The sequence below is a fragment of the Burkholderia lata genome, assembly GCF_902499335.1.
GTDB lineage: Bacteria > Pseudomonadota > Gammaproteobacteria > Burkholderiales > Burkholderiaceae > Burkholderia > Burkholderia lata_B.
Window position 1 is genome coordinate 569,736 of record NZ_CABVQK010000004.1, and the last position, 56,604, is coordinate 626,339.

Sequence of the window (56,604 nt, forward strand, 5' to 3'; positions counted from 1 at the left end):
GCTCGCCGGCGGCTCGGTGGCTGCCGCGCTCGTCGCGGGTGTACCGCTCGGCATCGCATGCGCGCGCATCGCGGCGGTGCGTACCGTCGCGATGCCCGTGCTCAATGTCGTGCAGACCATCCCCAGTATCGCGATGTACGGGCTGATGATGGCGCCGCTCGGCCTGCTCGCCGCGCACGTGCCGCTCGCGGCCGCGCTCGGCATCCGCGGCATCGGCGTAGCGCCGGCCGTGCTTGCGCTGTTCCTGTATTCGCTGCTACCGATCGCGTCGAGCGTCGTGGTCGGGCTCGGCCAGGTGCCCCCGCACGTGACCGAAGCGGCGCGCGCGATGGGCATGACGCGCGCGCAGCGGCTGCTGCGCGTCGATCTCGTGCTCGCGCTGCCGGTGATCCTGAGCGGCGTGCGCATCGTGCTCGTGCAGAACATCGGGCTGACCGCGGTCGCCGCGCTGATCGGCGGCGGCGGCTTCGGCACCTTCATCTTCCAGGGGATCGGGCAATCGGCCGCCGATCTCGTGCTGCTCGGCGCGATCCCGACGATCGCGCTCGCGCTGGTGGCGGCCGTCATATTCGAAGCCGCGACCACGCTCGCGAAGGGGCGTGCAGGATGATCGAGATCGAACGTGCGGGCAAACGCTTCGGCGATATCGTCGCCGTCGACGACGTATCGCTGACGATGAAGCGCGGCACGATCACCGCGCTCGTCGGCGCATCGGGCAGCGGCAAGTCGACGCTGCTGCGCATGATCAACCGCTTGATCGCGCCCACCAGCGGCACGATCCGCATCGACGGCGTCGATACGGCCACCGTCGCGCCCGAACAGCTGCGGCGCGGCATCGGCTACGCGATCCAGGGGCACGGGCTGTTTCCGCACTGGAGCGTCGCGCGCAACATCGCGACCGTGCCGCGCCTGCTCGGCTGGCCGGCCGATCGCATCGACGCGCGCGTGAACGAATTGCTCGACCTGTTCCATCTCGCGCCGGCCGAGTTCGCGGACAAGCTGCCGCACGAACTGTCGGGCGGCCAGCAGCAGCGCGTCGGCGTCGCACGCGCGCTCGCGGCCGAGCCCGCGATGCTGCTGATGGACGAGCCGTTCGGCGCGCTCGATCCGATCATCCGCGGCAAGGCGCAGGACGACCTGTTCGCGCTGCAGCGCCGCCTCGGCATCACGGTCGTGATCGTCACGCACGATATCGAGGAAGCGCTGAAGCTCGGCGACACGATCGCGGTGATGGATGGCGGCCGGCTGCTGCAGGTCGCATCGCCGGCCGAGATTCTCGGCAAGCCGGCGGCCGGCGTCGTCGAGCAACTCGTCGCGGGTGTCGACCGGCCGCTGCGCCTGCTCGCGCTGACGCCGATCGGCGCCGTGGCCGAATCCGGTCATGCCGACGGCGAACCGATCGCCGCGACGCGCACGCTGCGCGATGCGGTGTCGGAGTTGCTGTGGCGCGGTGTCGACGTGCTGCCGGTGGAAGATGGCGACGGCCGCAACACGCGCCGCATCACGCTCGATGCGATCCGTGCGCACGCAAGGAAGCCGGCATGACGTCGCGCAGCAACGGGCGGCCCAGGCCGTCGGCGCTTCCCGCGACCGTCGCACGCGCGGCCGCGCTTGCACTGCTGCTCGTGCTGCTGCTGCGCCCCGCATGGCTGCAAGGATTGTTCGCGCCGTTCGCGGACAACGGCGCACCGGTCATCTACGATCGCGCGAGCCTGCTCGACCTCACGCTCGCGCATCTCGGGACGGTCGCATTATCGAGCGTGATCGGCACGATCGTCGCGGTCGCGGCCGGCATCGCGGTCACGCGGCCGTGGGGTGCGGATTTCCTGCCGGTCGCGCGCAGCGTCGTCGACATCGGCCAGACCTTCCCGCCCGTCGCGGTGCTCGCGCTCGCGGTGCCGGCCGTCGGCTTCGGATTGAAGCCCGTGCTGATCGCGCTCGTGCTGTATGGCCTCCTGCCCGTGTTCGAAAGCACGATCGCGGGGCTCGAGGACGTGCCGCGCGACGTCGTCGATGCCGCACGCGGGATGGGAATGAGCGGCTGGCAGCAACTCGTGTCGGTCGAGCTGCCGCTCGCGTTTCCGGTGATCGTCAACGGCGTCCGGCTCGCGGTGGTGATCAACCTCGGCACCGCGACGATCGGCTCGACGGTCGCCGCGCGCGGGCTCGGCGACGTGATCATCGCGGGTCTGCAGACGTCGAACACCGCGTTCGTGCTGCAGGGCGGCGTGATCGTCGGGCTGCTCGCGGTGCTCGTCAGCGATGCGATCGGCGCGATTGCACGGGTGGCGGCCGCACGGCGCGCGTAAGGCGCTTAGTGCACGTGAGGCCACATCCTGTCGTACACCGATGCATGTAAAAACGACCGAGACGCAACGCCCGGCGACGTTCATCCGGACTCCGATGCGTGTCCGCGCAACAATCGCCTCGCCGCCCGACCCGAATCGACACAAGCCTACATGCCGCTTTCATTCGAGCGGGCGTTCGACCACCTGCGTCAATTGGCCGATATACTAGGCGCCTTCCAATTCCCCGCACTCCACCATGCGACGGTTTCTCTGGCTGATCGTGCTTTCGCTCGGCATCGCGCAACAGGCGTCGGCGCAGCAAGCGCCCGCACTGCCTGCGTCCGCGCCCGAAGCAGCCGCATCGGCGCCGTCCGTCGCATCCGCGCCGCTCGCCGACGCCAACGATCAGCCGAACGAAGCAAACCGCCGCATCACGTCCTACCTGACGAAGAAGTTCGGCGTCGCGAAGGAGCGGGCCGCGAAGCTCGCCGATATCGTGAGCGTTACTGCGACGAAATATTCGCTGCCTCCCGCCCTCGTTTACGCCATTATTTCGATCGAATCGCGTTTCCAGGAAAAGGCGCGCGGCCAGCATGGCGCAACCGGGCTGATGCAGGTCGTGCCGACCGCGCACCGCGGCCTGGTGCGCAACGTGAAGGACCTGACCGAACCGAACGCGAACGTCGAAGTCGGCTCCGCGATTCTGTCGGGCTACGTGAGGGCGGCCGGTGGCGACGTGCGGGCCGGACTGAGGAGCTACAGCGGCGGTTCGAACGCGTATGCGGCAAAGGTGATGCAGCGCGTCGATTCGTTCCGCTTCGTGCTCGAACCTGACGACGACGCGAAAGCCGCGAATCCCGCGAGCGATGCGAAGGGCCGCATGGTGCCGGTCAGCGAAAAGACGAGCCCGACGTCGGCCCGCAGCAACTAGTCCCCGTTTCCTCCGACGCGCATGCACCACGTCTCGCGCTTCCTTGCCGTCGCCGCGCTGGCGATCGGCCACACTGCCGTGTTTGCCGCCGTCGATTGCGAAAAGCACGCGCTGACGATGAACGACGTGCGGACCTGCGTACTCGGTCAGAACGATCAGGCCGTCGAGCGCGCATACCGGTCGCTCGAGCACAAGCTCAAGCAGCGCAACCCCGATGCCGCCAGCGCGCTCGCGAAGTCGCAGGCAAGCTGGACCCGCTTCGCCGATGACACCTGCGACTACGTGAAAGCCGCCAATCCGCAACAGATGATCCCGGAAGACGCGCGGATGAACTGCTGGGTCGATTTCAGCCAGGCACGCGTGCGCATTCTGAAGAAATGGGAAGCGCAGCTGGACGCGCCGCAACCGGCGCAGAACTGACCGACGAACGGATGCGTGCGCAACCGCCCGTCACGCTTGCGCGAAACGCTCTCGCAAAAACTCGATGAAATGCTGCGTCTTCGCGGGCAGCAGCCGCGTTTCCGTCATCGCATAGACGGCAATCGGCTCGCCTTCCCATGCGGGCATCACGCGGCGCAGCCGGCCGGCGGCCAGATCGTCCGCGACGATCGCCTCGGACAGCACGATGATGCCCGCATCGAGCGTGGCCAGGCGCCGCAGCATGCCGACGCTGTTCGCCCCGAAGCGGCTGCTGACCGGCACCGCGACGGAACGCGCGCCGTCGTGCAGCGTCCATGACCCGCTCCGCTGCAGGCCGAGGCACGCGTGCCGCGCGAGGTCTTCGGGCTCGCGCGGCTCGCCGGCGCGCGCGAGGTAACCGGGCGACGCATACAGGTAGTTCGGGAGCGTCGCGAGCCGCCGCGCGATCAATTGTGAGTCCTCGGATGGCCCCATGCGGATCGCCACGTCGAACGGTTCGCTCACCAGATCGACACGCCTCGAGGTCAGCTCGAAATCGAAGGTCAGTTTCGGATAGCGGTTCGAGAATTCGACGACTAGCGGCGCCAGAATGACCACCGCGAAATCAACCGGAAACGACGCGCGCAGCACGCCGGTCGGCTCCGCCAGCAGCCCGCCGAGCTGCTCGTGCGCAAGCCGCGCCTCGTCGACGATGCGCTTGCAGCGCTCGAAGTAGAGCTGGCCGGCCTCCGTCAGCTCGATCCGGCGCGTCGTGCGATGCAGCAGCCGCAGCCCGATCGCCTTCTCCAGCGCGCCGATGCGCCGCGACAGCGTCGAGTTCGGCATCCCCAGCGTCTCGGCCGCGCTGCGAAAGCCCTTCGCCTTCACGACTTCGACGAACAGCGCCATGTCGTTCAGCAGTTCCATGCTCATTGCCCCACCAATGGATCAATGTTATCCAGATTACCCGGTTTATCCCGAAAAGGAAGCAATGGATGATGGGTGCGTGGAGGCGAGGCCCGCGCAACGATGCGCGGCCGGCGCCTGAACCGGCATCGTCCCGGTGCCGCCGTCCCGAACTTCGAGGAGCAACGCATCATGAGCCAACTGTTCACCCCGGCCCGCGTGGGCCGCTACACGCTGCAAAACCGCCTCGTCATGGCGCCGATGACGCGCAGCCGCGCCGCCTTCGATGGCACGCCCGGCCAATGGGCCGCCGAATACTACGCACAGCGCGCGAGCCTCGGTCTGATCGTGTCCGAAGGCACGCAGCCTTCCGACGACGGACAGGGCTATCTCACGACGCCCGGCATCTATACCGACGCGCACGTCGCCGGCTGGAAGGCGGTCAGCGACGCCGTGCATGCACGCGGCAGCCGCCTCTTCATCCAGTTGATGCACGTCGGGCGCATGTCGCATCCCGACAATACGCCGCATCACCGGCAGGGAGTCGCACCTTCGGCGATCGCGCCTGGCGCGCAGATGTTCACGGTGAAGGGCATGCTGGACATCCCCGTGCCGCGTGCGTTGACGACCGACGAAGTACGAGAGACCGTGAACGACTTCCGTATCGCCGCACGCCGTGCGATCGAGGCGGGCGCCGACGGCGTCGAGATCCACGGCGCGAACGGCTACCTCGTCCAGCAGTTCTTCGCACCGAACGCGAACACGCGCACTGACGCGTACGGCGGCTCGATCGAGAACCGCGCGCGCTTCGCGATCGAGGTCGCGACGGCGATCGCCGAAGAGATCGGCGCGGATCGCACGGCGATCCGCCTGTCGCCCGGCGCCACGCTCGGCGGCGTGGACGAAGGCGAGCAAGGGCCGGACCTGAACCGCTATCTGGCGACCGAACTCGACCGCCTCGGCCTCGCTTACCTGCACGTGATGCATCACGGCAATGAAGCGCTGCTTGCCGACCTGCGCGCGCGCTGGAGCGGCATGCTGATCCTGAACCGGCCGGGCCGCCCGCGCGAGACGATCGGCGAGGATCTGAAGTCCGGGCTGGCCGATCTCGAAGCGTACGGGCAGATGGTGCTGGCGAATCCGGATTTCGTGACGCGGGTGAAGACCGGCGCGCCGATGAACGACGCACGGCGCGAATCGTTCTTCGGCGGCGATGCGCGCGGGTATGTCGACTATCCGGCGCTGGATGGGGCGGCTGCGGCTTGACGCTTCGGCTCGGGGCGATCGTTGCGACCCGCCGCAACAGGGGGTTACGGCGATCGCCGGTACGATGACGTCATACCGGTCAGCCCGGCAGGTTGAAGCCGCTGCAGCCTGTACGACACCGGGGCGGCAAGATTAGCGGGAGCAATTGTTCCGATATTCCAGGAACAATGAGCAAAACACGGCAAACCAGCGCACTGGCTTGCCGTGGCACGACACATCAAAACTGCCCCGCCGCTCCCGTCCACCGCAAATAATCCCCGCGCGTCCAGTCGAGCGACACGCCCACACGCTTCGTGCCGGGCCGGATCTTCGGCTTGTACACCGACAGCGTCAGCGACTCCAGCGCCGGCCATTCACGGAACGACAGCACCGCGATATCGGCGACGAGCGTTTCGAGCAGCCGCGTATGCGGCTTGTGCGACAGGAACGCCGCAATGCGCGCGCAATAGCCGTCGTAATCGATCCACTCGCCCTGCTCGCTCGGCTCGCACCGATAGCCGAGCCGCGCATCGATCACGATCGGCTGCGGCGCTTCATGCTCGTGCGCATGAATGCCGATCCGCGCGGGCACCTTCAGTTCGTCGACGAACACGCTCCAGCCGCGCCCGCGCAGGCGCGGCGCGTCGATCGCCACGAACGGTTCGTCGAACGGCTTCATGATGCGAGCGGCGCGGCCGCGTCGAGCATGATGCGCAGGAAGTAGTCGGCGAAACTGCGACGCAGGACGATCTCGAACGCATCGTCACCGGTCGGGATCAGCACGATCGACGACTTGAAGTAGTGCGACTGCGCACACTGGCCCGGCTTGAACGCACGCGGATGGAGATCGAGCGGGCAGCCGCGTGCGAGCACGTCGCGCACGCGTTCGCCGCTGATCTCGACGACCGTATAGCCGCTGCCGACATCGACGGCCGCCGCATACGTGCCCTGCACGGCTTCCGCGAGCTTCGCTTCGAGCACGCCGGCCTGCACGGGCCCGTTCGAGCGCACGAGCCACTCGTCGGGACCGAGCCACAGCACGTCGTACTCGGCGCCGCGCGCAATCGTGTTCGGCTCCGCGGGCGGCCGGCAGCCGACCACGCGCTCGAACGCGCTGACGAACGCCGGATCGCTCAACTCGCCGCGCACGTTGACGAGATCGAGGAACGGCCGCTCGCGCAGCGTGAACTTCTTCGATGCGCGCGCCTGGTGCGGCTTCAGCACGTCGGCCGCGCCGACGAACGGCGATTCAAGCGTCACGCCGCCCGCGCCCGCCACCTGCGACTGGTTTCTGGTTTCATTCCACATGCTGGCGCACCCCTTCGGTATCGTAGAAAACCGGGCTCGAGATCTTCGCGGTGATGCGCTTGCCGTTGGCCAGCGGAATCACGACGCTCTCGCCCATCTTGTTCAGGCCGCCCTTCACCACCGCGAGCGCGATCGAGCGCTTCAGGATCGGGCTGTAGTAGCTCGACGTCACGTGGCCGATCATCGGCGTCGGATCGACCGCCGACACCTGCGTGTCCTTCGCGATGATCTGCGCGCCTTCCGGCAGCACGAACTGTTCGTCGTCGGTCAGCAAGCCGACGAACTGCTTGCGGCCTTCCTTCGTGGTGTCCGAGCGCGCGAGCGAACGCTTGCCGAGGAAGTCCTTCGACTTCGCGACGACGCCGCCCATCCCGAGGTCGTACGGCGTGACCGATCCGTCGGTATCCTGGCCGACGATGATGTAGCCCTTCTCCGCGCGCAGCACGTGCATCGTCTCGGTGCCGTACGGCGTGATGTCGAACTCGGCGCCGGCCGCCATCAGCGCTTCCCACACCGCGCGGCCCGCATTCGCCGGCACGTTCACTTCATAGGCGAGCTCGCCCGAGAAGCTGATCCGCATCACGCGCGCCTTCGCGCCCGCGACGGTGCCGTTCCGGTAGCTCATGAACGGGAACGCCTCGTTGCCGAAGTCGATGTCCTGGCACACCTTCTGCACGACCTTGCGGCTCTTCGGGCCGACCACCGCGAACGTCGCCCAGTGATCGGTGACCGACGACAGCCGCACCTTCATGTCGGGCCATTCGGTCTGCAGCCAGCGTTCGAGCCACGTGAGCACGCGCGCCGCGCCGCCCGTCGTGGTCGTCATCATGAAATGCTGGTCGGCGAGGCGCACCGTCACGCCGTCGTCGAACACCATCCCGTTCTCGTCGAGCATCAGCCCGTAGCGGCACTTGCCCACTTCGAGCTTGTTCCACGGGTTCGTGTACATCCAGTTCAGCAGCTTCACCGCGTCCGGGCCCTGGATGTCGATCTTGCCGAGCGTCGACGCGTCGAGAATGCCGACGCTGTTGCGCACCGCCAGGCATTCGCGCTTCACGGCCGCGTGGAGATCCTCGCCGTTCTTCGGGAAGTACCACGGCCGCTTCCAGTTCCCGACGTCCTCGAACAGCGCGCCGTGCTCGACGTGCCACTCGTGTACGCAGGTCTTGCGGATCGGGTCGAGGAAATCGCCGAGTTCGCGGCCCGCGAACGTGCCGAACGACACGGGCGTGTAGTTCGGGCGGAACGTCGTCGTGCCCGTTTCCGGAATCGTCTTGCCGAGCGCCCCCGCGAGGATCGCCATCCCGTTGATGTTGCCGAGCTTGCCCTGGTCGGTGCCGAAGCCCATCGCCGTGTAGCGCTTCACGTGCTCGACCGACTCGAAGCCTTCGCGTGCGGCCAGCAGGATGTCCGCCGCCGACACGTCGTTCTGGAAGTCGACGAACTGCTTCGGCCCGCGCGCCGCGGCCTCGCGGCTGCCGACGAGCCACAGCGGTTGCAGTGCGCCCTCGACGGCTTCCGCGACCTGCGGCGCGACCGCGCGCTGCGCAGCCGTGAAGCCCGCCGCCTTCGCCGCTTCCACGCCCGCATCGACCGCGAGCCGCAGTGCGCGCGCCAGGCCGAATTCGCCGGCCGCCGCACCGATGCTCGCTTCCGCCTGCACGGGCTTGCCCGGCAGGAAGCACGCCTTCTCGTCGTTCCAGCACGCCTTGCCGCCCGACTGCGCGAACAGGTGCAGCACGGGGCTGAAGCCGCCCGACATCGCGACGAGGTCGCACGGCAGCGTCTGCAACTTGCCGCCCACCTGGCCGTTCGAGATCGACGCGACGTCGACCGACGATACGCGCCACTTGCCCGATGCGCCCGTCACGACCGCGCCGCTCATCACCGTCACGCCCTGCCGCTTCGCAGCGGCCGGCAGCGCGCCGTTCGACGATGCGCGCGAATCGACGACCGTCACCTTCGCGCCGCACGCCTTCAGGTCGAGCGCGGTCTGGTAAGCGCGATCGTTGTTCGTGAACACGACCGCATCGCGGCCCGGCAGCACGCCGAAGCGATGCACGTAAGTGGACACCGCGCCTGCCAGCATCACGCCCGGCAGGTCGTTGTTACCGAATACGATCGGCCGCTCGTGCGCGCCGGTCGCGAGGATCACGCGCTTCGCGCGGACCTTCCACAGCAGCTCGCGCGTGCCCTTGCGCATCGACACCGGCAGGTGATCGGTCAGGCGCTGCGTGACCGTCACGAGGTTGTGGTCCTGGTAGCCGAACGCGGTGCTGCGCGACAGGATCGTCACGTCGGGCAGCTTGCGCAGCTCGGCCTCGATCTTCTCGACCCACTGCAGCGCGGGCTTCGCGTCGATCTCGGCGCGGCACGACAGCAGGCTGCCGCCGAGCTCGCGCTGGTCGTCGACGAGGATCACGCGCGCGCCGGCCGTGGCCGCCGCATGCGCGGCCGCGAGGCCCGACGGGCCACCGCCGACCACGAGCACGTCGCAGTGCGCGTAGCACTTGTCGTAGCGATCGGCGTCGAGCGCTTCCGGCGCCTTGCCGAGGCCGGCCGCTTCGCGGATCTTCTCTTCGTACTTCGGCCACATGTTGCGCGGCCACATGAACGTCTTGTAGTAGAAGCCGGCCGGCAGGAAGCGCGACAGCTTCTGGTTGATCGCGTACTTGTCGTTCTCGAGCGTCGGCTCCGCGTTCACGCTGGACGCAACGAGGCCCTGGTACAGCTCGATCTCGGTCGCGCGTGCGTTCGGCACCGTGTACGGGCCCGATTCGAGCTGCACGACGGCGTTCGGTTCCGCGACGTCGGCCGTCACGATCCCGCGCGGACGGTGGTACTTGAAACTGCGCGCGACGAAGTGCACGCCGTTCGCGAGCAGCGCGGACGCGAGCGTGTCGCCCTGGAAGCCTTGATACGTGCGGCCGTTGAACGTGAACGTCAACGGAATCGCGCGATTGATGCGGCCACCGGTGCCGAGGCGGTCTTTCTGGCTCATTTGCTCGTGCCCTCTTCGTGTGCGTTGCCGGCAGCTGCGCCACCGAACTTTTCGTAGCCCTTGATATCGTAGGTCACCGTGTCGCGCGTGGCCTTGAACCAGCGGCGGCAACCCTGCGCGTGCAGCCATTGCTCCTTGTGCAGCCCGCGCTTGTTCTCGCGCATGAACACGTACTCGCCCCATTCGCGGTCGGTCATGTTCTCGTTGTTCACGGGGCGCACGATGTCGGCTTCACCGCCGCACGAGAACTCGGATTCGGCGCGCGGCCCGCACCACGGACATTCGATCAGCAACATGTTTCTTTCTCCTCGTGTGCGTGGTCAGTGCGCAACGGCAGCAGCGCCGTGCTCGTCGATCAGGTGGCCCGTATAGAAACGGTCGAGCGCGAACGGCGCGTTCAGCGGATGCGGTTCGTCGCGGGCGATCGTGTGCGCGAACACCCAGCCCGAGCCGGGCGTCGCCTTGAAGCCGCCGGTACCCCAGCCGCAGTTGAAATAGAGGCCCTTCACGTCGGTCTTGGTGATGATCGGGCATGCGTCCGGCGACACGTCGACGATGCCGCCCCACTGGCGGTTCATCCGCACGCGCGAGAACACCGGGAACATCTCGACGATCGCCTGCAGCGTGCTTTCGATGATGTGGAAGCTGCCGCGCTGGCCGAAGCCCGTGTACTGGTCGATGCCGGCGCCGATCACGAGGTCGCCCTTGTCGGACTGGCTGATGTACGCGTGCACCGCGTTCGACATGATCACCGAGTTGACGACCGGCTTGATCGGCTCGGACACCAGTGCCTGCAGCGGGTGGCTTTCGATCGGCAGGCGCACGCCGGCCATGTCGGCGAGCGTCGTCGTGTTGCCGGCGGCGACCACGGCAACCTTCTTCGCCTTGATGAAACCCTTCACCGTATCGACGCCGACCACCGCGCCGCCTTCGCGGCGAATGCCCGTCACCTGGCAGTTCTGGATGATGTCGACGCCCGCGCGATCCGCGCCGCGTGCGAAGCCCCAGGCCACCGCGTCGTGGCGCGCCACACCCGCGCGGCGCTGGATCGATGCGCCGAGCACCGGGTAGCGGCTGTTCAGGTTGATGGTCGGCTCGATTTCCTTGATCTGCGCGGGCGTCAGGAATTCCGCGTCGACGCCGTTCAGCCGGTTCGCGTTCACGCGGCGCTCGGTGTCACGCACGTCCTGCAGCGTGTGGGCCAGGTTCATCACGCCGCGCTGGCTGAACATCACGTTGTAGTTCAGGTCCTGCGACAGCCCTTCCCACAGCTTCATCGCCTTCTCGTACAGCGCGGCCGATTCGTCCCACAGATAGTTCGAACGCACGATCGTCGTGTTGCGCGCGGTGTTGCCGCCGCCGATCCAGCCCTTCTCGAGGATCGCGACGTTCGTGATGCCGTGCTCCTTCGCGAGGTAGTACGCGGTCGCGAGGCCGTGACCGCCGCCGCCGACGATCACGACGTCGTATTCCTTCTTCGGTTCCGGGCTCTTCCACTGTTTTTCCCAGTTCTCGTGGTACGAGAGGCCGTTGCGAAACAGGCTGAATATCGAGTAGCGGCTCATGTCAGTGATCCTTCGTTAGCATTCGATGACGTTCACGGCCAGACCGCCGCGCGACGTTTCCTTGTATTTCGTCTTCATGTCGGCACCCGTCTCGCGCATCGTCTTGATGACCGAATCGAGCGACACGTAGTGCTGGCCATTGCCCTTGAGCGCCATGCGCGACGCGTTCAGCGCCTTGATCGCGCCCATCGCGTTGCGCTCGATGCACGGGATCTGCACGAGCCCGCCGACCGGGTCGCAGGTCATCCCGAGGTTGTGCTCCATGCCGATCTCAGCGGCGTTCTCGACCTGGTCGGGCGTACCGCCCATCACCGCGGCAAGCGCGGCGGCGGCCATCGAGCACGCGACGCCCACTTCGCCCTGGCAACCGACTTCCGCGCCGGAGATCGACGCGGTTTCCTTGTAGATGATCCCGATCGCCGCGGCCGTCATCAGGAATTCGACGATGCCGGCTTCGTTCGAGCCCGGCACGAACTTCACGTAGTAGTGCAGCACCGCGGGAATCACGCCGGCCGCGCCGTTGGTCGGCGCGGTGACGACACGGCCGCCGGCGGCGTTCTCCTCGTTGACGGCCATCGCATACAGGTTGACCCAGTCGAGCATCGACAGCGGGTCGCGCAAGGATTCCTCCGAGCGAGCGCGCAGGTGGCTGTTCATCTCCGCCGCACGGCGCTTCACGCGCATCGGGCCGGGCAAGTCACCCTCGACCTTGCAGCCGCGCTCGACGCACGCGGCCATCGTGCGCCAGATCGCGAGCAGCCCGCCACGCACTTCGTCGGCGGGACGCAGCGCGCATTCGTTGCGCATCATCAGCTCGGCGATCGACAGCCCATGCTCGCGGCACTGGCGCATCAGGTCGTCGCCGGTGCGGAACGGATACGGCACCTCGACCGCGGCGCGCACGCCGTTCACGCGATCGCCGTCGCGGTTCACGACGAAGCCGCCGCCGACCGAGTAATACTCTTTCTCGACGAGCAGCTGGCCGTGCTCGTCGAAGGCCTGGAAGCGCATCCCGTTCGGGTGCACGATGCTCGTGCCGCTCATCAGCTTGCGATAGAAGCCGATGTGCTCCTTTTCCTCGAAGCGGACGGTCTGCTTGCCGAGCAGCGACAGCGCTTTCTCCGCGCGGATCGCGGCGAGCCGCGGCTCGATCAGGTCCGGATCGATCGTGTCGGGCAGATGGCCCTCGAGACCGAGCAGCACGGCCTTGTCGGTGCCATGCCCCTTGCCGGTCGCGCCGAGCGAGCCGTATAGTTCGACCCGCACGCGGCGCACGAAACCGAGCAGGTTCGCGTCCTCCACGTGCGACGCGAAGCGGCACGCGGCGATCATCGGGCCGACCGTATGCGAACTGGACGGACCGATGCCGATCTTGAACAGGTCGAAGACGCTGACGTTCATCTGGCTTCCTCTGGGTGGGACACACGTGAAATATCGTTGGCGTCAGTACATCAAAGCGTAAAATTGGCCGATAGAACAAAAACGGCATCGGCGTGGGATAGCGCCGCCAAGCGACACTTCGGCGGGCTCGAAAGTGCGTTTTGGCGATGGTTCGCGACGGAAAACCACAAGTCGGGCCGGAACCGATCAGCGACGCTGGCTGCATCCGCGCCGCCCGGCCGCACCCGACCGACGCCCCCGCATTACCCGTATCAACAGACTGAGTGAGACCGCCCGCCCGGCGTGAAGAGATTGGCCGCGATGACAACCGACGTACCCGCTTCCCCCCTCGCAGAACCCGCGCCGCGGCGCATCCGCTTCGGCATCGTGCTGCTGCCGAACTTCACGCTGACGGCCTTCTCGGGCTTCGTCGACATGCTGCGGCTGTCGGCGGACGACGGCGACTACAGCAAGCCCGTGCGCTGCGCATGGAGCGTGATCGGCGAGACGCTCGCGCCGGTACGCGCGAGCTGCGGGATCCAGATCACGCCGTGGGAAACGTTCGACGCGGCCGAGCCGTTCGACTACGTGGTGGTGGTCGGCGGGCTGCTGCATTCGGGGCCGCAGGCGGGCCCCGAGACGCTCGACTTCATCCGCCGCGCGGCGGCGGGCGGCGCGACGGTCGTCGGCATCTGCACCGGCGTGTTCACGCTGATGCGCGCCAGCGTGCTCGACGGCTATCGCACCTGCGTGAGCTGGTTCCACTACTGGGATTTCATCGAGCGCTTTCCGTCCGCCGACCCCGACCTGCTGATCGCCGACCGGTTGTTCGTGATCGACCGGCGCCGCATCACCTGTTCGGGCGGCCGCGCGTCGATCGACGTCGCCGCCGCGATCCTGCTGCGCCATTTCGATCACGCGACCGTGCAGAAGGCGCTGCGCATCCTGCTGGTCGGCGAAATGCAGAAAGGCAACGCGCCGCAGCCGCATCCGCCGGGCCTCGAGCCGGCGACGCACCCGAAGGTCAAGCGCGCGATTCTCCTGATGGAACAGCATGTCGGGCGCGCGCTGTCGCTCGACGAGCTCGCGAGCAAGCTCGATTTGTCGACGCGGCAGCTCGAGCGGCTGTTCAAGGCCGAAACGGGCAAGAGCCCGCAGGCGTTCGCGAAGCAGGTGCGGCTGCGCACGGCCGCGTGGCTGCTGACGAGCTCGGACCGCACGGTGGCCGATATCGCGTCGAGCTGCGGGTTCGCCGATGCGTCGCACCTCGGGCGCGAGTTCCGCAAGCAGTTCGGCGTGCCGCCGGCGACGTATCGGGAGCGCGGCGGGGACGGTGCGGAAGCCGACGCGGCAATCGCGGCGGACCCCGTCGAGGACATCGCCGACTGACGGCCACGGGTACCCGCCCCCTTTTTCAACCGATCGCCAGACAACACTCGAACGCATCGGTTTAGGCCCAATTGGAACCGGTTCCAATCAATTTAACCGACGTTGCATTCCGTTAACCAAGGGTTATCACGGATGCTGTCACACACTCAAATTTGTATGATGACCACATAACCTTACAAGCCAGAGCACCATGTTCGAGAAAATTCCCGCCCGTGCGATGAGCGACCATGTCGCGCAGCAACTGCTCAAGCAGATCGAAATCGGCAGCTTCTCCGCCACCGGCAAGCTGCCGACGGAGGCCGTGCTCGCGCAGGAATTCGGCGTGAGCCGCACCGTGATCCGCGAAGCGATCTCGCGGCTGAAGAACGAAGGCGTGGTCGAGCCGCGCCAGGGCAGCGGCGTGTACGTGAACCAGCACGGCGCGATCCGGCCGCTGCGGATCGACTACGCGGAAGCGGTCGAGGCCACCTCGCTGCCGCACCTGCTCGCGGTGCGCCGCGCGATCGAGGCCGAGGTCGCGGCCGAAGCCGCGCTGCATCACACCGATGAAGACATGGCCGACATCGACGATGCACTGAGCAAGATCGACGATGCGGTGGCCGAAGGGCGCGACGGTGTCGCGGAAGACGTCGCGTTCCACCGCACGATCGCGGCCGTCACCGGCAACCCGTATTTCCTGAAGACGCTGCAGTTCCTGAACCAGTACCTCGAAGCCGGCGTGAAAGTCACGCGGCGCAACGAAGCGACGCGCGAGGACTTCTCGCGCCAGGTGCGCGAGGAGCACGCAGCGATCGCCGACGCGATCCGCGCGCGCGACCCGATGGCCGCACGCAACGCAGCACGCACGCACATGTACAACGCCGCCCGCCGTCTCGCGGAAGCCGGCATTTGCTGAAGCCCGCGGCCGCAGCCTCCGCAGGCGCCGCCGCTGTCATGAACCTCTCCCGAATCGATCAAGGTTGACCATGTCACGAAATGTTGGAGTCATCGGCCTCGGCGCGATGGGCCTCGGCGTCGCCCGCTCGCTGCTGCGCGCCGGCCTGCGCGTGCACGCCTGCGACGTGCGCGAGACCGTGCTGCAGGCGTTCGCCGCCGAAGGCGGCATCGCCTGCGTGACGCCGGCCGAACTCGGCGCGCAGTGCGACGTCGTCGTCACGCTCGTCGTCAATGCCGCGCAGACCGAAACGGTGCTGTTCGGCGAGCATGGTGCGGTCGCGGCGATGAAGCCGGGCGGCGTCGTGATCGCAAGCGCGACCGTCGCACCGGAATTCGCGGTCGCGCTCGGCGCGCGCATCGAGGCCGCCGGGCTGCAGATGCTCGACGCGCCCGTGTCGGGCGGCGCCGCGCGCGCGGCCTCCGGCGAGATGACGATGATGACGTCGGGCCCGGCCGCCGCGTACGCGGGCTGCGAGGACGTGCTCGCGGCGATCGCCGGCAAGGTCTATCGCCTAGGCGACGCGCACGGCATCGGCTCGAAGGTGAAGATCATCAACCAGCTGCTGGCCGGCGTGCACATCGCGGCGGCCGCCGAGGCGATGGCGCTCGGCCTGCGCGAAGGCGTCGATGCCGATGCGCTGTACGACGTGATCACGCACAGCGCCGGCAATTCGTGGATGTTCGAGAACCGCGTGCCGCACATCCTGAACGGCGACTACACGCCGCTGTCGGCCGTCGACATCTTCGTGAAGGATCTCGGCCTCGTGCTCGATACCGCGCGCCGCAGCAAGTTCCCGCTGCCGCTGTCGGCCACCGCGCACCAGATGTTCATGAGCGCGTCGAGCGCCGGCCACGGCGGCGAGGACGATTCCGCCGTGATCAAGACTTTCCCCGGCATCACGCTGCCGCCCGCCCGCTGATTCGACCGACGTTCCTGCCATGACCGCTTCCGCTTCCCGTCCCCTGCTCGGCTGCATCGCCGACGATTTCACCGGCGCGACCGATCTCGCGAACATGCTCGTCAAGAGCGGCATGCGCACCGTGCAGACGATCGGCGTGCCGGCCGACGGCGCCGCAGACACCACGCTCGACGCCGACGCGATCGTCGTCGCGCTGAAGTCGCGCACGATCCCCGCGGCCGACGCCGTCGCGCAATCGCTCGCCGCATACGAATGGCTGCGCGCGCAAGGCTGCCGGCAGTTCTTCTTCAAGTACTGCTCGACGTTCGATTCGACCGACGCGGGCAACATCGGCCCCGTCGCCGATGCGCTGCTCGATGCGGCCGGCGGCGGCTTCACGATCGCGTGCCCGGCGTTCCCCGAGAACGGCCGCACGATCTATCGCGGCCACCTGTTCGTCGGCGACGTGCTGCTGAACGAATCGGGGATGGAGAACCATCCGCTCACGCCGATGAAGGACGCGAACCTCGTGCGCGTGCTGCAGCAGCAAACGAAGTCGCCGGTCGGCCTGATCCGCTACGACACGATCGCGCTGGGCGCGGCCGCCGTGCGCACGCGGATCGAACAACTGCGCGCGGAAGGCGCGCGTTTCGCGATCGCCGACGCGCTGTCGGACCGCGACCTCTACGTGCTCGGCGAAGCGTGCGCAGGCCTGCCGCTCGTCACCGGCGGCTCGGGCATCGCGCTCGGCCTGCCGGCGAATTTCCGCCGCGCGGAGCAACTGCCCGAGCGCGACAATGCGGCGTCGCTGCCGCATATCGACGGCCTGTCGGCCGTGCTCGCCGGCAGCGCGTCGAAGGCCACCAACTCACAGGTCGCCGCCTGGCGCGCCACGCGGCCGAGCTTCCGCATCGATCCGCTCGCGGCATCGCGCGGCGAGCCCGTCGTCGACCAGGCGCTCGCGTTCGCGCGCTCGCACCTGCCGCACCCCGTGCTGATCTACGCGACCGCGACGCCCGACGAAGTGAAGGCCGTGCAGCAGGCGCTCGGCGTCGACGCGGCCGGCCATCTCGTCGAAGCCACGCTCGCGGCGATCGCTCGCGGCCTGCGTGAGCTCGGCGTACGCAAGTTCGTCGTGGCCGGCGGCGAAACATCCGGCGCGGTCGTGCAGGCGCTCGACGTGAAGTCGCTGCAGATCGGGGCGCAGATCGATCCGGGCGTGCCGGCGACGGCCACCATCGACGCGCAGCCGCTCGGCCTCGCGCTGAAGTCCGGCAACTTCGGCACCACGGACTTTTTCGACAAGGCGCTGCGCGCGCTGGACGGAGCCGCACGATGAGCGACGAAGCGAAACTGCGCGAAGAGATCTGCGTCGTCGGCGCGAGCCTGTATGCGCGCGGCCACGCGGTCGGCAGCGCCGGCAACATCAGTGCACGCCTCGCCGACGGCTGGCTGATCACGCCGACCGACGCATGCCTCGGCCGGCTCGACCCGAACGACATCGCGAAGGTCGGCCTCGACGGCCAGCCCGTTTCGGGCGGCAAGCCGTCGAAGACGCTCGCGCTGCATCGCGGCATCTACGCGCGCAATACCGAAGCGAACGGCGTCGTCCACACGCATTCGACGCACCTCGTCGCACTGACGCTCGCGGGCGTGTGGCGCGACACCGACGTGCTGCCGCCGATCACGCCTTACTACGTGATGAAGGTCGGCCACATTCCGCTGATCCGCTACCGCCGCCCCGGCGACCCGGGCGTCGCAGCCGAAGTCGCGGCGCTCGCCGACAAGGTGCGCGGCGTGCTGCTCGACCGCCTCGGCCCCGTGATGTGGGGGCCGTCGGTATCGCACGCGTCGTATGCGCTCGAAGAGCTCGAGGAAACGGCGCGGCTGTGGCTGATGACGCACCCGAAACCCGAGCCGCTCGACGACGCGGCGCTCGACGAATTGCGTGCCAGCTTCGGTGCGCGCTGGTAACGACGCGCCACAACGATTCCCATGCCCGCCGTGTGCGCGGGCCCTTCCGTCAGCACACACATGATCCGGCGGCGTACGCGCCGCCGGCAAACAACATCCTGGAGACGACGATGACTGCTCTCGACGCGGCCGCTGGCCGCTCGCCCGCCGCGCCCGCCCATGCCGCGGAACTCGACCGCACCTACAAGAAAGTGTTCTGGCGCATCGTGCCGTTCCTGATGCTCTGCTACGTGGTCGCGTATCTCGACCGCGTGAATGTCGGCTTCGCGAAGCTGCAGATGTCGCAGGATCTCGCGTTCAGCGAAACCGTGTTCGGGCTCGGCGCCGGCATTTTCTTTCTGGGCTATTTTCTGTTCGAACTGCCAAGCAACCTGCTGATGCACCGCATCGGCGCACGCATCTGGATCGCGCGGATCATGATCACGTGGGGCCTGCTGTCCGCGCTGTTCGCATTCGTGCAGACGCCGACGCAGTTCTACGTGCTGCGCTTCCTGCTCGGCCTTGCGGAAGCCGGCTTCTATCCCGGCGTGATCCTGTACCTCACCTACTGGTTCCCGTCGCATCGCCGCGCGAAGATCATCGCGGTGTTCATGTCCGCGATCCCCGTGTCGGGCATCTTCGGCAACCCGCTGTCGGGCTGGATCATGGAGCGCTTCCACGGCGGCTCGGGCTTCCACGGCTGGCAATGGATGTTCATGATCGAAGCCGTGCCGGCCGTGCTCGTCGGCATCGCGACGATCCTGTATCTCGACAACAGCATCCGCAGCGCGAAGTGGCTCGACGAGCGCGAGAAGCAGCTGCTGGAGGACGAGATCGCCGCACAGCCGCAGGAACAGCAGCAGCACGGCCATTCTTTGAAGGCCGTGTTCTCGGACCCGCGCATGTGGTGGATGTCGCTGATCTACTTCGCGTTCGTCACGGGCCAGTATGGCCTCACGTTCTGGATGCCGACGCTCGTCAAATCGACCGGCATCACCGATACGCTGCAGATCGGCCTGCTGTCGGCGATTCCGTTCCTCGTCGCGATCGTCGTGATGAACCTGTTCGGCCACAGCGCGGACAAGCGCCGCGAACGCCGCTGGCACCTGATCGTGCCGGCGCTGATGGGCGCGGTCGGATTTGCGGTTGCCGCGTCGTACTCGCACAATACGGCGGTGTCGATCGTGTTCCTGTCGCTCGCGGCGGGCGGCGTGCTGACCTGCGCACCGCTGTTCTGGTCGCTGCCGACCGCGTTCCTCGCGGGCTCCGCGGCCGCGGCCGGGATCGCGATCATCAACTCGGTCGGCAACCTCGCGGGTTTCGCGAGCCCGTACGTGATCGGCTACCTGAAGGACGCCACCCATAGCACGGCGTCCGGCATGTACGTGCTCGCCGCGATGCTCGTGATCGGCGCGATCGCCGTGTGGCTCACGCCCGCGAAACTCGTGAACCGCTGATCTGCCGGATCGGCCGCCATTCGACGCGGGGCGCCGTGCGCCCCGCCCCATTCATTCACAGGACCCGCTGCCATGCCACGCTTCGCCGCCAACCTCTCGATGATGTACACCGAGCACGCGTTCCTCGAACGCTTCGCCGCTGCCGCCTACGACGGCTTCAAGGCCGTCGAGTACCTGTTCCCGTACGACTTCGCCGCCGAAGACATCCGCGCGCGCCTCGACACGCACAACCTCGAACAGGCGCTGTTCAACGCGCCGCCCGGCGACTGGGCCGCGGGCGAACGCGGCACCGCGTCGCTGCCGGGCCGCGAGGACGAGTTCCGGCGCGGTATCGACCACGCGCTCGACTATGCGCGCGTGCTCGGCAACAAGAAGCTGCACGTGATGGCCGGCATGGTGCCGCCGGGCGCCGACCGTGCACGCCATCACGACACCTACCTGGCGAACCTGCGGCATGCGACGCAGGCCGCCGCCGCCCAGGGCATCACGATCCTGATCGAGCCGATCAACCAGCGCGACATGCCCGGCTATTTCCTGAGCCGCCAGGACGACGCGCAGGCGATCTGCACGGAAGTCGGCGCGCCGAACCTGAAAGTGCAGTTCGACTGCTACCACTGCCAGATCGTCGAAGGCGATCTCGCGATGAAGCTCAAGCGTGATTTCGCGGGCATCGGCCATATCCAGATCGCGGGCGTGCCCGAACGCCACGAGCCGGATATCGGCGAACTCAACTACCCGTATCTGTTCGCGCTGATCGACGCGCTCGGCTACGACGGCTGGATCGGCTGCGAGTACCGCCCGAAGGCCGGCACGTCCGAAGGGCTCGGCTGGCTCAAGCCGTACCTGTAATCCCGCATTCCTTTGAGGGCATAGAACATGAAAGTACTGATCACCGGCGGCGCCGGCTTTCTCGGCCAGCGTCTCGCGCGCAAGCTGCTCGAGCGCGGCGAACTCACCGGCCCCGACGGCCGCGGCGAGAAGATCGACGAGCTGGTGCTGCTCGACGTCGTCGCAGGCAGCGATTTCGGCGACGCGCGCGTGAAGTCGATCGTCGGCGACATCGCCGACCGCGCGGTGCTCGAGAGCGCGATCGACACGCAGACGGGCACGATCTTCCACCTCGCGGCGATCGTCAGCGGGCAAGCCGAAGCCGATTTCGATCTCGGCATGCGGATCAACCTCGACGCGTCGCGCACGCTGCTCGAGGTGTGCCGTGCGCGTGGCCATCGGCCGCGCGTCGTGTTCACGAGCTCCGTTGCGGTCTATGGCGGCACGCTGCCCGACGTCGTGCAGGACGACACCGCGCTGAACCCGCAATCGTCGTACGGCGCCGAGAAGGCGATCGCCGAGCTGCTGCTGTGCGACTACGCGCGGCGCGGCTTCGTCGACGGCCGCGTGCTGCGGTTGCCGACGATCAGCGTGCGGCCGGGCCGTCCGAACGCGGCCGCGTCGTCGTTCGCAAGCGGCATCATTCGCGAGCCGCTGAACGGCGAGGAAAGCGTGTGCCCGGTGCCGGGTTCGACGCGGCTGTGGCTGCTGTCGCCGCGCGGCGCGATCGAAGCGCTCGTCGAGGGCTGCGAGATCGACGGCGCGAAGCTCGGCAACAAACGGGTAATCAACCTGCCTGGCCTGTCGGTATCGGTCGACGAAATGATCGCGGCGCTGCGCGAAGTCGCGGGCGACGAAGTCGTGAAGCTGATCCGCCATGTACCGGACGAGCGCGTCGAGAAGATCGTCGGCAGCTGGCCTGGCCGTTGGGATACGTCGCGCGCGGAAGCGCTCGGGCTGAAGGGCGACACGTCGTTCGCGGACGTGATCCGCAGCCATCTGGCCGACGAACCGCGCTGATTCCCGCACCGCCCGCCGCGCGGGCACGGGTTCCCCGGTCGCGTCAATGCGGCCGGGCGGATTCCCCGATCGGCAACGACGCGCGTTTCGTTCCGCCCGTCCGGTTCGCCGTCCCGGCCGCCCACTGCCACGCGAGCAGGCCCGGCAGATAGAACAGCAGGTCGCGCACGCGGCGGGCGCCGGCCAGTGCGAGACAGGTCGGCGGGTCGAACCCGAGCAGCCCGCCGATCAGCACGAACCCGCCCTCCTGCACACCGAGGCCACCCGGCATCAAAAACGCGATGCTGCTCACGAGCTGGATCAGCGCCTCGATCGCGAGCGCCTGCGCGAAGGTCGGCTCCGCGCCGAGAAAATACAGCGCCAGCCAGATTTCCAGCGCGTAGCCGACGAACTGCAGCGTCTGCCAGATCAGGAGATAACGCACGACGATGCCGGTCTTTCTCCAGATCATCCGGATCGACTGATCGGTACGCGCCGATTCGCCGACCAGCGCCACCACCTTGCCGCTCGTGATGCGGTTGAGCACGCGCATCGCGCGTTCGAACGGCCGCGCATGCTGCACCAGCGCGAACAGCAGCAGCACCGGCACCAGCGCGGCCATGCCGATCGCGAGGTTGCCGGCCACCCGCGCGGCATCGGACGACACGTGCTCGAGCACGTAGCCGATCGCGACCAGCGCGAACACGAGCTGGCTGATCAGCGTCAGCTGCATGTCGGCGACGAGGCTGGCCACGACGGTCGCCGGCCGCACGCCCGCCTGACGCAGCAGGCCGAACGACACGATCTCGCCGCCGATCCGCGCGACCGGCAACAACCCGTTGATCGATTCGCGGATCCACACGAGCTTCAGCATCGTCGCGAACGACGGGCGGCGCGGGCCGCGGATCAGCATCCGCCAGTCCCACGCATTCGCAAGCATCGGCAGGATGTGCGCCAGCGCCGCGAGCAACAGCCCCGCCCCGGCGATCTGCAGGCGATGCAGGATTTCCATCGGATGTTCGTGCCAGATCAGCCACACGGCGAGCGCGAGCCCGCCCAACGCCGCCACCTGCCCCACATGGCGCAGCCGCGCGTCGCCCCGCGCGGCATTTCGTTCCGCGGTATCGGCGCCGGGGTTCGTCGGTGTCGTCATGATTCGCTCGCCGGCGACAGCAGGCCTTCCCGGTCGACGCGAAAGCGCGTGCCGCGCCACACGACATGCGACGAGAAGAAGCTCGACACGAACACGAAGAATTGCAGAAGATCGACGAACGGCAGCCAGATCGCGCCGCGCAGGCCCGCGCCGGTCGCCCGGCTCGTCTTCAGCATCAGCAGCACCCGCGCGGCGAGCGCCGCGGCCGCCAGCCCGCACGCGGCCGCCGTGCCGCCGGAGAACAGCAGCGCCAGCAGCGCGAGCGGCAGCGGGTGCATCAGCACCGAGCCCGCATGACCGAGCCGGTCCGCCGCGCGGATCGTGCAGCTCCAGCGCAATTCGTGTGCGTACAGCTTCGCGAACGTCTCCTCGACGCACGCATGCCCGACGACGAACGGCGGAATGACGACCTGCGCGCCCACCTGCCGCACCGCTTCGCCCAGCGCGTGATCCTCGGCCAGGTGATGCGCGAAACGCGTGAGTCCGCCGATGCGTTCGAGCGTCGCGCGCGTGATCGCAATCGTCTGGCCAAAGCATGGCCGTGCGCGCCCGATGAAGAGCCCGGTGATCACGCCCGGCAGGAAATGGTAGTTCGTCATCGCGACGGCGACACCGGGCCAGAAGCCCGGCGATGCAATGCCGCGATACACGCTCGTCACGATGCCGACATCGGGCTGCTGTAGCGCGCCGACGACCGCGCGCAAATAATCGTGCTCGACCAGCACGTCGCTGTCGGCGAGACAGAGCACCGAATACTCCGCGTGTTCGAGCATGTTCACGAGATTCGCGATCTTGCGGTTCGGCCCGTACAGCCGCGCGTCGGCGACGACCTTGATGTTCGCGTCAGGGTAACGCGCGCGCAGCGTCTCGACGGCGGCGAGCGCTTTGTCGTTCGCATCGTGCACGCCGAACAGGTGCTGGACCGGGCCCGGATAATTCTGCACGAAGAAGCTTTCGAGATGCTGTACGAGTTGCCACTCGTCGCCGTGCAGCGGCTTCGCGACGGTAACGCCCGGATAGTCGCGCGGCTGGGCCGCCGCCCGGGAAAAGAACCGGCCGACCAGCACGCTGGCCGTGATCGTGTATGCAATGCCCAGCAATACGCCCAGCCCGCAGACGATCGACATTGCCTCGGCCAGCGCGCGCAGCACATGCAGCAAAACCATGCTTCTCCCCAGTGGTGACCCGTACGACCACGACACCCGGGAGCAGCCGCGCGCTCGCCGTTCACCCGTGCGCGCCGCCGTATCGATTCCCGTGGAGCCGGATGTGAAGGACGACCAAGCGACGATACGCGCAATCAGATGACACTACTACCGTGCGGCGATCGATTCCTGTCACGCGCACGCAGCCGCATGCAACGGCGGCCTTGAATGCCGCGTCGGCAAGCTTTCGGGCCGAAAGGATCGCGGTGGCAACCGCGACGACGGCCCAGATGCGAAACGTCATCGTGGTGAAAAATGCTTCGGGTACGCGCCATGCAAGCAACGACACCAGCACGAAACACTGAATGAACATACCGGCCAGTGCGGCGATCTGCAAATAGGCGCGCCATCGCTCGATCATCGAAGATGCCATGGTGAAAGAGTCTCCCGTGCGGACGACCGGTATCGATCTGAAAGATTCGAAAGGTCGCGTGGATCAGGATCAGGAAAAGCTGAAATCCAGCGGAGAACGATTGTGGCGACGCCTGCTTAACGTTTCGTTAAGAAAGGGACCTTAGAATCCATCCAACCGACACCGTCCCCGTCGTACGCAGGAGTCTTCATGTCCACGCCCGCCCGTTATGACACCGTTGCGCGCTTGCTTCACTGGTTGATCGTCGCGCTGGTCATCGCGCAATATGCGATCGGCTGGACGATGCCGGACGTGCATCGCGATACGCAGCCCATCGGCCTGATCGCCGCGCACCTCCTCGTGGGAACCGCACTGCTCGCCGCGATGGCTTGCCGCGTGTTGTGGCGCGTGACGCATCGCCCGCCCGCGAGTGACCTGCCGCCCGCGATGCGTGCCCTGTCGGGCGCAACGCATTTGGCGCTCTACGCGCTGCTGATCGCGGTGCCGCTGCTCGGCTGGATCAACGCGTCGTCGCGCGCATGGGGCGTGACGCTGCTCGGGGTCGTGCCGTTGCCCGCGCTGTCGGCGGCCGGCTCCAGCTTCGGCCATGCGATGGGCGACGTGCACGGCATCCTCGCATGGGCGCTGTTCGCCGGTATCTGCCTGCACGTCGCTGCCGCGCTGGCGCACCGCTTCGTGCTGCGCGATCAGGTCACGCAGCGCATGATGCCCTGGTGATCGACACGTTGGCGGCACCGCATGCCATCGCGCGCATGAACCGGGTGGCCGCCGATACCGATACCTTCTTCGTTCCGGTTCATCGCACGCGGCCGATAAGATGATCGCGACGCCGCGCGAAGCGGCGCGCGATGACGGGCAGCACTGCCGGCGCTCTTCTGCCGCGTCGAGCGGCACGAAGGGCTGCCGTACTGCCGTGCCGCGAACACGACGGCCTGAAGTCACACAAGACCATATCGGCACCTAGTTGCTGGTCTGCGCCGGCGCAGCGGGGGCCGGTGCATGCGCTGCGGCAGCCGCCATCCTCGCCCGGTCTTGCTCGGCGAGCTTCGCTTCCGCCGCCTGGATGTCCGCCGGATACTCGCCGTCGTCCCCTTTCGCCGGGTCATACCCCGCTGCTTCCAGGCGGATCAATTCGTCGCGAACCTGTGCACGCGTCAGCGGCGCGGCCGATTGCGCGAAGGCCGACTGACCGACGATCGCACCGATCATCGTCAGTACTGCGATATATGTTTTCATCATGAACTCCTTCAATGTTCCGTATCGATCAACCTTGTTGAATGCCTTGAATGCCTGACCTGCGAACGCAGGCGGGCGCGTCAGCTTCCGAAATAGATCGTGCAGAAGCTCGCGGGGCCGACGCATGCGGCAGAACCCTGGCGCGGCGACATCGTCGCCGGCTTACCCGCCGCGGATGACGCGGCCGGATCGCTGCCGACCGCCGTGCTGGCCTGATGCTCCGGCATCTGTTCGGCCTGCCGCTGGAACAGCGGGCTCACGTCCGGATACGACGTATCGGTCACGAAGCGCAGCCCGTTGTTTTCGGCGTCGATCAGTTCCTGCCTGACCTGCGCGCGTGTCAGTTCCTGTGCCGACGCTTGCGTCGCGATACCCGCGAGAGAAATCGCCGCCACGGCGGCGGCCACCAGCCAATGCGTGTTCATGTTCCACTCCTTGAGAAGTCAACGAGACGACGTGCTACACCCGTATGACGACGGAGCGCGTGCGTTTATTCCCGCGCGTCGTGCAGCCCGGATCAAACCGCTTCTCGAGCACCGGGAGCGCCCGGGACGGACGTTCATGAAACTGTCATTGTTTCGTCAGCCGGCGTAACCTGACGTAACGCAGCGCCCGCCGCGCTTCGTGCAGACTGACGTCACTCCTTACGGATCGCCCATCGATCGATCATGTCCGTCGCCTACGACTATGTTGCCGGCCTGCTGCGCACGCTGTACGACCGCCATATCGACGGCGGCGCGGTGCTCGACACGGCCGTGTTTCCCGATGCAGAGCGTTTCGTCCGTGCGTGGACCGACATCCAGGCAGAGGCATTCGCCGTGGCGCGCGACATGCCGCGCATCCCGCGCTTTCACGAGATCATGCGCGAGCAGTACGACATCTCGGCCAACGACGCTCGCGACTGGCGGATGTTCATCATGCAGGCGTATGGCCAGCCGTTCCCGCGCAACCTGTCGCGCTGCCCGACCGTCGCGTCGATCGTCGCGGCGTCGCCGGACGTGCTGTCCGCATCGCTGTCGTTCCTCGCGCCCGGCAAGCACATTCCCCCGCATCGCGGGCCGTTTCGCGGCATCCTGCGCGGCTATCTCGTGCTGTCGATGCCGAAGCGCGCGGACGGTACACCGGCCGCCGTGCTGAAGGTCGACGGCCACGAATACCGGCTCGAGGAAGGACGTTTCCTGCTGTGGGACGACACGTTCATGCACGAGGTGTGGAACGACAGCGACGCCGTGCGGATCGTGCTGCTGCTCGATATCCGCCGGCGCGGGATGCCGCGCCTGCTCACGTGGCTGTCGAATGCGGTGATCGGCGTCGTGCGGCTCGGGATCAGGATGCGCGGGCGATCGATTCCGGTTTAGTACGTGTGCCCGCCGCGTCTTCCCGTCAAGCCATGCTCGGCGAATCGTCCTGTGCCAGCGCCGTCAGGATCGACGTCAGCGCGCGAATCCTGGGTTGCATCGCACGCGGCGACGGGTACACGAGAAAATAGCCGAGACCGTTGTCCACGACGTCACCAAAGGGTGCAACCAGCGTCCCGGCGGCAAGCCGGTCCCGGGCCATGCGCGGGTCACCGATCGCCACGCCGTGCCCCTGTTCGGCGGCGGTGAGCGCCAGCTCGAGCGTGTCCAGTACGAGCCCGGTTTCCGGGTCGACCTGCGTCGCGCCGACGGCAGCGAGCCAGCAGCGCCACTCTTCATGCCCGGGAGCAGGGTGAAGCAACGTGGCGTGCGCGAGGTCGGCGTTCGATTTCAATGAAGCGGCCAGCGTGCCGGTACACATCGGCGTCAGCCTTTCTGCAAACAGCGGAACCGACACCATGCCGGCCCAGTGCCCGGCCCCGCGTACAACGATCGCGTCGACGTCCGTTCCGGCGAAATCCGGCGTGTCGTCCGCCGACGTCTGGATCCGCAGCTCGGTCTGCGGCAGCGCGCGATTGAGCGCCGGGAGACGCGGCAGCAGCCAGCGGATCGCGAAGGTCGACGGCAACCGCAGCGTGAGAACCGGCGCGACGCCGGCATGGGCCTCCGCGTGGCGTGCCAGCTGCGTCAGCACGTCGACGGCCACCGTCAGCAACGCGCCGCCTTCCGCGGTCAGCGTCAGCCCCGACGCATGACGCACGAACAGCGCACACCCGTAATGCACTTCCAGTTGCTGCACCTAACGGCTCACTGCGCCCTGGGTTCTGCACAGATGATCGGCGGCCCGGCTGAAGCTGCCCAGTTCGGCAGCGGCGACGAAAGCCTGAAACGCCGTCAATGGCGGCAGCGCCCGCGTGAGTTCGGCCAGCGGGTATGCACGGGCCGCATGCCCGGGTTGCGGATTTTTCGATTGTTCGGACATCGGTGCGTCGCTATCGTGATTGCGCCGGATCCGCATCGCCTGTCGCGGCCCGGCTCGTCAACCATCAGCGGAGAAAGAGAATGGTCTCGTCGTCGAAGGCACTATACACGCGGCAGGTCGACACTTACCTGAAGGCGCTCGAGCGCGGCGACGTCGCCGCGATCTGCGCGCTGTTCACGCCGGATGCACGGATTTTTTCTCCGTTTCTCGGCTGGATGCAGCCGACACCGTTCTTCGAAAAGGTCGTTTCGGCATCCGGACAAAGCCGGATCACGGCGATCGACATCTGCGTCAGCGCGACCGGCGCACCACGGGCAACCGGTTACTTCGTGTACGACTGGGGGCTCAAGGACGGCTCGGCAGTGCAGTTCGAATGTGTCGACGTGTTCGAATTCGACGACAGCGGACGCGTCGAGCGCATGGTCATCGTCTACGACACGCATCCGGTCAGGGCGGCGGTGGGCGACAAGTACGCGTAGTACGACTGCACGATATCTGCCCGGCAAACCTCACCGATGGCTCCGTCGTTTCCGTGCGCGGGTGTCAGGATGCATGACACCGCGCGGTCTCCAGCGCATAGACTCCGCGTTTCGCTGCGCATCGGAATGGCGAGGCGATCGCTCGCACGTTCGTCAGTTCCCAGCACACGTATCCGGCACACCATTGCTTGTCTTGCAAGCGCGCTTCGTCGGGCGTCCAGTCATGCACGCCCACGACGTCGACCCGCGCGAGCGCAATGCCATCCGGATCTTCCTGCCCGTCCTGGCGCAGATAGATCGTGTTCTGCACCAGCACGAGGTCGGTCAACGGAATCGTCGGCGGCGCCCAGGACCGGATTTCGACCTGCTTGCGTCCCGCGAGAATGTCGTCGACGGCAGGCGCGACGATCGATAGGGCCAGTCGTGACATGACGGATATTTCCTGCAGTCAATTGGAGCGTGTTTCGTCACCGTCAGGCGACCTACCGGTCAGGACAGGCATGCAGCCACGGTCGCGGCATGATTGTTGCCGATTCGCCGAATCCTGTCGAATGGGCGCGGCGATCGTGTTGTCCGCGCCTCTATCTTTCGACCCCGCCCTGAAACGCCGGACGGATCGCCTAAACTACAGACCGTCCCCTCCGCGCGGCTCCTGCCAGCCACCGCCATGGCGCACCTCTTCTTCGCCGCCTCGATCCAGCGGCATATCCAAACGCCCGAGCGCGAAATCGACGCTCACACGCTCGGCGAAGCATTCGACACCGTTTTCGGCGAGCAGCCGCGGCTGCGCGGCTACATCCTCGACGACCAGGGCGCGCTGCGAAAACACCTGTCGGTATTCATCGACGGCCAGCCGATACGCGACCGGCAACGCCTGTCCGATGTGCTCGGCGACGCCAGCCGGGTCTATGTCGTACAGGCGCTGACGGGCGGATAAGGGGACACATGCATCAGCCCCGATCCGGTGCCGGAACGCGAGGTCGGGCCATCAGGAGACATCCCACATGAACGATCGACTGCTCGTCGCCACCCGCAAGGGCCTGTTCGTCCTGCAGCCCGACCGCTGCGGCAGCTGGACGCTCGGTGAGCCGCACTTCGCCGGCGAGCCCGTCAGCATGGCGCTCGCCGACCCGCGCGACGGCACGCTGTATGCGGCGCTGAACCTCGGTCATTTCGGCGTCAAGCTGCACCGCAGGCGCGCCGGCGCCGCCGACTGGGAAGAATGCGCGGTGCCCGTCTATCCGCCGCAACCCGCCGACGCCCCGCCCGCCGATGCCCGCGTGAATGCCGGCACCGCCGACGCGGACGACGCGCCTCCCGGCCCGCCGCCCCCACCGTGGACACTCCAGCAGATCTGGTCGCTCGAAGCCGGCGGCGCCGACGAGCCGGGCGTGCTGTGGGCCGGCACGATTCCCGGCGGGCTGTTCCGCTCGGACGACGGCGGCAGTGCGTGGGTGCTCAACCGGGCATTGTGGGATCGCCCGGAACGCGCCGAATGGGGCGGCGGCGGATACGATGCGCCGGGCATCCATTCGGTGATGGTCGACCCGCGCGACAGCCGGCACGTGACGATCGGCATCTCGTGCGGCGGCGTCTGGCAGACGGCCGACGGCGGCGCGACGTGGCGAGTGACCGCCGACGGCATGGAAGCCGACTACATGCCGCCCGAGCGGCGCGGTGACCCGAACATGCAGGACCCGCACCGCGTCGTGCAGTGCGCGGCCGACCCGGACGTGCTGTGGACGCAGCATCACTGCGCGATCTTCCGCTCGACCGACGGCGCCGAACACTGGCGTCGGATCGAGGCGCAGCCTTCGAGCTTCGGTTTCGCGGTGGCCGTGCATCCGCGTGAGCCGGATACCGCGTGGTTCGTGCCGGCCGTGAAAGACGCATGCCGGATTCCGGTGAACGGCCGGTTCGTGGTCACGCGCACGCGCGACGGCGGGCGCAGTTTCGAGCAATTCACGAACGGGTTGCCGCCTGCGCCGGCCTACGACCTCGTGTATCGGCACGGCCTCGCGGTGGACGATTCGGGCACGCGCCTCGCGATGGCGTCGACGACCGGCGCGTTATGGACGTCCGACGACGGTGGGGAAAACTGGCGGCTGGTGTCGGCGCATTTGCCGCCGGTTTACTGTGTGCGGTTCGGGTGATGGTGTGCAAGCGGGCCGGTTCGCGCACCGCGCGCACGGCCCGCTTTACCGCTCAACGCCCGTCCCCATCCGCGCCACCGCCTCCCGCGTCTGCGCAATCTCCGCCTCGAGCCAGTCGAGAAACGACCTGACCTGCGGCTCCCGCTCCCGCCCCGGCCGGCACAGCGCGACGAAGTGCGCGCCGTCAATCCGCACCGCCGGCTCGATCGGTATCAACACCCCCTGGGCGACATGCTCGGCGGCCAGCACGGAGCTGAGGAGCGCGATGCCCTGCCCGTGCAGCACCGCCTGCAACGCGTAATGTTCGTCGTCGTAGTGGCGAAATACCGCGCGCTCGAGCCACGCGTCGCGACCGGCCGCGCGGCACCACGACGCCCAGTCGACCGACACGGGCAGCGGCGTATCCCAAACGGTCTCGATCAGGTCCAGCGGCTCGTTCGCGCGATGCGCGTCGAACCCGGCAGCCGCATACGCGCCGAAATACTCGTCGATCAGCGCAATCTCGTGCAGCGCCGGAAATGTGCGCGACGTCGCGCGAATCGCAAGATCGATCCGCGCATCGCGTTCGAGATCGGCAAGCGTGTTACCGGTCTCGACCTTGATGTGCAGGTGCGGATCGATGCGACGAAACCGGCCGAGGCGCGGAATCAGCCACATCGCGGCGAACGCGGGCGTGGTGGTCAGCACGAGGGTGCGCTCGCCGGTCGACTCAGGCCGCACCGCATCGAGCCCGCGGCTCAATGTGAGCAGCGCATCGTGACTCGCGCGAAACAGGCGCTCGCCCTCCTCCGTGAGCCGCACACCGCTCGCACCGCGCTCGAACAGCAGCACACCGAGCCGGCTTTCGAGCGACTTGATCTGGTGCGACACGGCGGCCGGCGTCACGGACAGTTCATCCGCGGCGGCCTTGAATGCGCCGAGCCGCGCCGACGACTCGAATACACGCAATGCGGTCAGGGGAATTTTCGAGAACACGGGGCCTCGCGGGCCGGATGCGGCCGGGTTGAATTCAATTGAATCGGGGTGAGATTAGGTGAATTGAAGCGTGCGTGCAACGCGGATAGCCTTGCGGGACGTCGCGGCACGGTGTCGCGGCGCGTGACGACGAACCGGAGCAACAACGTGCAAGGCCTACCGCGCAGGATCACGCAGGCGGTGCTCTACGAAGCGATCGCAATTTCCTGCATCTCGCCCGTGATCGCGGCGATCTTCAGGCAGGACCTCGTCTATTCGGGCGCGCTATCGGCGACGATGTCGGCGATCGCGATGCTGTGGAACATGATCTTCAACGCACTGTTCGAGCGCTGGGAAGCGTCGCGTCGGCAGCCGTCACGCACGCTCGGGCGGCGGATCCTGCACGCGACCGGATTCGAAGGCGGGCTGATTTTCATCCTGGTGCCCGTCGTATCGTGGTGGCTCGACATCTCGTGGCTCGACGCGTTCGTCGTCGACATCGGGCTGTTTGCGTTCTTCTTCTGCTACGCGTTCGTGTTCCAATGGGCGTTCGATCGGGTGTTCGACGTGCCGGCGGCGACGAAGGGGTCGTGAGCCGAACGCTCACACGCCCGTGGCAATTTTCGGCAATTGCCAGCCGAAGCGCACCGCCGCCATCCGCAGAGCAAAGCACGCGACGCCGCCCAGCACGGCCGCGGCGATCGGCGGACAACCGAGCCGCCTGCACGACACAACGCACACCGCGCCGAGCAGCGCCGCGCTCGCATAAATATCCGTGACCAGGACGACCGGCACCCGCGCGAGCAGGACATCGCGCACGATGCCGCCGCCGCAACCGGTCACGGCGCCCATCAGCGTCGCAATGAACGGATGAACCCGGAATTCGAGCGCCTTCACCGCGCCCGCAACCGCGAACAACGCCAGGCCGGCCGCATCGAGCGCCGTGAGCAGCGACGGAGAAAACGCGGCGACCCGCTCATGAAACACGAACGCGACCAGCCCTGAAGCGAACGCGAGCGCCGGATAGCGCCAGTCGCTCACGGCACTCGGCGGCCGTGCGCCGATCAGCAGATCGCGGATCACGCCGCCGCCGAGCGCGACGACGAGCGACAACACCACGACCCCGAACAGGTCGAGTCCGGCACCGATCGCCGCATTGGCGCCTTCGATCGCGAACACCATCGTGCCCGCGAGATCGGCGGCGAGCACCACTTGCTCGATGCGCTTCATGCGAAAGAACCGCCGGGGTGTTGCATCATCCGGTTGCCGCCTGCGGCGACACGAGTGGACGCGCGGCTCAGCCACCTGCTGTCTTCCTGCCGCCATCCGGATACATCGCGCGTGCTGCGGATCATGACCGCCTCCTCGATCGGGATCGAGCAGTCTAGCGTATCGTCCGCTCGCCGTCGGGCCATGCGTGCAGCCGAATGCAAAAAGCCGGCGGAAGCAGGATGTACGTCCTGCTTCCGCCGGCTCAAAGGCACGTCAGGCTTCCGGTCAGGACCGTGAAGCCCGGTGCACGTCGCTCAATGCACGCCGAGATAAGCCTTCACCGCCGGCAGGCCCGGCTTGCCGTCGAGCGTCGTCACGCCGGCAAGCCACTTGTCGAGTGCCTGCGGGTTCGCCTTCAGCCACTCGGCCGCCGCCTTGTTCGGATCTTCCTTGTTCATGATCGGCATCATCACGTGGTTCTCGATCGTCGTCGTGAACTGAAGGTTCGACACGAACTTCGCGACGTTCGGGCAGCGCTGCGAGTAGTCGGGCGGCGTCGCCGTCAGCACCTTCGCTTCGCCGTAGTTCGGGCCGAACACGTCGTCACCACCGGTCAGGTAGTCGATCTTCATCTGCACGTTCATCGGATGCGGTTCCCACCCAAGGAACACGATCCACTGCTTGTCGCGGATCGCGCGATTCACCTCGACCAGCATCCCGGCCTCGCTCGACTCGACCATCTTGAACTTCCCGAGGCCGAACTGGTTGCCGTCGATCATCTTCTTGATCAGCAGGTTGCCGTCGTTGCCCGGTTCGATCCCGTAGATCTTGCCGTTGAGCTTGTCCGCGTACTTCTGGATGTCCGCGAACGACTTCAGGCCGCCCTGGTACACGTAATCGGGCACCGCGAGCGTGTATTTCGCGCCGGTCAGGTTCGGCGTCGAGAGCACCTTGATCGTGCCGGCCTTCGTGAACGGCTGGATGATCGGGTCCATCGTCGGCGACCAGTAGCCGAGGAACACGTCGATCTGCTTGCTCTTGATACCGGCGAACGTGATCGGTACCGATGCGATCGTCTTCGTCGGGCTGTAGCCGAGCCCCTGCAGCATCGTCGATGCGAGGCCCGTGGTCGCCGCGATGTCGGACCAGCCGACATCCGCGAAGCGCACGTTCTTGCACACGGGCGGATCGGCCGCATACACGGCCGACATCGGCGCGGTTATCCCGACCCCGCACACCGCTGCGATCAATAGGCGCTTCATCTTGCTTCTCCTCAAAGTGATGTCGTTTGCTTGAATGCGGGATCGTTTTATTGAAGCCGCGCGCCGCGATCCCGGCGGCGTCGCGGACCATAGGGTCGGTCAGCGCCCCGGCAACCGGCGCTCGTAGCTCGGCGCATGGCCGAACTGCGCACGGTAGGCCTTGCTGAAATGGCACGGCGAATGAAAACCGCAGACCGTCGTCACGCTCGCGATCGATGCGTCGGTCGTGCGCAGCAGGTCGCGCGCGCGCTTCAGGCGCAGCGTCAGGTAATAGTGGGTCGGCGACACGTTCAGGTACACCTTGAACATGCGCTGAAGATGCCGTTGCGACAGCCGCACGAGCCGCGCGAGTTCCTCGAGCGACAGCGGTTCCTCGATGTTCGCCTCCATCAGCCGCACGACCTCGATCAGCTCCGCACGCGAGAAGCCGACGCGCGCGTCGACCGGAATCGGCTGCGTATCGGTCGAACTGCGGATGCGCTCCAGGATGAACTGCTCGGAAACCTGCGCGGCCAGCTGCTGGCCGAACCGCATGCCGACGAGGTTCAGCATCAGGTCGAGCGGCGCGGTGCCGCCAGTGCAGGTCAGCCGGTCGCGGTCGACGACGAACAGCTCGTCGGCGAAACCGACCTGCGGAAACTCAGAATGCAGCGCGGACAGGTTCTCCCAGTGCACGGTGCAGCGATAGCCGTCGAGCAGCCCGCTCGACATCAGCGCATACGCGCCCGTGCAGATGCCGCCGAGCGGCAGCCCGCGCTCGGACAACGCCGCGAGCGTATCGCGCGCGCCCTCGTCGACCACGTCGCGGATACGGATGCCGCCGCACACGATCATCACGTCGGGCAGGTTCGTGTAGTCGAGCGCCTGCGTGGGCCGTACCGCGATGCCGTTGCTGGCGTGCACCGGACTCCCGTCGAGCGAGTAGATCGACCACTGGTAGTGATCCGCACGCCCGACGTAGTTCGCCATCCGAAGCACTTCGACGGCGCTCGAAAACGCGATCATCGAGAAGTTCGGCAGCGTCAGGAAGCCGAAATGGGCGAGGGACGAAACCGGTGAAACGCAGGCGGCGGGCGCGACAGCGACGGCGGACGTCACATCGGTCTCCTAGGGTCTGTTTCCAGATGGAACGCGCATGCGTTGCCACGAGAACGGCCGCTCGCGAGGCGTGTGACGCCGCGAATACTGACGTATTCGCAAGGAGCGCAACGCGGCGAGCGGCCGTTCTCGTGGCAACCCCAAATTAAAAAGTTCATGTCACGGGAATGCCCGAAATCGCCCGCATGGCGGCGTCGCTCGTCGCTTGTTTGGCTCGGCCAAACGGCGCTCCTCACTTCTTGCCCTGCGAGCGATTTCGGGCATTCGCATGTGCGTTCCATCTGGAAACAGACCCTCGAGGAGGTTGCAGGGGGCCAGCCCCGCGGCCGAAGCCGCGGAAGCCATTATTTGTATTCGTGGTGAGCGGCCGGGTTGCGCCAGCCGCCGGAGGTCAGGCCTGTGCGGGTGCTGCCTTCACGCGAAACAGCTGCTTGAGGCCCGAGAACAGCGGCGCTTTCACGGTGCCCGGCGCACGGCCGAAGCTTTCGGTGATGCGGTCGAGAATGATCGCGAGCAGCACGACCGACAGACCGCTTTCGAAACCGAGCCCGATGTCGAGGCGCTGGATACTGGCGAGCACGTCGTTGCCGAGGCCACCCGCGCCGACCATCGACGCGATGATCACCATCGACAGCGCCATCATGATCGTCTGGTTCACGCCCTGCATGATCGACGGCAGCGCATTCGGGAACTGCACCTTGTACAGCAACTGCCACGGCGTGCAGCCGAAGGCCTGGCCGGCTTCGACGATCTCGCGGTTCACGTGGCGGATACCGAGGCTCGTCAGGCGCACCGCCGGCGGCATCGCGAAGATCACCGTCGACAGGATCCCCGGCACGCGGCCGAGACCGAACAGCATCGCGGCCGGAATCAGGTAAACGAACGCGGGCATCGTCTGCATCAGGTCGAGAATCGGGCGCACGGTTGCGGCGACCCACTTGCTCTTCGCGGCCCAGATGCCGAGCGGGATCCCGAGCACGAGGCTGATGATCGTCGACGACAGCGTGAGGCCGAGCGTGATGACGGTCTGATCCCAGAAGCCCGTCGCGAAGATCAGCAGCAGCGACGCGGTGGTGAACAGCGCAAAGCGCCAGCCCACCCGCCACAGCCCGACGCCGATGAAGATCGCCATCATCATCCACATCGGGATCGCCTGCAGACTGTGCTCGACGAATGCCGCGAGCCCCTCGATCGCCTGACCGATCGCATCGAACGTCTTGGCGTCGTGGTCGAGCAGGTAATGAACGGACTGGTCAACCCAGGTACCGAGCGGAATCATTTCAGACATGGGAGCCTCGCGAACGCGTGATGGCCTTCAGGATGAGCGCACGATCGACCGAGCCGCAGTAGCAGCCGTCGTCGTCGACGACCGGCAGCGCATTCGGGCTCGCGACCACACGCGCGACGACATGTTCGAGCGACGCATCGCGCCGGATGCTTTCGATCGGCCGCACGGACGGCGTGGCCTGGCCGAGCGCATCGCGCGTGACGAAGCCGCGGATCTTGCGTTCGGCGTCGAGCACGAACGCGTATTCGGCGCTGCCGTTCAGCGTCGCCGCGACGTTCGCGGCATCGCACTTCGACACGATCGGCACGGCGCCCGTCTGCATCAGGTCGCCGGCCGTCAGGTAGCGGCTGGTGTCGATACCGTCGAAGAACGCGCGCACGTAATCGTCGGCCGGGTTCGCGATGATGTCCTGCGGCGTACCGACCTGCACGAGCCGACCACCTTCCATGATCGCGATGCGGTTGCCGATGCGCAGCGCTTCCTCCAGATCGTGCGACACGAACATGATCGTGCGGCGCTGTTCCTTCTGCAGTTGCAGCAGCACATCCTGCATTTCCCGGCGCTTGAGCGGATCGAGCGCGGAGAACGCCTCGTCCATGATCATCAGCGACGGGTTCACGGCCAGCGCGCGGGCGAGGCCGACGCGCTGCTGCATCCCGCCCGACAGCTCGGACGGCAGCTTGTGCGCGAACGGCGCGAGGCCGACCTGCTCGAGCACTTCCATCGCGCGGCGCTCGCGTTCCTTCTTGCCGACGCCCGCGACTTCCAGGCCGAATGCGGCATTCGACACCACGGAACGATGCGGCATCAGCGCGAACGACTGGAACACCATGCTCATGTCCTTGCGGCGCAGCGCGGTCAGCGCCGAGCGGCGCGCCGACGCGACGTCGAGCCCGTCGATCATCACCTTGCCGGCGCTGGGATCGACCAGCCGGTTCACGAGGCGGATCAGCGTGGACTTGCCGGAGCCCGACAGGCCCATCAGCACAAAAATTTCGCCTTCCTGCACATCGAAGGAGACGTTGTGCACGCCGACGACCTGACCGGTGCGCTTGAGCACATCGTCCTTCGTCGCGCCGGCGGCGAGCATGTCGAGCGCCTGCTGCGGGTTGCTTCCAAACACCTTGCACAGACCTTCGACCACGACCTTGGGGGCATCCATCGAAACCTTCTCCTCGTGTAGCGGGGACTCTCGCTTGTCATAGCGTGCCTACATAGTTGCCAGAAAAAACCCCGACCTGCCGACGAATTACGACAAACGCTTGCGCAAATACGACACGGCCTCCAGCCCCGCCCGGCGGGCCGCGGCACGCGGCGCCACCCGATTGCGGCGGCGCAATACGCGGACGGCCAGCAACGGCGGGCATCGCGCGTCGGACTTGTGCGCAGCAGCGCAGCGCATATCGCGTCGCGTTTTGCGCCAAACCGCATCGGGCGCACGTCGCTTTACGACAATTTCACGTCCGATCACGCGTCGATCTATTCAGACGAAAGCACGCACGGCATTCACCAATAAAAAGCATGACCGTGCAAAAAGCCGCGCGGCGACACCGGAAGGTGCACGCCGCGATACCGCGCCAACCCGGAAAATCCGCGACGGCCGCTGTGATACATTCCCCGCAAACACGCTGGTCGCGACGTTGCCGCGGGGCTTTCTCACGAAGGTCGCCCGCTCGACGCGCACATGCCGGTTCGCCTGCCGGCCGTGCTGAAACCGCCTCGTTCCGGTACCAACCGCGGTCGATGGACGATAACGATACAGAGAGGGAGCAAGGCGTTGAACTGGGCATTCGCCGTAATCGGCTTCATCGTGGGCGGCATCGCCGCATTGGCCGGGGATTTCTCGGCCGCGAACGGGTCGCTGCTCGGCGCCGCCGTCGGGTTCTGCATCGGCCACGCGCTGCAGCAACACAAGCGCAAGGGGAAGCAGGCCGCACCGGACACGTTTGCGATACCCGCGCCGGCTCCGCTTGCCGATCGCGTCGCACGTCTCGAAGCGACCGTCGAAACGCTGACGCGTGAAGTCGCTTCGCTGCGCGGCCAGCTGGCCGGCGCGAAGGCCGGCTCGGCCACGACCGACGCGACGGTGTTCACACCCGCCGCCACCGCATCCGCATCAGCCACGACATCCGCCCCCGTCCCGCCTTCGGCCACCCTGCCGCCGCGCCCGCCGGCCCAGCCGGCAGTCGCACGCGCGGACGCACCGGCTTCCGCATCGGCACCGGCCCCCGCACCGGTTCGAGCCGCCGCGCCGGTACCTGCGCCGGCCGCAGCGACCCGCGCAAGCGAAACGCCTGCCGCCCCGTCGGTTCCCCCCGCACCGCCCAAACCGCGCGAACCCGACCTCGTCGAGCGCGCCTTCCGCGCCGCGCGCGACTGGCTGCTGGGCGGCAACACGGTCGTGCGCGTCGGGATCATCGTGCTGTTCTTCGGCGTCGCATTCCTGCTCAAGTACGCGGCCGACAACAACATGCTGCCGATCGAATTCCGCCTCGCAGGCACCGCGCTCGCCGCGGCCGCGCTGCTCGCGATCGGCTGGCGCGTGCGTGCGCGCCGCGCGGCATACGGGCTCGTGCTGCAGGGCGGCGGCGTCGGCATCCTGTACCTGACGATCTTCGCCGCGACCAAGCTTTACGCGCTGCTGCCCGTCGGCGCCGCGTTCCCGCTGATGGTTGCGGTGTGCGCGCTGAGCACGTTCCTCGCGGTGCGGCAGAACGCGCTGCCGCTCGCGTTCATGGGCAGCGCGGGCGGCTTTCTCGCGCCGGTGCTGCTGTCGACCGGCCAGGGCAACCATGTCGCGCTGTTCAGCTACTACGCACTGCTGAACGCGGGCATCTTCGCGATCGCCTGGTTCAAGGCATGGCGTCCGCTGAACCTGCTCGGCTTCGTGTTCACGTTCACGATCGGCTCGGCGTGGGGCGTGACGGCCTACCGACCCGCGCTGTTCGCGAGCACCGAGCCGTTCCTGATCCTGTTCTTCCTGATGTATGTCGGCATCGCACTGCTGTATGCGGTGAAACGCGAACTCGCGCTGCGGCACTACGTGGACGGCACGCTCGTGTTCGGCACGCCGATCGTCGCGACCGCGCTGCAGGCGTCGCTCGTGAAAGACATGCCGTTCGGGCTCGCGTGGAGCGCCGTCGCGCTGTCGGCGTTCTACGTCGTGGTCACTGCGTGGCTCGCGCAGCGCCGCGACCGACTCGCACTGCTGTTCGAATCCACGCTCGCGCTCGCGGTGATCTTCGCGACGCTGGCCGTGCCGCTCGCGTTCTCGGGCCCGACGACCAGCGCCGCGTGGGCGATCGAAGGCGCGGCCGTCGTCTGGCTCGGCGTGCGCGAGAAGCGCATGCTGCGGTTCTGCTTCGGGCTGCTGATGCAGGTCGCCGCGGCCGGCGCGTTCTTCACGAGCCTGCTCGGGCCGGCCGACGCCACCGCGCTGCCGGTGCTCAACAGCCAGTACATCGCGATGCTGCTGATCGCGCTTGCCGGCCTGTTCACCGGCTGGTGGCTGCACGGGCGCGGCGAAGCGCGCGCGTGGCATGCGTGGATGCCCGAGATCGGTGCCGCCGCCGCCGCGTGGGGGCTGCTGTGGTGGGTCAGCGGTGGGCTGCACGAGATCCTCGTCTACGCGAGCCGTCACGTCGACCTGCATGCCGACCGCTTCGTCGTCGATACGACCGCGCTGTTCGCGGCCGGCACCGCGTGGCTCGCGCATGTCGCGCGCCGCCGGCTTGCGTGGCCGCTCGCCGAATGGCCCGCGCTCGCGCTGACGCCGGTGCTGGCGCTGCTCGCGCTGCGTGCATTCGATGCGCACGAAGCACCGCTGTCGGGGATGGGCGCGTTCGCGTGGCCCGTCGCCGTTGGCGCAGGCCTTGCGCTGCTGTGGCGCCAGTCGCGCGGCACGGCAAGCGCCGATTCCGCGAACGGCGCGGCGCCCGGCCTCGCGCAATCCATCGCCGCAGGCATCATCGCGCCGCTGCACACGCTGATGTTCTGGACCGTGTGCGGGCTGCTGGCGCTCGAAGGCTTCTGGCGCCTGCGCGCGTACGTGCCCGAAGGCGCATGGAGCTGGAGCGCGTGGGCCTACGGCTTCGGGGCGCTGCTCCTGCTGGTGTCGGGCCCCGGCTCGCGCCTGCGCTGGCCCATCGCGGCGTTTCCGCGGGCGTACCAGGTGTGGGGTGCGGCACCGCTCGCCGCGCTACTGTGGCTGTGGAGCATCGCCAGCGTGAGCAGCGACGGCAACGCGGCGCCGCTCTTCTGGCTGCCGCTGCTCAACCCGCTCGACGTCGCGCAGTTCCTGGTATTCGTCGCGTTCGCCGTGTGGCTGCGCCGACTGCGAACGCTCGGCATCGCGTGGCATCCGCGCGTCGTCGACTACGTGGCCATCGCGACCGTGTTCCTGTGGTTCAACGCGCTGATGCTGCGCACGCTGCATCAACGCTTCCACATGGCCTACGACATCGACACCGTGCTGTCGTCGTTCGGGATCCAGCAGGTGTTCATGGTCGGCTGGAGCCTGTTCGCGTTCGCCGGGATGTGGCTGACGCGCCGCGACGGCATCGCCCGCGTGTGCGCGTTCGCGTCGCTGCCGCTCATCGTCGTGATGTGGGCGTGGACCTTCTACGCGAACTTCACGCAGGACGGCGGAAGCTGGGCGCGCCTGCCGCTCCTCAACCCGCTCGACCTCGTGCTCGTGGTCGTCTATGCGCTCGCCGCGTCGTGGTTCGTGCGCGCGCGCAAGCTCGGCTGGTCGTTCGGCAACTATCGCGTCGAGCTGCTGAGCGCGGCCGGTGCAACCGCGTTCCTGTGGGCGAACGCGATCCTGTTGCGCACGCTGCATCACTGGGCCGGCGTGCCGTACGAACTCGGCGCGATGGCGGAATCGACGCTCGTGCAGGCGTCGGTGTCCGTGTACTGGACGCTCTGCGCGCTCGCGATCACGATCTGGGCCACGCGCCGCGGGCTGAGGCCGCTGTGGTTCGTCGGCGCAGCGCTGCTCGCGCTCACGGTCGTCAAGCTGTTCCTGTTCGATCTGTCGCACGTGACCGGGATCGAGCGCATCGTGTCGTTCATCGGCATCGGCGTGCTGCTGCTGTTGATCGGCTATTTCTCGCCGCTGCCGCCGAAGGCCGCCGCGCAGCAGGACGACAACACATGAAGCGATTCGCCGCCCTGCTCGGGCTGAGCCTGCTCGCGTCGTTCGCGGCGGCCGACGGGCACGTCGCGCAACACTTCTCGCTCGACCTGGACGGCGCCGCCGCGTACTACCAGCTCACCGTGCCGCAGCCCGTCTATGCGGCGAGCCGGCGCGACGATCTTGGCGACGTGCGCATCTTCAACGGTGCGGGCGAGCCGGTGCCGTATTCACTCGACACGCCCGCGGCGGCCGCACCCGCCGTACCGCCGAAGCGCACGCCGGTGCACTGGTTCCCGCTGCCGCCCGCCCGCGCCGACAACGGCAACGCACCGCTCGGCGTGACGGTCGGCCCGGACGGCGCGCTGCGCGCGGGCGTCGCTGCACCGGCGCGTGCGAAGCACAGTGCGGATCTCGTCGACCTGTCGCACGCGGACGGCGACATCGACGCGCTGCTCGTGCACGTAGGCGACGACAGCTACCAGGGGCGTGTCGCCATCGAAGCCAGCGACGACCTGCGCAGCTGGCGGTCGCTCGGCAGCACGCAGTTGCTGAAGGTGGGCCACGGTGACGACATGCTGGTGCAGGAACGCATCGCGCTCGAAGGCGCGGCGCCGCGCTACCTGCGGCTCGACTGGCTCGACGGCGCGCCCGCGGTTACGTCGATCGACGTCGAGACGCACCCGCGCGACGCGCGCGGGACCGACACCGCGACCGTCCCGCGCCAATGGCGCGATGCCGTGCGCGTGCGGGCCGGCGGCACGCCCGGCGAGTACCTGTTCGACACCGACGGCGCGTATCCGGTCGACCGCGTGCGCATCGACCTGCCGCAGCCGAACACCGTCGCTCGTGCGACGCTGCAGAGTCGCGCCGACGCACAGGCGCCGTGGCGCGACGTCGCGGCCGCCGTGCTGTTCCGGCTGCAGGGCAAGGCCGGCGAGCAGCGCAATCCGCCGCTCGAGTTCGCGGCGAATACGGATCGCGCGTGGCGGATCGTCGTCGACATGCGCAACGGCGGATTCGGCGGCGGCCAGCCGGCCGTCGCGATCGGCTGGCATCCGGCCGCGCTGACGTTCGTCGCGCGCGGCACGCCGCCGTTTACGCTCGGCGTCGGCGATGCGTCGCTCGTTTCATCGGCCGTGAGCCGCGACGCACTGCTGGTCGGCATGGCGCCCGAAGTGCGGCCCGCGCGCGTCGGCACGGTGTTGCCGGTCTCGGCGGTCGCGTCGGCGTCAGCCGCCGATACGGACGCGCCCCGCCGCTACGTGCTGTGGGGCGCGCTGGTCGTCGCGGTCGGCGTGCTCGGCACGATCGCATGGCGCCTCGCGAAAGGCGGCGGCGATACGCGCGGCCGCGACGAGTGACGCAGGGCGATCGTCGCTCGTCTTTACGCACCGTTTATCGGGCGAACCTGTTTCTTTCGACGGTCGCAACGCATAACTGCGTACAGTCGTCGCATCGGAACCACGATGCGACGACATGCAGGAAACCTATCCATCGTATGACCGGCCAGCGCCGCGCCTGTGCGCGGCCCGGCCGCTGAAGCGGCTTCTACTGTCTTTCCCGGTCGCGCTGTCGCTGTCGATCGCGCTGCCCGCACATGCCGACGACATGCCAGCGGCGCCGGTCAGCGCCGCCAGCACGCCCGAACCCTCGCTTCCCCCAACCCTCGACACGATCGTCACGACGCTGCGCAACCGCTTTCACGTCGCGTATGCCGACGCGCGCACGATCGCACGCGCCGTGCAGACCGAATCGGATCGCTACGGGCTGGCACCGGCGCTGCTGCTCGCGATCATCGCGGTCGAATCGAGCTTCGATCGGCATGCGGTCAGTGTCGCCGGCGCGCGCGGGTTGATGCAGGTGATGCCCACCGCCCATCGCGATCTCGTCGCGCATGTGAAGGACCTGTCCGATCCGGCCACCAACGTGCGAATCGGCGCGGCCATCTTCCGTGGCTATCTCGACGATGCGGACGGCGACGTCGAAACCGCGCTCGTGCGCTACAACGGCGGCACGAAGCGCTATGCTCAGCGCGTCGCACTGCGCGTGCAGCAATTCGATGCGCAACTGCGCCGTACGAACGGCATGGCGAGCGACGAACTGCGGACGGCTACGAACCCCTGAGCGCGTCGTTACTGCGCACCGGCCAGCCGGTAGCCGACGCCCGTCTCCGTCACGATGTACGCAGGCCGCCTCGGATCGCATTCCAGCTTGCGCCGCAGGTGACCGACATACACCCGCAGGTAGTGCGCATCCTTGCCGTGCGCCGCGCCCCACACCTCGTTCAGCAGGCGGTCGTGCGTGAGCGGCCGGCCCGCATGATGCGCGAGCACGGCCAGCAACCGGTATTCGATCGGACTCAGATGCACGCGCGCCCCGCCGCGCAGCACCTGGCGATCGCCGAGATCGACGGTCACGTCGCCGAAGCGCACGCACATCGCGTCGAGGCGTCCGCCGCCGGCCTGCCGCCGCAGGTGCGCGCGAATTCGCGCGATCAATTCGGCGGCGCCGAACGGCTTGGTCAGATAGTCGTCCGCGCCCGCGTCGAGCGCGGCCACCTTGTCGCTTTCCGCACTCAGCGCCGACAGCACGATCAGCGGCGCGGCCGAGCACGCACGCAGCGCACGGATCAGTTCGGTGCCGCCCATGTCGCGCAGGTTCGTGTCCGCGATGATCAGGTCGGGACGACGTGAGCCGACGGCCGCCACGCCCGCGACGCCGGTCGCGGCCTCGCAGACGTGCATGTGTTCGGCCTTCAGCGCGACACGGACGAAATGCCGGATGAACCTGTCTTCGTCGACGATCACGATGACGACGGTCGGCTCGCTCATCCGGCAGCGCCTTCGTCCGGTGCGTCATGCGCGCCCATGCTCAGGCCCATCCGCATGCCACCAGCACCATGTCGATCAGCTTGATGAACGGGAACGGCAGCAGCACGCCACCGAAGCCGTACAACAGCAGGTTCCTGCGCAGCAGCGGCGCCGCGCCGAGCGGGCGATAGCGCACGCCCTTCAGCGCGAGCGGAATCAGCGCGACGATGATCAGTGCATTGAAGATCACCGCCGACAGGATCGCCGATGCCGGCGACGCGAGATGCATCACGTCGAGCACGCGCAACTGCGGATACGTCGTTGCAAACGCGGCCGGGATGATCGCGAAATATTTCGCGACGTCGTTCGCGATCGAGAACGTCGTCAGCGAACCGCGCGTCATCAGCATCTGCTTGCCGATCTCGACGATCTCGATCAGCTTCGTCGGGTTCGAGTCGAGGTCGACCATGTTGCCGGCTTCCTTCGCCGCCTGCGTACCGGTGTTCATCGCCACGGCGACGTCGGCCTGCGCGAGCGCCGGCGCGTCGTTGGTGCCGTCGCCCGTCATCGCGACGAGGCGCCCCGCGGCCTGGTGTTCGCGGATCGTCGCGAGCTTGGTTTCCGGCGTCGCTTCCGCGAGGAAATCGTCGACGCCCGCTTCTGCCGCGATCGCCGCAGCCGTCAGCCGGTTGTCGCCCGTCACCATCACCGTCTTGATCCCCATCTTGCGCAGCTCCGCGAAGCGCTCCTTGATGCCGCCCTTCACGATGTCCTTCAGCTCGATCACGCCGAGCACGCGGGCGACACCGTCGACCCGCTCCGCCACCGCGAGCGGCGTGCTGCCGCGACGCGCGATGTCGGTCACGACCGCTTCGACTTCGCGCGTGACGCGGCCACCGTGGGACTCGACGTAATGCTTGATCGCGTCCGCCGCGCCTTTGCGGATCTCGCGGCCCGGTGCCCCGGAGGAAGTCCCCGTGTGGGAAAGGTCGACGCCGCTCATCCGCGTCTGCGCGCTGAACGACAGGAACACCGGATGCAGCGCCTGCATGTCGCGCTCGCGCAGGTTGAAGCGCTGCTTCGCGAGCACGACGATGCTGCGGCCTTCCGGCGTTTCGTCGGCAAGCGACGACAGCTGCGCGGCATCGGCCAGCGCTTCCTCGGTCACGAATGGCGCGGGCACGAACGCCGATGCCTGGCGGTTGCCGAGCGTGATCGTGCCGGTCTTGTCGAGCAGCAGCACGTCGACGTCGCCGGCCGCTTCCACCGCGCGGCCCGACGTCGCGATCACGTTCGCCTGCATCATCCGGCTCATCCCGGCCACGCCGATCGCGGACAACAACCCACCGATCGTCGTCGGAATCAGGCACACGAGCAGCGCGACGAGCGCGGTGATCGTCACGACGTGGCCGGCCTTCATCGCTTCGACCGCGAACGCCGAGAACGGCAGCAAGGTGGCGGTCGCGAGCAGCATCACGATCGTCAAGGCGACGAGCAGGATCGTCAGCGCGATCTCGTTCGGCGTCTTCTTGCGCTTCGCGCCTTCGACCATTGCAATCATCCGGTCGAGGAACGCCTCGCCCGGATTGACGGCAACCCGCACGACGATCCAGTCGGACAGCACGCGCGTGCCGCCCGTCACCGACGAGAAGTCGCCGCCCGACTCGCGGATCACCGGCGCGGATTCACCGGTAATCGCCGATTCGTCGACCGACGCGACGCCTTCGATCACGTCGCCATCGGCCGGGATCGTGTCGCCGGTTTCGACGAGCACGACGTCGCCCTTGCGCAGGTCGGTGGACGCCATCACCTCGACGGCCGCCTTCGCATGCGGGGCCGCGAGCTTTTTCGCGACCACGTTGTGTTTCGCACTGCGCAGCGATGCGGCCTGCGCCTTCGAACGCCCTTCCGCGAGCGCCTCGGCGAAGTTCGCGAACAGCACGGTGAACCACAACCACAGCGCGATTGCGACGATGAAGCCGGCAGGCGCTTCGGCCTGGCCGAACAGCGCGGCAATCCACAGGATCGTGGTCAGGATGCTGCCGACGTACACGCAGAACATCACCGGGTTGCGGAACTGCGTGCGTGGCGTGAGTTTCCGGAACGAATCGGCGATCGCCGGGCGCACGAGTGCGGGATCGAACATCGAGCGCGCGGCCGTGCGCGCATGGCCCGGCTGCGCGGAGCGCGGACCTGTCACGGGTGCGAGAGACATGGCGGTTTCCTTTTGCCGGCACGCCCCGCGCAGCGGCATCCGGCATCGGTCAGGCGAGCCGGCTGCCTGCGCGCGTTCTCGCGTGCGGCCTCCGTTTCCACGCAACCATCTTATGAAGGTTCGCGTGAAGATCGCGGCAAAGGATCGCGTCAGGGCATAAAAAGCGCGTAAACGCCGGTTTCGCCGCAGCGCGGCGGGGGTGTCTCAAGGGCCGTACACGAGCGGGAGCGCCACACTCCGCTCATACGACGTTTACGCGGCAAAGCAGGAATAGGAACCGGGGCGCACCGTTCAGCCGAACGTGTAGCGCCCGTGCTGGCGCGGTCGCCACGGCGACGACCGGCAACTCGCGGCACCGGCCGCGCGTCGTGCCGCCCAGCCTGCGCCGCGGCGCACGTGCTGGCCGCGCCTTGCCACCGTGACCACGCGCGACGGCAACGCATACGCAAGACGCCGCACGGCCGCCACGCGCGCGGCCATGCGCGACGCCGGCGACACGCGGCGCGCGACCTGCGCGACGGGCCGCTTGCAGAGGATCGCGCTGTCGTAGCACTTGCCGTCGAAGCGCATCACGTCGACGACGTCGAAACCCTGCGCGCCGTAGAACGCGAGCAGGTGCGACGCGGGATTCGGCGTATCGAGCGCGAGCAGCGCATAACCGCGCAACGCGGCCCACTGCTCGGCGAACGACAGCAGCAACGCGCCGATCCCGCGGCTCTGGCAAGCGGGGTCCACCGCCACCTGCCGCACGCTCGCAACGCCTTCGCGCCGGTACAGCGAGCACGCCGACGTCGGATCGGTCGCATACAGCGTGGCCGTGCCGATCACGCGCCCGCCGCACACGGCGACGTAGCACTCGCCCGCTTCCGCGCGGCGGCGGGTGACGTCCTCGCTCTGGTCGACGCACGTGCAGTTGAGCCCCATTGCGCCGAGCCGCGCGAACGCGCGATGCAGCATCGGTGTGAGTTGTTCATAGCTGTCGAAGGCCGGATCGAAACGCCGCACGATCACCCGATCGGCGCACACGGAAGGTGGCGCAGCGGGCGTGTGTTCGGCGATCGCGTTCCAGGGTATCGACATTGCCATGCTCCGTGGTTGGGATGCCCGAAGTCTATGAGCGCGCCGACCGCCCTCGCAAGAAAAAATGTCGTAAAAGTTTGGAGAAATGCGCGCGGGAGAGAGGGTGGCGACGGTGCGTGCCGCGCCGCTGCGCGCGTCGTTGCGAACGCATGACGGAACGCCGATCGTTGTTTGCGCAAGCAACGCATCCCGCGGACAGATCACGCGCCGGCGAACGCCGTTGACACATGCGGCGACGCCCTCCAGACTCGCTGGTTCCTCTCCTCATCGAGCGCGCTCATGGTCACCTGCTTCCTTCGCTACGTCATCGATCCGTACAAGCTCGACCAGTTCGAAACGTACGGCAAGATGTGGATTCCGCTCGTCGAGAAGTTCGGCGGCACGCATCACGGCTACTTCCTGCCGTCCGAAGGGACGAACAACATCGCGCTCGCGATGTTCTCGTTCCCGAGCCTCGCCGAATACGAGCGCTACCGCGAACGCTCGATGGACGATCCGGCCTGCCAGGCCGCGTTCCGCTACGCCGAGGAAACGCGCTGCATCGTCAGCTACGAACGCAGCTTCTTCCGGCCGGTGTTCGAGTAACGGGCAACAGCCCGGCGCATCGCGCCCCTTTTTCCTGACCCGGACGAAAAAAAGCCCCGCCTGCATCCGCGCGGCGGGGCCAACCCATGTCAGTAGAGACATCATGGAGGAGACGGGCCCATCTTATCGACCACGGCCCGCCGTCCCAACCAAGCATTTCTGCTATCGATCTGGGCGGCCGCGCACACGATTGCCCCTGCCGCGCGGCATATCGATAGAACGAAAAGTCGTTTTCAGAGTGGCGGCGGGGTCGTTACCATCTGGTTTTAAGCCTGTGCTTAGCCGGGCAAGCCATCCCCAAGGAGCGCCCCTTGACTGCATTCGATCAACACCGCCGCCCGTTCGTTGTCGGCATTGGCGGTACCACCCGGGCAGCGTCGTCGACCGAACGTGCGCTGTCGTTCGCGTTGCGCGGTGCGCAGGCGGCCGGCGCACGCACGCGCCTGTTCGACGGCCCGTTCCTGCATACGCTGCCGCACTACGCTCCCGAACACAAAACGCTGACCGACGCACAGCGCGAACTGATCGACGCCGTGCGCCAGGCCGACGCGATCATCATCGCGACGCCCGGCTATCACGGCGGCGTCTCCGGCCTCGTGAAGAACGCACTCGACACGCTCGAGGAACTGCGCGCGGACGATCGCCCCTATCTCGACGGTCGCGCGGTTGGGCTGATCGTCACCGCCTACGGCTGGCAGGCGGCCGGCACCGTGCTGACGTCGCTGCGTTCGATCGTGCATGCGCTGCGCGGCTGGCCGACGCCGTTCGGCGCGACCGTGAACACGCTCGAAACGCGCTTCGACAGCGCCGACAGCTGCTCGGATCCGAAGGTCGTTGCCCAACTCGAGACGGTCGGCGCGCAAGCGGCCGAGTTCGCGCTCGCGTTCGCATCGCATCGCGCGACCTCGCATGCGGCATCGGTCGACGCGCTTGCGCCCGTGCTGAAGATCGCCAACCAGTAATTTCCCCGCCCTCCACCGCCCGCGCCCGGCCGACCACGTTCGCCGGCGCGGGCGGTGCACATTCGGATGAGCGTGCCACGCGCCGTGCACGCCGACGCTTCTCCCCGGTTGCCCTTTCCCCGCATCGCGCGCCGATAACGATTCAGCCCGCCGCGTGATTTGCATTGGCCGAAAGATTGGTTCACGCCGTGGGCGGGTTTTCGTACGCTGAACCTCCGAACTTTCTCCGCGCACGCCATGAACCGTACGATCCGCTACAAGGGCTACGAAGTCGCCCCCGCTGCCGCCCGGTTGCCGAACGGGCTGTTCGCCGCCAACCTGACGATCGAGAAGGCAAGCGGCGGCCCGTCGCCGCGCGCCGTTTCATTCGACGCGATCGATTTCTTCTTCGAGGAAGAGCACGCGCTGGCCTACGCGTCCCGCTGGGGCCGCCTCTGGGTCGACACGAACGCGTGACGCACGCCTGGCCGGCGTGCGCATGGCCGCTCGAAAATACGCGTTTACGGAAGCTATGCAAGAATCTTTCGACCCGTAATCGCATAACAACAGCCATGAGTGACACGCTGCAGGAAGCGCATGCAGCAGCAGATCACGCAATGCGCAACTGGACCTTCGAGAGGCAAGGTCCGGTCCGGATCGGTTCCGATGCGCACATGCAGATGTTCTGCCGCATGCTGCTCGACACACACAACCCGTACAAGCCGGCGGTGATCGACTGGCCGCCGCTCACGCCCGCCGAGCTCAAGCGGCTCACGTCGCTACCGATCTGGGACATCGCGGTGCAGACCGAGGGCCGCGCATCGATCCGCGTGGCAACCTATGCGGCGACCATCGGCGATCCGCTGCTGCGCCGCGCGCTCGAGATGGACGGCGGCGAGGAAGCGCGCCACAAGGTCGTGCTGTCGAAGCTCGTCGAGGCATACGGCATCCGGCTCGCCCCCGAGCCGGCGTACCCTGCGCCGAAAGATCCCGAGTGGTGGTGGATCGTCACGGGCTTCAGCGAATGCATCGACAGCTTCTTCGCGTTCGGCCTGTTTCGTTCCGCGCAGCGCTCCGGCTACTTCCCGCCCGAACTCGTCGACACCTTCGAGCCGGTGATCCAGGAAGAAGGCCGCCACATCCTGTTCTTCGTGAACTGGTATGCATGGTACTGGCGCAGTCTGCCGTGGTGGCGCCGGCCGTGGTTCTTCGCGCGGGTCGCGGCCGTGTGGGTGCATTTGATCCGGGAACGCATCGGCATCGCGCGCGGCATCGATTCCGATGGCGTCGCGCGTGACGCGAACTTTCCGGCGACCGGCACCGCCGACATCGGCGACGCGCTCAACCCGCGCGAGTTGATCGAACTGTGTCTCACCGAGAACGACCGGCGGATGGCCGGCTACGACAAGCGCCTGCTGCGCCCGATGTTCGTGCCGCGCATGGCGCGGCTCGCGCTGCGGTTTCTCAAGAAGTAAGGCAGCCGCTCCGGGCAAAGGCCCGGTTGCCCGGTCGGGCGACCGGGCAACGACCAGCCTGACCCGTGCACGCGGCCAGCGATACGCAGCGACCGGAGCAGTCGTTTGGCTCCGTGCTCCACGCCCCGTTCGAACCTCGATGCACGCACGTCGCACCTGCATGGCGAGCCGCATCACTTGGGCTACCCTGCCCGCCCACCCGCTCGAAGTCGCCCGATCGCATGCGGTGCGGAACCTCGTCCACCCGCCTCCGCCTGCCGGATGTGGCACATCCGATACATTTATTCCCGCCCTTTTTTCTGCGGCGCTTTGGGGCGTATGGACAAATTGTCACGCCCAGGATTTGACAATTCGGGAACGTTGCCGCCGACGTCAAGCCGCGTCTTTAACAACCTGTCGCCAGCACGCGCACGGCTGACGCAGGTCACGCCTCCCGCACGGTTTCGCCTCCTCTTCGAACCCCGCACGAATATCAACAATTCCGAAACAGTCAATAGGACAAATTCGAAAGATGAATGATGACGGCCCGGCCCACCGCCCAGTAGCACTTTTTTACAAATTCGACGAGCCGACCAGCCCGGAACGCCCGTCACACGGGCCATCGCGGCGAGCGAGATGCGCATATCAGCACAGTCCCAGGTTCGATATTTCAAATTAAATTGATTTTCAGATAATCAACAAAATAAACAGAAAATCATCACTCAAATCCAGAATTAATAAATTAACGAGGTGGCAACCACATTATCCATCTGCGCAGCCACATACATTACAAAACAGAAAGACGCGCTCATTCCGCAAACGTTTGCTATTTCATTTGTCTTACGTTTGAGCCATCCCCATGTGTGACCTGCCGCACAAAACAATCGCAACACATTAATTTTTATACAAAATATTGCCTTCCCGCAGAAAAATTCCAATCCTTCAATAAACATTCTTACATCTTTCGAATGCATTCATCGCTGATACATCAAAACGCGATGTATTAACCATCCTTTAACTTTCAAAACGCGCTATTTATCACTTTTTATCAATCTAAAAAAACCTCCTCCAATAAACTCCGCCCATCAATTTTGAGATTCGCGCGAGCGCACGGAGTATTCCTCTAACGAAAGAGACCGGTGTGTGGCGTGCATATTTGGAGGTAGCAGGACATGAACCGCTCATACCGCTCGATCTGGAACGAAGCCCTTGGCGCCTGGGTCGCAGCGTCCGAACACGATACGGCACGGGGCAAGCCGAACAAGTCGGCTGTCGTGAAGGCCGTCGCGGCCGCTGTGCTCGTCGCGGGAGCGGCCGCCGGCAACGTCGCGCATGCGCAATACTCCGCAGGCGGTGGCACGACGCCAATCGGCGCCACTCAAGCAATTGCAATCGGCGGAAACGGCGGTAGCACGACGACGGCCAGCGGGTCGACGTCGATCGCGATCGGTGCAAACGCAACGGCATCGGGCAACTATTCCCAGGCATTCGGTCAGGCCACGACGGCTACCGGCTTAAGCGCGATCGCCATGGGCTCCGGCGCGAAGTCGCTGAACACGGGCTCGACGGCCGTCGGCAACGACACCACGGCATCGGGCTCGAGCGCGATTGCGATCGGGGGCGGCAACAGCTCGGGAACGGGCGGCGCGGTGGCGTCCGGCACCAACTCGATCGCGCTCGGCCGCTTCTCGAATGCGTCGGCCAGCGGCGCGAACGCAATCGGCAACAACGCGACCGCCACAGGCACCGACTCCATCGCTTTCGGCACCAACGCCACGGCGAACAATACTTCCGTGGCACTCGGCCGCGGCGCATCGGCCACGGGCACGAACGGCTCGGTCGCAATCGGCAACTCGGCCACGTCGACGGGCCTCGGTGCAATCGCGATGGGTAACGTCGGCAGCTTCGCGGCCACCACGGTGGCGACCGGCGCGGACGCGGTTGCGCTCGGTAACGGTTCGACGGCCAGCGGCAACTCCGGCGCCGTGGCTGTCGGCTCCGCGGCCGTGGCATCGAACTCTTATGCAACGGCCTTCGGCGCGAACTCGACCGCTTCGGGTGCGGGTTCCGTTGCATTCGCGCAAAACGCCAATGCCTCGACCACCAACGCCATCGCCATCGGCGTCGGCTCGACCGCGAACGTCGCGAACTCGGTTGCGCTCGGCAGCAGTTCGGTGACGAACAGCACCGCGTCGGTTACGACCGGCGGCAATACGGCAGTCACCAGCACCACGATCGGCGGCCAGACATTCGGTAACTACCAGGCCGGGACGCCGACCGGCGGCATTGTCAGCGTCGGTCAGGTCAACGCGGAACGCCGAATCCAGAACGTCGCCGCAGGCCTCGTCAGCGCGACCAGCACCGATGCGATCAACGGCAGCCAGCTCTACGCGGTGGCGAGCACGACGACGTCGAACATCACGAGCCTGTCGACTTCGACCTCGACTGGTCTGTCGTCGGCCAACAGTTCCATCGGTTCGCTGTCGACGTCGACTTCGACCGGCCTGTCGTCGGCCAATAGCTCGATCGGTTCGTTGTCGACGTCGACGTCGACCGGCCTGTCGTCGGCCAACAGCTCCATCGGTTCGTTGTCGACGTCGACGTCGACCGGCCTGTCGTCGGCCAACAGCTCCATCGGTTCGCTGTCCACCTCGACTTCGACCGGCATCAACTCGCTGTCCACCGGCATCAGCTCGGCAAACAGCTCCATCGGTTCGCTGTCCACGTCGACCTCGACTGGCCTGTCGTCGGCCAACAGCTCGATCACGTCGCTGTCTACGTCGACCTCGACCGGCATCGGCTCGCTGTCGACAGGCCTCAGCTCGACCAACAGCTCCGTCACCTCGCTGTCCACCTCGACTTCGACTGCGATCAGCACCGCGAAGACGCACTACTACAGCGTCAACGACGGCGGCACGCAGCAAGCCAACTACAACAACGACGGTGCAACGGGCGTCAACGCGCTCGCCGCCGGCGTGGGTGCAACTGCCGCAGGCGGCAGCAGTGTCGCGGTTGGCAACGGCGCAGCTGCACCGGGCCTTTATGCGATAGCGATCGGCAATGCCGCGTCCGCCGCCACGCAAGACGCGACTGCGATCGGCAGAAACGCGAGCGCCACGGCCGTCGCGGCTGTCGCGATCGGTGTCAATGGGCTCGCGGGGCAGCAAGCCGTTGCCATCGGTAATAACGCCACGGCCACCGCACTGGCCAGCGTGGCGTTGGGTGACACGGCCACGGCCACTGCGCAGCAGGCTTTGGCGATCGGTTCCGGAGCGGTTGCGACGAATACGCGATCCGTTGCGTTGGGCACGCTGTCCAGTGCAACCGGCGCCAACTCGGTTGCGATCGGCTACAAATCGACCGCTCAGTACACCGGTGCGGTTGCGATCGGCACCGGCAGCGTAACGGGCACGGCAGCCCCGACGACGGCGGCCTACGCCACGGGTCAGACAGCCAACGGTGGCGAGGTCTCGGTCGGCGGCGGCACGGCTGCAACCAACCGGCGCATCACGAACGTGGCGGATGGCTCCGCCCCGACCGACGCCGTGACGGTCGCACAGCTCAGCACCAGCAGCGCCAGCCTCTCGACCGGAATCTCGTCGGCCAATAGCTCGATCGGCTCGCTGTCCACGTCGACTTCGACCGGTATCAACTCGCTGTCCACCGGCGTCAGCTCGGCCAACAGCTCGATCACGTCGCTCTCGACTTCCACGTCGACGGGTCTGTCGTCGGCGAATAGCTCGATCGGCTCGCTGTCCACGTCGACCTCGACCGGCATCAATTCACTGTCCACTGGCATCAGCTCGGCAAACAGCTCGGTTACGTCGCTGTCGACTTCCACGTCGACGGGTCTGTCGTCGGCGAATAGCTCGATCTCGTCGCTGTCCACGTCGACTTCGACCGGCATCAATTCGCTGTCTACCGGCATCAGCTCGGCAAACAGCTCGGTTACGTCGCTGTCGACTTCCACGTCGACGGGTCTCTCGTCGGCTAACAGCTCGATCACTTCGCTGTCCACGTCGACCTCGACCGGCATCAATTCGCTGTCTACCGGCATCAGCTCGGCAAACAGCTCGGTTACGTCGCTCTCGACGTCCACGTCGACGGGTCTGTCGTCCGCCAATAGCTCGATCTCGTCGCTGTCCACCTCGACTTCGACCGGCATCAACTCGCTGTCCACCGGCATCAGCTCGGCAAACAGCTCGGTTACCTCGCTCTCGACGTCCACGTCGACCGGCCTGTCGTCGGCCAATAGCTCGATCACGTCGCTGTCCACCTCGACCTCGACCGGCATCAACTCGCTGTCCACCGGTATCAGCTCGGCAAACAGCTCGGTTACCTCGCTCTCGACTTCCACGTCGACGGGTCTGTCGTCGGCGAACAGCTCGATCACGTCGCTGTCCATGTCGACCTCGACCGGTATCAACTCGCTGTCCACCGGCATCAGCTCGGCAAACAGCTCAGTTACGTCGCTGTCGACTTCGACGTCGACGGGTCTGTCGTCGGCTAACAGCTCGATCACGTCGCTGTCCACCTCGACTTCGACCGGTATCAACTCGCTGTCCACCGGCATCAGCTCGGCAAACAGCTCGGTCACCTCGCTCTCGACTTCGACGTCGACGGGTCTTTCGTCGGCTAACAGCTCGATCTCGTCGCTGTCCACGTCGACTTCGACCGGTATCAACTCGCTGTCCACCGGTATCAGCTCGGCAAACAGCTCGGTCACCTCGCTTTCGAGCTCCACGTCGACTGGCCTGTCGTCGGCGAACAGCTCGATCACTTCGCTTTCCACGTCGACTTCGACCGGCATCAACTCGCTGTCCACCGGCATCAGCTCGGCAAACAGCTCGGTTACCTCGCTCTCGACCTCCACGTCGACGGGTCTGTCGTCGGCTAACAGCTCGATCTCGTCGCTGTCCACGTCGACTTCGACCGGTATCAACTCGCTGTCCACCGGTATCAGCTCGGCAAACAGCTCGGTCCTGTCGCTGTCCACGTCGACCTCGACGGGTCTGTCGACGGCCACGAGCTCGATCGGTTCGCTGTCCACTGGCCTGAACACGGTCACGGTCAAGACGGACAACCTCGGCACCAGCACGGCATCGGCGCTCGGCGGCGGTTCCACGTACGACCCGACGACCGGGACGGTCTCCGCGCCGGCATACACGACCTACAACGCGAACGGCACGACGTCGACCGCCAACAGCGTCGGCGCGGCGATCAACAACATCAACAGCCAGGGCATCAAGTACTTCCACGCGAACTCGACCGGCGCCGACAGCACCGCGACCGGCACCGACGCCGTTGCCATCGGCAGCGGGGCAGTCGCCGGCACCAACAATTCCGTGGCGCTCGGCGCCAATTCGCAGACCGGCCCGGCCGTTGGCACGAGCAGCGCGACCGTCGGCGGCGTCACGTTTGGCGGATTCGCAGGCACCACGCCGGTGGGCACCGTTAGCGTCGGCAGCGCCGGCAAGGAACGACAAATCACCAACGTCGCCGCCGGCCAGGTGACGTCGACCAGTACCGACGCGATCAACGGCAGCCAGCTCTATTCGGTCGCCCAACAGGTTGGTACCGCGACCAGCGCCATTTCGTCGCTGTCGACTTCGACGTCGACGGGCCTCTCGTCGGCCAACAGCTCGATCTCGTCGCTGTCCACGTCGACCTCGACTGGCCTGTCGTCAGCTGACAGCTCGATCACCTCGCTGTCGACTTCGACGTCGACCGGCCTGTCGTCGGCTAACAGCTCGATCTCGTCGCTGTCGACTTCGACGTCGACGGGTCTGTCGTCGGCTGACAGCTCGATCACGTCGCTGTCCACGTCGACCTCGACCGGCCTCTCGTCGGCGAACAGCTCGATCTCGTCGCTGTCGACCTCCACGTCGACGGGTCTGTCCTCGGCTGACAGCTCGATCACCTCGCTGTCCACGTCGACCTCGACGGGCCTGTCGTCGGCGAACAGCTCGATCACCTCGCTGTCGACCTCCACGTCGACGGGTCTGTCGTCGGCTGACAGCTCGATCACGTCGCTGTCGACTTCCACGTCGACCGGCCTCTCCTCGGCCAACAGCTCGATCACTTCGCTGTCGACTTCCACGTCGACGGGGCTGTCGTCGGCTGACAGCTCGATCACGTCGTTGTC

Annotated in this window: 48 protein-coding genes and 3 pseudogenes (1 of these 51 cut by a window edge); 28 read left to right on the plus strand and 23 right to left on the minus strand. The window is 66.9% G+C overall.

What is annotated here, in order from left to right; all coding sequences use genetic code 11:
• The 5 genes from BCO18175_RS13105 to BCO18175_RS13125 all read left to right on the plus strand — a co-directional run.
• Nucleotides 1–610 carry the 3' portion of an ABC transporter permease gene (locus BCO18175_RS13105; RefSeq protein ID WP_174981304.1) on the plus strand. Its footprint begins 569 nt before the window's first position, so only the last 610 of its 1,179 coding nucleotides appear in the window; the start codon falls outside the window, past its left edge; its stop codon occupies nt 608–610.
• Complete coding sequence (locus BCO18175_RS13110; RefSeq protein ID WP_174917021.1) at nt 607–1,545, plus strand: ABC transporter ATP-binding protein; 939 nt, start codon at nt 607–609, stop codon at nt 1,543–1,545. Before BCO18175_RS13105 ends, BCO18175_RS13110 begins: the two co-directional genes overlap by 4 nt.
• Nucleotides 1,542–2,309, plus strand: coding sequence for an ABC transporter permease (locus BCO18175_RS13115; RefSeq protein WP_174981307.1), 768 nt, complete (start codon nt 1,542–1,544; stop codon nt 2,307–2,309). Before BCO18175_RS13110 ends, BCO18175_RS13115 begins: the two co-directional genes overlap by 4 nt.
• Nucleotides 2,310–2,544: 235 nt before the next feature.
• Complete coding sequence (locus tag BCO18175_RS13120) at nt 2,545–3,219, plus strand: lytic transglycosylase domain-containing protein (protein WP_174969815.1); 675 nt, start codon at nt 2,545–2,547, stop codon at nt 3,217–3,219.
• Nucleotides 3,220–3,240: 21 nt separating this feature from the next.
• Nucleotides 3,241–3,639 carry a lysozyme inhibitor LprI family protein gene (locus BCO18175_RS13125; protein ID WP_174981310.1) on the plus strand — a complete coding sequence of 133 codons (399 nt, stop codon included), beginning with the start codon at nt 3,241–3,243 and terminating at the stop codon, nt 3,637–3,639.
• Nucleotides 3,640–3,669: 30 nt separating this feature from the next.
• Here the strand turns inward: BCO18175_RS13125 and BCO18175_RS13130 are convergent, their stop codons facing one another.
• Nucleotides 3,670–4,545 (minus strand): LysR family transcriptional regulator, encoded by an 876-nt coding sequence (locus BCO18175_RS13130; protein WP_174981435.1) that lies wholly within the window; start codon nt 4,543–4,545, stop codon nt 3,670–3,672.
• Nucleotides 4,546–4,716: 171 nt separating this feature from the next.
• Between BCO18175_RS13130 and BCO18175_RS13135 the strand changes: the two genes are divergently transcribed.
• Entirely contained in the window at nt 4,717–5,790 is a 1,074-nt protein-coding gene (locus BCO18175_RS13135) for an alkene reductase (protein WP_174981314.1), read from the plus strand.
• A 217-nt stretch (nt 5,791–6,007) separates the two neighbouring features.
• Here BCO18175_RS13135 and BCO18175_RS13140 read toward each other — a convergent pair whose 3' ends face one another.
• The 6 genes from BCO18175_RS13140 to BCO18175_RS13165 are packed head-to-tail and all read right to left on the minus strand — an operon-like array spanning nt 6,008 to nt 13,044.
• A complete protein-coding gene (locus BCO18175_RS13140; protein WP_085042872.1) occupies nt 6,008–6,448 on the minus strand; it encodes a dihydroneopterin aldolase in 441 nt (146 codons plus the stop codon).
• Nucleotides 6,445–7,077 carry a sarcosine oxidase subunit gamma gene (locus BCO18175_RS13145; RefSeq protein ID WP_174969821.1) on the minus strand — a complete coding sequence of 211 codons (633 nt, stop codon included), beginning with the start codon at nt 7,075–7,077 and terminating at the stop codon, nt 6,445–6,447. Before BCO18175_RS13145 ends, BCO18175_RS13140 begins: the two co-directional genes overlap by 4 nt.
• Nucleotides 7,067–10,078 (minus strand): sarcosine oxidase subunit alpha family protein, encoded by a 3,012-nt coding sequence (locus BCO18175_RS13150; protein WP_174981317.1) that lies wholly within the window; start codon nt 10,076–10,078, stop codon nt 7,067–7,069. The genes BCO18175_RS13145 and BCO18175_RS13150 overlap by 11 nt, the downstream gene beginning before the upstream one ends.
• Nucleotides 10,075–10,374 (minus strand): sarcosine oxidase subunit delta, encoded by a 300-nt coding sequence (locus BCO18175_RS13155; protein ID WP_174379763.1) that lies wholly within the window; start codon nt 10,372–10,374, stop codon nt 10,075–10,077. The genes BCO18175_RS13150 and BCO18175_RS13155 overlap by 4 nt, the downstream gene beginning before the upstream one ends.
• Nucleotides 10,375–10,398: 24 nt before the next feature.
• A complete protein-coding gene (locus BCO18175_RS13160; protein WP_006480591.1) occupies nt 10,399–11,643 on the minus strand; it encodes a sarcosine oxidase subunit beta family protein in 1,245 nt (414 codons plus the stop codon).
• Between the two features lie 15 nt (nt 11,644–11,658).
• A complete protein-coding gene (locus BCO18175_RS13165; protein ID WP_174981320.1) occupies nt 11,659–13,044 on the minus strand; it encodes an L-serine ammonia-lyase in 1,386 nt (461 codons plus the stop codon).
• 300 nt (nt 13,045–13,344) lie between these two features.
• On the opposite strand from BCO18175_RS13165, the gene BCO18175_RS13170 reads away from it, so the two are divergent.
• From BCO18175_RS13170 to denD, 8 genes and pseudogenes are all read left to right on the plus strand, one after another.
• Nucleotides 13,345–14,412: a GlxA family transcriptional regulator gene (locus BCO18175_RS13170; RefSeq protein WP_174969824.1), complete on the plus strand. Its 1,068-nt coding sequence runs from the start codon at nt 13,345–13,347 to the stop codon at nt 14,410–14,412.
• 190 nt (nt 14,413–14,602) lie between these two features.
• Nucleotides 14,603–15,307 (plus strand): FadR/GntR family transcriptional regulator, encoded by a 705-nt coding sequence (locus BCO18175_RS13175; protein ID WP_174917031.1) that lies wholly within the window; start codon nt 14,603–14,605, stop codon nt 15,305–15,307.
• 52 nt (nt 15,308–15,359) lie between these two features.
• Nucleotides 15,360–16,268 (plus strand): annotated as a pseudogene (gene ltnD, locus BCO18175_RS13180) (L-threonate dehydrogenase); the annotation flags it as partial.
• A gap of 19 nt (nt 16,269–16,287) precedes the next feature.
• Nucleotides 16,288–17,586 carry a 3-oxo-tetronate kinase gene (otnK, locus tag BCO18175_RS13185; protein ID WP_174981326.1) on the plus strand — a complete coding sequence of 433 codons (1,299 nt, stop codon included), beginning with the start codon at nt 16,288–16,290 and terminating at the stop codon, nt 17,584–17,586.
• Nucleotides 17,583–18,221, plus strand: a complete 639-nt coding sequence (gene otnC, locus BCO18175_RS13190; RefSeq protein WP_174981329.1) for a 3-oxo-tetronate 4-phosphate decarboxylase — start codon at nt 17,583–17,585, stop codon at nt 18,219–18,221. Before otnK ends, otnC begins: the two co-directional genes overlap by 4 nt.
• 110 nt (nt 18,222–18,331) lie before the next feature.
• Nucleotides 18,332–19,657, plus strand: coding sequence for an MFS transporter (locus BCO18175_RS13195; RefSeq protein WP_174981331.1), 1,326 nt, complete (start codon nt 18,332–18,334; stop codon nt 19,655–19,657).
• 72 nt (nt 19,658–19,729) lie between these two features.
• Complete coding sequence (otnI, locus tag BCO18175_RS13200; protein ID WP_174981334.1) at nt 19,730–20,506, plus strand: 2-oxo-tetronate isomerase; 777 nt, start codon at nt 19,730–19,732, stop codon at nt 20,504–20,506.
• A 27-nt stretch (nt 20,507–20,533) separates the two neighbouring features.
• Nucleotides 20,534–21,505 carry a D-erythronate dehydrogenase gene (denD, locus tag BCO18175_RS13205; protein ID WP_174981337.1) on the plus strand — a complete coding sequence of 324 codons (972 nt, stop codon included), beginning with the start codon at nt 20,534–20,536 and terminating at the stop codon, nt 21,503–21,505.
• Nucleotides 21,506–21,548: 43 nt separating this feature from the next.
• On the opposite strand, the gene BCO18175_RS13210 is transcribed toward denD, so the two are convergent.
• The 3 genes from BCO18175_RS13210 to BCO18175_RS13220 all read right to left on the minus strand — a co-directional run bounded on the left by BCO18175_RS13210 (nt 21,549) and on the right by BCO18175_RS13220 (nt 24,215).
• A complete protein-coding gene (locus BCO18175_RS13210) occupies nt 21,549–22,637 on the minus strand; it encodes a lysylphosphatidylglycerol synthase domain-containing protein (RefSeq protein ID WP_174981340.1) in 1,089 nt (362 codons plus the stop codon).
• Nucleotides 22,634–23,803 (minus strand): bacteriohopanetetrol glucosamine biosynthesis glycosyltransferase HpnI, encoded by a 1,170-nt coding sequence (hpnI, locus tag BCO18175_RS13215; RefSeq protein WP_174981342.1) that lies wholly within the window; start codon nt 23,801–23,803, stop codon nt 22,634–22,636. The genes BCO18175_RS13210 and hpnI overlap by 4 nt, the downstream gene beginning before the upstream one ends.
• A gap of 61 nt (nt 23,804–23,864) precedes the next feature.
• A complete protein-coding gene (locus BCO18175_RS13220; RefSeq protein ID WP_174969832.1) occupies nt 23,865–24,215 on the minus strand; it encodes a hypothetical protein in 351 nt (116 codons plus the stop codon).
• Nucleotides 24,216–24,404: 189 nt separating this feature from the next.
• Here BCO18175_RS13220 and BCO18175_RS13225 point away from each other — a divergent pair, with 189 nt between their 5' ends.
• Nucleotides 24,405–24,932, plus strand: a complete 528-nt coding sequence (locus tag BCO18175_RS13225) for a cytochrome b (protein ID WP_174981344.1) — start codon at nt 24,405–24,407, stop codon at nt 24,930–24,932.
• 243 nt (nt 24,933–25,175) lie between these two features.
• Here the strand turns inward: BCO18175_RS13225 and BCO18175_RS13230 are convergent, their stop codons facing one another.
• Both BCO18175_RS13230 and BCO18175_RS13235 read right to left on the minus strand, forming a co-directional pair.
• Nucleotides 25,176–25,451, minus strand: a complete 276-nt coding sequence (locus BCO18175_RS13230) for a DUF4148 domain-containing protein (RefSeq protein WP_174981436.1) — start codon at nt 25,449–25,451, stop codon at nt 25,176–25,178.
• An 80-nt stretch (nt 25,452–25,531) separates the two neighbouring features.
• Nucleotides 25,532–25,876: a DUF4148 domain-containing protein gene (locus tag BCO18175_RS13235; protein ID WP_174981347.1), complete on the minus strand. Its 345-nt coding sequence runs from the start codon at nt 25,874–25,876 to the stop codon at nt 25,532–25,534.
• 243 nt (nt 25,877–26,119) lie between these two features.
• On the opposite strand from BCO18175_RS13235, the gene BCO18175_RS13240 reads away from it, so the two are divergent.
• Entirely contained in the window at nt 26,120–26,809 is a 690-nt protein-coding gene (locus tag BCO18175_RS13240; protein ID WP_174969835.1) for an aspartyl/asparaginyl beta-hydroxylase domain-containing protein, read from the plus strand.
• A 25-nt stretch (nt 26,810–26,834) separates the two neighbouring features.
• On the opposite strand, the pseudogene BCO18175_RS13245 reads toward BCO18175_RS13240, so the two are convergent.
• Nucleotides 26,835–27,791, minus strand: a pseudogene (locus tag BCO18175_RS13245) (LysR substrate-binding domain-containing protein).
• A gap of 80 nt (nt 27,792–27,871) precedes the next feature.
• On the opposite strand from BCO18175_RS13245, the gene BCO18175_RS13250 reads away from it, so the two are divergent.
• Entirely contained in the window at nt 27,872–28,270 is a 399-nt protein-coding gene (locus BCO18175_RS13250; RefSeq protein ID WP_174981349.1) for a nuclear transport factor 2 family protein, read from the plus strand.
• A 64-nt stretch (nt 28,271–28,334) separates the two neighbouring features.
• On the opposite strand, the gene BCO18175_RS13255 is transcribed toward BCO18175_RS13250, so the two are convergent.
• Entirely contained in the window at nt 28,335–28,700 is a 366-nt protein-coding gene (locus tag BCO18175_RS13255) for an ASCH domain-containing protein (RefSeq protein WP_174981352.1), read from the minus strand.
• Between the two features lie 237 nt (nt 28,701–28,937).
• Here BCO18175_RS13255 and BCO18175_RS13260 point away from each other — a divergent pair, with 237 nt between their 5' ends.
• Together BCO18175_RS13260 and BCO18175_RS13265 are read left to right on the plus strand one after the other, a co-directional pair.
• Complete coding sequence (locus tag BCO18175_RS13260; RefSeq protein WP_174981437.1) at nt 28,938–29,207, plus strand: MoaD/ThiS family protein; 270 nt, start codon at nt 28,938–28,940, stop codon at nt 29,205–29,207.
• 67 nt (nt 29,208–29,274) lie between these two features.
• On the plus strand, nt 29,275–30,423 hold the full coding sequence (locus tag BCO18175_RS13265) for a WD40/YVTN/BNR-like repeat-containing protein (RefSeq protein WP_174981355.1): 1,149 nt from the start codon (nt 29,275–29,277) through the stop codon (nt 30,421–30,423).
• A 45-nt stretch (nt 30,424–30,468) separates the two neighbouring features.
• Here BCO18175_RS13265 and BCO18175_RS13270 read toward each other — a convergent pair whose 3' ends face one another.
• On the minus strand, nt 30,469–31,398 hold the full coding sequence (locus tag BCO18175_RS13270) for a LysR substrate-binding domain-containing protein (protein WP_174981357.1): 930 nt from the start codon (nt 31,396–31,398) through the stop codon (nt 30,469–30,471).
• A 147-nt stretch (nt 31,399–31,545) separates the two neighbouring features.
• On the opposite strand from BCO18175_RS13270, the gene BCO18175_RS13275 reads away from it, so the two are divergent.
• Complete coding sequence (locus tag BCO18175_RS13275) at nt 31,546–31,971, plus strand: PACE efflux transporter (protein ID WP_174981360.1); 426 nt, start codon at nt 31,546–31,548, stop codon at nt 31,969–31,971.
• A gap of 9 nt (nt 31,972–31,980) precedes the next feature.
• On the opposite strand, the gene BCO18175_RS13280 is transcribed toward BCO18175_RS13275, so the two are convergent.
• The 5 genes and pseudogenes from BCO18175_RS13280 to BCO18175_RS13300 all read right to left on the minus strand — a co-directional run.
• Nucleotides 31,981–32,607, minus strand: a complete 627-nt coding sequence (locus tag BCO18175_RS13280) for a trimeric intracellular cation channel family protein (RefSeq protein WP_174981363.1) — start codon at nt 32,605–32,607, stop codon at nt 31,981–31,983.
• A 296-nt stretch (nt 32,608–32,903) separates the two neighbouring features.
• Nucleotides 32,904–33,851, minus strand: coding sequence for a choline ABC transporter substrate-binding protein (locus tag BCO18175_RS13285; protein WP_174950513.1), 948 nt, complete (start codon nt 33,849–33,851; stop codon nt 32,904–32,906).
• Between the two features lie 99 nt (nt 33,852–33,950).
• Nucleotides 33,951–34,949 (minus strand): GlxA family transcriptional regulator, encoded by a 999-nt coding sequence (locus BCO18175_RS13290; RefSeq protein ID WP_174981366.1) that lies wholly within the window; start codon nt 34,947–34,949, stop codon nt 33,951–33,953.
• A 391-nt stretch (nt 34,950–35,340) separates the two neighbouring features.
• Nucleotides 35,341–36,237, minus strand: coding sequence for a choline ABC transporter permease subunit (choW, locus tag BCO18175_RS13295; protein WP_174981369.1), 897 nt, complete (start codon nt 36,235–36,237; stop codon nt 35,341–35,343).
• Nucleotides 36,230–37,681: pseudogene (locus tag BCO18175_RS13300) on the minus strand (quaternary amine ABC transporter ATP-binding protein); the annotation flags it as partial. The gene choW and the pseudogene BCO18175_RS13300, both read right to left, overlap by 8 nt.
• A gap of 333 nt (nt 37,682–38,014) precedes the next feature.
• Between BCO18175_RS13300 and BCO18175_RS13305 the strand changes: the two are divergent.
• The 3 genes from BCO18175_RS13305 to BCO18175_RS13315 all read left to right on the plus strand — a co-directional run bounded on the left by BCO18175_RS13305 (nt 38,015) and on the right by BCO18175_RS13315 (nt 43,498).
• Nucleotides 38,015–41,395, plus strand: a complete 3,381-nt coding sequence (locus BCO18175_RS13305) for a DUF2339 domain-containing protein (protein ID WP_174981372.1) — start codon at nt 38,015–38,017, stop codon at nt 41,393–41,395.
• On the plus strand, nt 41,392–42,735 hold the full coding sequence (locus BCO18175_RS13310; protein WP_174981375.1) for a DUF3999 domain-containing protein: 1,344 nt from the start codon (nt 41,392–41,394) through the stop codon (nt 42,733–42,735). The genes BCO18175_RS13305 and BCO18175_RS13310 overlap by 4 nt, the downstream gene beginning before the upstream one ends.
• Before the next feature lie 115 nt (nt 42,736–42,850).
• On the plus strand, nt 42,851–43,498 hold the full coding sequence (locus BCO18175_RS13315) for a lytic transglycosylase domain-containing protein (protein WP_174981378.1): 648 nt from the start codon (nt 42,851–42,853) through the stop codon (nt 43,496–43,498).
• A gap of 8 nt (nt 43,499–43,506) precedes the next feature.
• On the opposite strand, the gene BCO18175_RS13320 is transcribed toward BCO18175_RS13315, so the two are convergent.
• The 3 genes from BCO18175_RS13320 to BCO18175_RS13330 form a co-directional block, all read right to left on the minus strand.
• A complete protein-coding gene (locus BCO18175_RS13320) occupies nt 43,507–44,205 on the minus strand; it encodes a response regulator (protein ID WP_174981380.1) in 699 nt (232 codons plus the stop codon).
• Between the two features lie 40 nt (nt 44,206–44,245).
• Nucleotides 44,246–46,330, minus strand: a complete 2,085-nt coding sequence (gene kdpB, locus BCO18175_RS13325) for a potassium-transporting ATPase subunit KdpB (protein ID WP_174981439.1) — start codon at nt 46,328–46,330, stop codon at nt 44,246–44,248.
• A gap of 360 nt (nt 46,331–46,690) precedes the next feature.
• Entirely contained in the window at nt 46,691–47,479 is a 789-nt protein-coding gene (locus tag BCO18175_RS13330) for a GNAT family N-acetyltransferase (RefSeq protein WP_174981382.1), read from the minus strand.
• A gap of 279 nt (nt 47,480–47,758) precedes the next feature.
• On the opposite strand from BCO18175_RS13330, the gene BCO18175_RS13335 reads away from it, so the two are divergent.
• The 5 genes from BCO18175_RS13335 to BCO18175_RS13355 all read left to right on the plus strand — a co-directional run.
• Nucleotides 47,759–48,064, plus strand: coding sequence for an NIPSNAP family protein (locus BCO18175_RS13335; protein ID WP_174981386.1), 306 nt, complete (start codon nt 47,759–47,761; stop codon nt 48,062–48,064).
• 311 nt (nt 48,065–48,375) lie between these two features.
• Complete coding sequence (locus BCO18175_RS13340) at nt 48,376–49,026, plus strand: NADPH-dependent FMN reductase (protein WP_174919067.1); 651 nt, start codon at nt 48,376–48,378, stop codon at nt 49,024–49,026.
• A gap of 237 nt (nt 49,027–49,263) precedes the next feature.
• On the plus strand, nt 49,264–49,482 hold the full coding sequence (locus tag BCO18175_RS13345; protein ID WP_011354057.1) for a hypothetical protein: 219 nt from the start codon (nt 49,264–49,266) through the stop codon (nt 49,480–49,482).
• A 95-nt stretch (nt 49,483–49,577) separates the two neighbouring features.
• Nucleotides 49,578–50,480, plus strand: coding sequence for a ferritin-like domain-containing protein (locus tag BCO18175_RS13350; protein ID WP_174981390.1), 903 nt, complete (start codon nt 49,578–49,580; stop codon nt 50,478–50,480).
• A 1,151-nt stretch (nt 50,481–51,631) separates the two neighbouring features.
• A partial coding sequence (locus BCO18175_RS13355) for an ESPR-type extended signal peptide-containing protein (RefSeq protein ID WP_302480650.1) occupies nt 51,632–56,604 on the plus strand: 4,973 nt, incomplete at its 3' end.

Excerpts from the sequence above, each read along its gene's own strand:
- choW (WP_174981369.1), bottom strand. The coding sequence starts at position 36,237 with ATGTCTGAAATGATTCCGCTCGGTACCTGGGTTGACCAGTCCGTTCAT.
- BCO18175_RS13320 (WP_174981380.1), bottom strand. The coding sequence starts at position 44,205 with ATGAGCGAGCCGACCGTCGTCATCGTGATCGTCGACGAAGACAGGTTC.
- BCO18175_RS13150 (WP_174981317.1), bottom strand. The coding sequence starts at position 10,078 with ATGAGCCAGAAAGACCGCCTCGGCACCGGTGGCCGCATCAATCGCGCG.
- BCO18175_RS13335 (WP_174981386.1), top strand. The coding sequence starts at position 47,759 with ATGGTCACCTGCTTCCTTCGCTACGTCATCGATCCGTACAAGCTCGAC.
- BCO18175_RS13165 (WP_174981320.1), bottom strand. The coding sequence starts at position 13,044 with ATGAACGTCAGCGTCTTCGACCTGTTCAAGATCGGCATCGGTCCGTCC.
- BCO18175_RS13260 (WP_174981437.1), top strand. The coding sequence starts at position 28,938 with ATGGCGCACCTCTTCTTCGCCGCCTCGATCCAGCGGCATATCCAAACG.
- BCO18175_RS13345 (WP_011354057.1), top strand. The coding sequence starts at position 49,264 with ATGAACCGTACGATCCGCTACAAGGGCTACGAAGTCGCCCCCGCTGCC.
- BCO18175_RS13330 (WP_174981382.1), bottom strand. The coding sequence starts at position 47,479 with ATGTCGATACCCTGGAACGCGATCGCCGAACACACGCCCGCTGCGCCA.
- BCO18175_RS13110 (WP_174917021.1), top strand. The coding sequence starts at position 607 with ATGATCGAGATCGAACGTGCGGGCAAACGCTTCGGCGATATCGTCGCC.
- BCO18175_RS13120 (WP_174969815.1), top strand. The coding sequence starts at position 2,545 with ATGCGACGGTTTCTCTGGCTGATCGTGCTTTCGCTCGGCATCGCGCAA.
- BCO18175_RS13125 (WP_174981310.1), top strand. The coding sequence starts at position 3,241 with ATGCACCACGTCTCGCGCTTCCTTGCCGTCGCCGCGCTGGCGATCGGC.
- otnK (WP_174981326.1), top strand. The coding sequence starts at position 16,288 with ATGACCGCTTCCGCTTCCCGTCCCCTGCTCGGCTGCATCGCCGACGAT.
- BCO18175_RS13220 (WP_174969832.1), bottom strand. The coding sequence starts at position 24,215 with ATGGCATCTTCGATGATCGAGCGATGGCGCGCCTATTTGCAGATCGCC.
- BCO18175_RS13230 (WP_174981436.1), bottom strand. The coding sequence starts at position 25,451 with ATGAAAACATATATCGCAGTACTGACGATGATCGGTGCGATCGTCGGT.
- BCO18175_RS13250 (WP_174981349.1), top strand. The coding sequence starts at position 27,872 with ATGGTCTCGTCGTCGAAGGCACTATACACGCGGCAGGTCGACACTTAC.
- BCO18175_RS13175 (WP_174917031.1), top strand. The coding sequence starts at position 14,603 with ATGTTCGAGAAAATTCCCGCCCGTGCGATGAGCGACCATGTCGCGCAG.
- BCO18175_RS13135 (WP_174981314.1), top strand. The coding sequence starts at position 4,717 with ATGAGCCAACTGTTCACCCCGGCCCGCGTGGGCCGCTACACGCTGCAA.
- BCO18175_RS13310 (WP_174981375.1), top strand. The coding sequence starts at position 41,392 with ATGAAGCGATTCGCCGCCCTGCTCGGGCTGAGCCTGCTCGCGTCGTTC.
- BCO18175_RS13240 (WP_174969835.1), top strand. The coding sequence starts at position 26,120 with ATGTCCGTCGCCTACGACTATGTTGCCGGCCTGCTGCGCACGCTGTAC.
- BCO18175_RS13235 (WP_174981347.1), bottom strand. The coding sequence starts at position 25,876 with ATGAACACGCATTGGCTGGTGGCCGCCGCCGTGGCGGCGATTTCTCTC.
- denD (WP_174981337.1), top strand. The coding sequence starts at position 20,534 with ATGAAAGTACTGATCACCGGCGGCGCCGGCTTTCTCGGCCAGCGTCTC.
- BCO18175_RS13130 (WP_174981435.1), bottom strand. The coding sequence starts at position 4,545 with ATGGAACTGCTGAACGACATGGCGCTGTTCGTCGAAGTCGTGAAGGCG.
- BCO18175_RS13170 (WP_174969824.1), top strand. The coding sequence starts at position 13,345 with ATGACAACCGACGTACCCGCTTCCCCCCTCGCAGAACCCGCGCCGCGG.
- BCO18175_RS13115 (WP_174981307.1), top strand. The coding sequence starts at position 1,542 with ATGACGTCGCGCAGCAACGGGCGGCCCAGGCCGTCGGCGCTTCCCGCG.
- BCO18175_RS13225 (WP_174981344.1), top strand. The coding sequence starts at position 24,405 with ATGTCCACGCCCGCCCGTTATGACACCGTTGCGCGCTTGCTTCACTGG.
- BCO18175_RS13195 (WP_174981331.1), top strand. The coding sequence starts at position 18,332 with ATGACTGCTCTCGACGCGGCCGCTGGCCGCTCGCCCGCCGCGCCCGCC.
- BCO18175_RS13255 (WP_174981352.1), bottom strand. The coding sequence starts at position 28,700 with ATGTCACGACTGGCCCTATCGATCGTCGCGCCTGCCGTCGACGACATT.
- BCO18175_RS13350 (WP_174981390.1), top strand. The coding sequence starts at position 49,578 with ATGAGTGACACGCTGCAGGAAGCGCATGCAGCAGCAGATCACGCAATG.
- otnI (WP_174981334.1), top strand. The coding sequence starts at position 19,730 with ATGCCACGCTTCGCCGCCAACCTCTCGATGATGTACACCGAGCACGCG.
- BCO18175_RS13210 (WP_174981340.1), bottom strand. The coding sequence starts at position 22,637 with ATGACGACACCGACGAACCCCGGCGCCGATACCGCGGAACGAAATGCC.
- BCO18175_RS13160 (WP_006480591.1), bottom strand. The coding sequence starts at position 11,643 with ATGAGCCGCTACTCGATATTCAGCCTGTTTCGCAACGGCCTCTCGTAC.
- BCO18175_RS13145 (WP_174969821.1), bottom strand. The coding sequence starts at position 7,077 with ATGTGGAATGAAACCAGAAACCAGTCGCAGGTGGCGGGCGCGGGCGGC.
- kdpB (WP_174981439.1), bottom strand. The coding sequence starts at position 46,330 with ATGTTCGATCCCGCACTCGTGCGCCCGGCGATCGCCGATTCGTTCCGG.
- BCO18175_RS13280 (WP_174981363.1), bottom strand. The coding sequence starts at position 32,607 with ATGAAGCGCATCGAGCAAGTGGTGCTCGCCGCCGATCTCGCGGGCACG.
- BCO18175_RS13315 (WP_174981378.1), top strand. The coding sequence starts at position 42,851 with ATGCAGGAAACCTATCCATCGTATGACCGGCCAGCGCCGCGCCTGTGC.
- otnC (WP_174981329.1), top strand. The coding sequence starts at position 17,583 with ATGAGCGACGAAGCGAAACTGCGCGAAGAGATCTGCGTCGTCGGCGCG.
- BCO18175_RS13265 (WP_174981355.1), top strand. The coding sequence starts at position 29,275 with ATGAACGATCGACTGCTCGTCGCCACCCGCAAGGGCCTGTTCGTCCTG.
- hpnI (WP_174981342.1), bottom strand. The coding sequence starts at position 23,803 with ATGGTTTTGCTGCATGTGCTGCGCGCGCTGGCCGAGGCAATGTCGATC.
- BCO18175_RS13155 (WP_174379763.1), bottom strand. The coding sequence starts at position 10,374 with ATGTTGCTGATCGAATGTCCGTGGTGCGGGCCGCGCGCCGAATCCGAG.
- BCO18175_RS13285 (WP_174950513.1), bottom strand. The coding sequence starts at position 33,851 with ATGAAGCGCCTATTGATCGCAGCGGTGTGCGGGGTCGGGATAACCGCG.
- BCO18175_RS13140 (WP_085042872.1), bottom strand. The coding sequence starts at position 6,448 with ATGAAGCCGTTCGACGAACCGTTCGTGGCGATCGACGCGCCGCGCCTG.